Annotated in this window: 50 protein-coding genes, 1 riboswitch and 1 other annotated feature (1 of these 52 only partly in view); of the genes, 32 read left to right on the top strand and 18 right to left on the bottom strand. The window is 37.7% G+C overall.

The features are described from left to right. Together ACIQXF_RS03835 and ccpA are read left to right on the top strand one after the other, a co-directional pair. Positions 1–184, top strand: the end of a protein-coding gene (locus tag ACIQXF_RS03835; protein WP_402779352.1) for a bifunctional 3-deoxy-7-phosphoheptulonate synthase/chorismate mutase. 902 nt of this gene lie to the left of the window's left edge; only the last 184 of its 1,086 coding nucleotides appear in the window; its start codon lies off the left edge, out of view; its stop codon occupies positions 182–184. Between the two features lie 182 nt (positions 185–366). Next, positions 367–1,371, top strand: coding sequence for a catabolite control protein A (gene ccpA, locus ACIQXF_RS03830; RefSeq protein WP_402779350.1), 1,005 nt, complete (start codon positions 367–369; stop codon positions 1,369–1,371). 189 nt (positions 1,372–1,560) lie between these two features. Here the strand turns inward: ccpA and ACIQXF_RS03825 are convergent, their stop codons facing one another. The 3 genes from ACIQXF_RS03825 to ACIQXF_RS03815 are packed head-to-tail and all read right to left on the bottom strand — an operon-like array spanning position 1,561 to position 4,024. Further along, entirely contained in the window at positions 1,561–2,721 is a 1,161-nt protein-coding gene (locus ACIQXF_RS03825; protein ID WP_402779348.1) for an acetoin utilization protein AcuC, read from the bottom strand. Continuing rightward, a complete protein-coding gene (locus ACIQXF_RS03820) occupies positions 2,718–3,368 on the bottom strand; it encodes an acetoin utilization AcuB family protein (protein ID WP_402779346.1) in 651 nt (216 codons plus the stop codon). Before ACIQXF_RS03820 ends, ACIQXF_RS03825 begins: the two co-directional genes overlap by 4 nt. A gap of 23 nt (positions 3,369–3,391) precedes the next feature. Continuing rightward, entirely contained in the window at positions 3,392–4,024 is a 633-nt protein-coding gene (locus tag ACIQXF_RS03815) for a GNAT family N-acetyltransferase (RefSeq protein ID WP_402779344.1), read from the bottom strand. Between the two features lie 346 nt (positions 4,025–4,370). Between ACIQXF_RS03815 and acsA the strand changes: the two genes are divergently transcribed. The 5 genes from acsA to ACIQXF_RS03790 all read left to right on the top strand — a co-directional run bounded on the left by acsA (position 4,371) and on the right by ACIQXF_RS03790 (position 10,712). Continuing rightward, positions 4,371–6,098 (top strand): acetate--CoA ligase, encoded by a 1,728-nt coding sequence (acsA, locus tag ACIQXF_RS03810; protein ID WP_402779342.1) that lies wholly within the window; start codon positions 4,371–4,373, stop codon positions 6,096–6,098. A 254-nt stretch (positions 6,099–6,352) separates the two neighbouring features. Further along, positions 6,353–7,387 carry an N-acetyl-gamma-glutamyl-phosphate reductase gene (argC, locus tag ACIQXF_RS03805; RefSeq protein ID WP_402779340.1) on the top strand — a complete coding sequence of 345 codons (1,035 nt, stop codon included), beginning with the start codon at positions 6,353–6,355 and terminating at the stop codon, positions 7,385–7,387. Between the two features lie 103 nt (positions 7,388–7,490). Further along, entirely contained in the window at positions 7,491–8,723 is a 1,233-nt protein-coding gene (gene argJ / locus ACIQXF_RS03800; RefSeq protein ID WP_402779338.1) for a bifunctional glutamate N-acetyltransferase/amino-acid acetyltransferase ArgJ, read from the top strand. Beyond that, positions 8,686–9,459 (top strand): acetylglutamate kinase, encoded by a 774-nt coding sequence (gene argB / locus ACIQXF_RS03795; protein ID WP_402779336.1) that lies wholly within the window; start codon positions 8,686–8,688, stop codon positions 9,457–9,459. Before argJ ends, argB begins: the two co-directional genes overlap by 38 nt. 122 nt (positions 9,460–9,581) lie before the next feature. Continuing rightward, on the top strand, positions 9,582–10,712 hold the full coding sequence (locus tag ACIQXF_RS03790; RefSeq protein WP_402779335.1) for an acetylornithine transaminase: 1,131 nt from the start codon (positions 9,582–9,584) through the stop codon (positions 10,710–10,712). Between the two features lie 216 nt (positions 10,713–10,928). Here ACIQXF_RS03790 and ACIQXF_RS03785 read toward each other — a convergent pair whose 3' ends face one another. Next, complete coding sequence (locus ACIQXF_RS03785; protein ID WP_402779333.1) at positions 10,929–11,816, bottom strand: NAD-dependent epimerase/dehydratase family protein; 888 nt, start codon at positions 11,814–11,816, stop codon at positions 10,929–10,931. Between the two features lie 104 nt (positions 11,817–11,920). Beyond that, complete coding sequence (locus tag ACIQXF_RS03780) at positions 11,921–14,992, bottom strand: transglycosylase domain-containing protein (RefSeq protein ID WP_402779331.1); 3,072 nt, start codon at positions 14,990–14,992, stop codon at positions 11,921–11,923. Between the two features lie 102 nt (positions 14,993–15,094). Then, positions 15,095–15,298, top strand: a binding site (T-box leader). A gap of 77 nt (positions 15,299–15,375) precedes the next feature. Between ACIQXF_RS03780 and tyrS the strand changes: the two genes are divergently transcribed. Then, entirely contained in the window at positions 15,376–16,644 is a 1,269-nt protein-coding gene (gene tyrS / locus ACIQXF_RS03775) for a tyrosine--tRNA ligase (RefSeq protein ID WP_402779329.1), read from the top strand. A gap of 337 nt (positions 16,645–16,981) precedes the next feature. On the opposite strand, the gene ACIQXF_RS03770 is transcribed toward tyrS, so the two are convergent. The 3 genes from ACIQXF_RS03770 to ACIQXF_RS03760 form a co-directional block, all read right to left on the bottom strand. Next, entirely contained in the window at positions 16,982–17,791 is an 810-nt protein-coding gene (locus ACIQXF_RS03770) for a cobalamin-binding protein (protein WP_402779327.1), read from the bottom strand. A gap of 124 nt (positions 17,792–17,915) precedes the next feature. Beyond that, a complete protein-coding gene (locus ACIQXF_RS03765) occupies positions 17,916–19,121 on the bottom strand; it encodes an iron-containing alcohol dehydrogenase (RefSeq protein ID WP_402779325.1) in 1,206 nt (401 codons plus the stop codon). 390 nt (positions 19,122–19,511) lie between these two features. Continuing rightward, positions 19,512–19,901 (bottom strand): hypothetical protein, encoded by a 390-nt coding sequence (locus ACIQXF_RS03760; protein ID WP_402779323.1) that lies wholly within the window; start codon positions 19,899–19,901, stop codon positions 19,512–19,514. A gap of 158 nt (positions 19,902–20,059) precedes the next feature. On the opposite strand from ACIQXF_RS03760, the gene ACIQXF_RS03755 reads away from it, so the two are divergent. Together ACIQXF_RS03755 and ACIQXF_RS03750 are read left to right on the top strand one after the other, a co-directional pair. After that, positions 20,060–20,662 (top strand): TetR/AcrR family transcriptional regulator, encoded by a 603-nt coding sequence (locus ACIQXF_RS03755; RefSeq protein ID WP_402779321.1) that lies wholly within the window; start codon positions 20,060–20,062, stop codon positions 20,660–20,662. Continuing rightward, a complete protein-coding gene (locus tag ACIQXF_RS03750; protein ID WP_402779319.1) occupies positions 20,652–21,515 on the top strand; it encodes a CPBP family glutamic-type intramembrane protease in 864 nt (287 codons plus the stop codon). The genes ACIQXF_RS03755 and ACIQXF_RS03750 overlap by 11 nt, the downstream gene beginning before the upstream one ends. Positions 21,516–21,593: 78 nt before the next feature. On the opposite strand, the gene rpsD is transcribed toward ACIQXF_RS03750, so the two are convergent. Further along, on the bottom strand, positions 21,594–22,196 hold the full coding sequence (gene rpsD, locus ACIQXF_RS03745) for a 30S ribosomal protein S4 (RefSeq protein ID WP_402779318.1): 603 nt from the start codon (positions 22,194–22,196) through the stop codon (positions 21,594–21,596). Positions 22,197–22,767: 571 nt separating this feature from the next. Here rpsD and ACIQXF_RS03740 point away from each other — a divergent pair. Next, positions 22,768–24,546, top strand: a complete 1,779-nt coding sequence (locus ACIQXF_RS03740) for a sensor domain-containing diguanylate cyclase (RefSeq protein ID WP_402779316.1) — start codon at positions 22,768–22,770, stop codon at positions 24,544–24,546. A 91-nt stretch (positions 24,547–24,637) separates the two neighbouring features. Here the strand turns inward: ACIQXF_RS03740 and ACIQXF_RS03735 are convergent, their stop codons facing one another. Further along, entirely contained in the window at positions 24,638–25,117 is a 480-nt protein-coding gene (locus ACIQXF_RS03735; protein WP_402779314.1) for a GAF domain-containing protein, read from the bottom strand. Positions 25,118–25,141: 24 nt separating this feature from the next. Then, entirely contained in the window at positions 25,142–25,936 is a 795-nt protein-coding gene (gene hisJ, locus ACIQXF_RS03730; RefSeq protein WP_402779312.1) for a histidinol-phosphatase HisJ, read from the bottom strand. A gap of 199 nt (positions 25,937–26,135) precedes the next feature. Here hisJ and ezrA point away from each other — a divergent pair, with 199 nt between their 5' ends. The 5 genes from ezrA to ACIQXF_RS03705 all read left to right on the top strand — a co-directional run bounded on the left by ezrA (position 26,136) and on the right by ACIQXF_RS03705 (position 31,394). Then, a complete protein-coding gene (gene ezrA / locus ACIQXF_RS03725; RefSeq protein ID WP_402779311.1) occupies positions 26,136–27,836 on the top strand; it encodes a septation ring formation regulator EzrA in 1,701 nt (566 codons plus the stop codon). A 149-nt stretch (positions 27,837–27,985) separates the two neighbouring features. Then, entirely contained in the window at positions 27,986–28,429 is a 444-nt protein-coding gene (locus tag ACIQXF_RS03720; protein WP_402779309.1) for a GNAT family N-acetyltransferase, read from the top strand. A 235-nt stretch (positions 28,430–28,664) separates the two neighbouring features. Next, the gene (locus ACIQXF_RS03715; RefSeq protein WP_402779307.1) at positions 28,665–29,825 is read left to right on the top strand and encodes a cysteine desulfurase family protein; all 1,161 of its coding nucleotides are present in this window, start codon (positions 28,665–28,667) and stop codon (positions 29,823–29,825) included. Continuing rightward, the gene (gene thiI / locus ACIQXF_RS03710) at positions 29,822–31,033 is read left to right on the top strand and encodes a tRNA uracil 4-sulfurtransferase ThiI (RefSeq protein ID WP_402779305.1); all 1,212 of its coding nucleotides are present in this window, start codon (positions 29,822–29,824) and stop codon (positions 31,031–31,033) included. The genes ACIQXF_RS03715 and thiI overlap by 4 nt, the downstream gene beginning before the upstream one ends. A 142-nt stretch (positions 31,034–31,175) precedes the next feature. Continuing rightward, entirely contained in the window at positions 31,176–31,394 is a 219-nt protein-coding gene (locus tag ACIQXF_RS03705) for an alpha/beta-type small acid-soluble spore protein (RefSeq protein WP_402779303.1), read from the top strand. A gap of 86 nt (positions 31,395–31,480) precedes the next feature. Here the strand turns inward: ACIQXF_RS03705 and thiE are convergent, their stop codons facing one another. From thiE to thiM, 3 genes are read right to left on the bottom strand one after another with little or no spacing between them, the layout of a single operon-like run. Beyond that, complete coding sequence (gene thiE, locus ACIQXF_RS03700) at positions 31,481–32,116, bottom strand: thiamine phosphate synthase (protein WP_402779301.1); 636 nt, start codon at positions 32,114–32,116, stop codon at positions 31,481–31,483. After that, positions 32,106–32,930, bottom strand: a complete 825-nt coding sequence (thiD, locus tag ACIQXF_RS03695; RefSeq protein ID WP_402779299.1) for a bifunctional hydroxymethylpyrimidine kinase/phosphomethylpyrimidine kinase — start codon at positions 32,928–32,930, stop codon at positions 32,106–32,108. The genes thiE and thiD overlap by 11 nt, the downstream gene beginning before the upstream one ends. Continuing rightward, a complete protein-coding gene (thiM, locus tag ACIQXF_RS03690) occupies positions 32,930–33,685 on the bottom strand; it encodes a hydroxyethylthiazole kinase (RefSeq protein WP_402779297.1) in 756 nt (251 codons plus the stop codon). The genes thiD and thiM overlap by 1 nt, the downstream gene beginning before the upstream one ends. Before the next feature lie 90 nt (positions 33,686–33,775). After that, positions 33,776–33,874, bottom strand: a riboswitch (TPP riboswitch). Positions 33,875–34,061: 187 nt separating this feature from the next. Here thiM and mbcS point away from each other — a divergent pair. The 5 genes from mbcS to ACIQXF_RS03665 all read left to right on the top strand — a co-directional run bounded on the left by mbcS (position 34,062) and on the right by ACIQXF_RS03665 (position 39,202). Continuing rightward, positions 34,062–35,645 carry an acyl-CoA synthetase MbcS gene (gene mbcS, locus ACIQXF_RS03685; protein ID WP_402779295.1) on the top strand — a complete coding sequence of 528 codons (1,584 nt, stop codon included), beginning with the start codon at positions 34,062–34,064 and terminating at the stop codon, positions 35,643–35,645. 201 nt (positions 35,646–35,846) lie between these two features. After that, positions 35,847–36,860 (top strand): signal peptide peptidase SppA, encoded by a 1,014-nt coding sequence (sppA, locus tag ACIQXF_RS03680; RefSeq protein ID WP_402779293.1) that lies wholly within the window; start codon positions 35,847–35,849, stop codon positions 36,858–36,860. A gap of 12 nt (positions 36,861–36,872) precedes the next feature. Beyond that, a complete protein-coding gene (locus ACIQXF_RS03675) occupies positions 36,873–37,478 on the top strand; it encodes an RDD family protein (protein ID WP_402779292.1) in 606 nt (201 codons plus the stop codon). A gap of 201 nt (positions 37,479–37,679) precedes the next feature. Next, positions 37,680–38,183: a thiol peroxidase gene (tpx, locus tag ACIQXF_RS03670; RefSeq protein ID WP_402779290.1), complete on the top strand. Its 504-nt coding sequence runs from the start codon at positions 37,680–37,682 to the stop codon at positions 38,181–38,183. An 89-nt stretch (positions 38,184–38,272) separates the two neighbouring features. Beyond that, positions 38,273–39,202 (top strand): class I SAM-dependent methyltransferase, encoded by a 930-nt coding sequence (locus ACIQXF_RS03665; RefSeq protein WP_402779288.1) that lies wholly within the window; start codon positions 38,273–38,275, stop codon positions 39,200–39,202. Positions 39,203–39,665: 463 nt separating this feature from the next. Here ACIQXF_RS03665 and ACIQXF_RS03660 read toward each other — a convergent pair whose 3' ends face one another. Beyond that, positions 39,666–40,115 carry a universal stress protein gene (locus ACIQXF_RS03660; protein WP_402779286.1) on the bottom strand — a complete coding sequence of 150 codons (450 nt, stop codon included), beginning with the start codon at positions 40,113–40,115 and terminating at the stop codon, positions 39,666–39,668. Between the two features lie 433 nt (positions 40,116–40,548). Here ACIQXF_RS03660 and ald point away from each other — a divergent pair, with 433 nt between their 5' ends. After that, a complete protein-coding gene (gene ald / locus ACIQXF_RS03655) occupies positions 40,549–41,664 on the top strand; it encodes an alanine dehydrogenase (RefSeq protein ID WP_402779284.1) in 1,116 nt (371 codons plus the stop codon). 70 nt (positions 41,665–41,734) lie between these two features. Here the strand turns inward: ald and ACIQXF_RS03650 are convergent, their stop codons facing one another. After that, positions 41,735–42,823 carry a M24 family metallopeptidase gene (locus tag ACIQXF_RS03650; RefSeq protein WP_402779282.1) on the bottom strand — a complete coding sequence of 363 codons (1,089 nt, stop codon included), beginning with the start codon at positions 42,821–42,823 and terminating at the stop codon, positions 41,735–41,737. A 370-nt stretch (positions 42,824–43,193) separates the two neighbouring features. On the opposite strand from ACIQXF_RS03650, the gene ACIQXF_RS03645 reads away from it, so the two are divergent. Both ACIQXF_RS03645 and ACIQXF_RS03640 read left to right on the top strand, forming a co-directional pair. Beyond that, positions 43,194–43,877, top strand: a complete 684-nt coding sequence (locus ACIQXF_RS03645; RefSeq protein WP_402779280.1) for a metal-dependent hydrolase — start codon at positions 43,194–43,196, stop codon at positions 43,875–43,877. Between the two features lie 152 nt (positions 43,878–44,029). Then, positions 44,030–45,337, top strand: a complete 1,308-nt coding sequence (locus ACIQXF_RS03640; RefSeq protein WP_402779277.1) for a DRTGG domain-containing protein — start codon at positions 44,030–44,032, stop codon at positions 45,335–45,337. A 58-nt stretch (positions 45,338–45,395) separates the two neighbouring features. On the opposite strand, the gene ACIQXF_RS03635 is transcribed toward ACIQXF_RS03640, so the two are convergent. After that, entirely contained in the window at positions 45,396–45,701 is a 306-nt protein-coding gene (locus ACIQXF_RS03635) for a YtpI family protein (RefSeq protein WP_402779274.1), read from the bottom strand. An 89-nt stretch (positions 45,702–45,790) separates the two neighbouring features. Between ACIQXF_RS03635 and ACIQXF_RS03630 the strand changes: the two genes are divergently transcribed. The 8 genes from ACIQXF_RS03630 to ACIQXF_RS03595 all read left to right on the top strand — a co-directional run bounded on the left by ACIQXF_RS03630 (position 45,791) and on the right by ACIQXF_RS03595 (position 56,579). Then, positions 45,791–46,735, top strand: coding sequence for a DHH family phosphoesterase (locus ACIQXF_RS03630; RefSeq protein WP_402779271.1), 945 nt, complete (start codon positions 45,791–45,793; stop codon positions 46,733–46,735). 308 nt (positions 46,736–47,043) lie between these two features. Continuing rightward, positions 47,044–50,127, top strand: a complete 3,084-nt coding sequence (dnaE, locus tag ACIQXF_RS03625; RefSeq protein ID WP_402779268.1) for a DNA polymerase III subunit alpha — start codon at positions 47,044–47,046, stop codon at positions 50,125–50,127. A 259-nt stretch (positions 50,128–50,386) separates the two neighbouring features. Further along, positions 50,387–51,028: a FadR/GntR family transcriptional regulator gene (locus tag ACIQXF_RS03620; protein WP_402779265.1), complete on the top strand. Its 642-nt coding sequence runs from the start codon at positions 50,387–50,389 to the stop codon at positions 51,026–51,028. A gap of 21 nt (positions 51,029–51,049) precedes the next feature. Next, positions 51,050–51,907, top strand: a complete 858-nt coding sequence (gene accD, locus ACIQXF_RS03615; RefSeq protein ID WP_402779261.1) for an acetyl-CoA carboxylase, carboxyltransferase subunit beta — start codon at positions 51,050–51,052, stop codon at positions 51,905–51,907. Continuing rightward, a complete protein-coding gene (locus tag ACIQXF_RS03610; protein WP_402779258.1) occupies positions 51,900–52,856 on the top strand; it encodes an acetyl-CoA carboxylase carboxyltransferase subunit alpha in 957 nt (318 codons plus the stop codon). The genes accD and ACIQXF_RS03610 overlap by 8 nt, the downstream gene beginning before the upstream one ends. A gap of 284 nt (positions 52,857–53,140) precedes the next feature. After that, positions 53,141–54,100, top strand: a complete 960-nt coding sequence (pfkA, locus tag ACIQXF_RS03605) for a 6-phosphofructokinase (RefSeq protein ID WP_402779255.1) — start codon at positions 53,141–53,143, stop codon at positions 54,098–54,100. A 27-nt stretch (positions 54,101–54,127) separates the two neighbouring features. Then, complete coding sequence (gene pyk / locus ACIQXF_RS03600; protein ID WP_402779253.1) at positions 54,128–55,888, top strand: pyruvate kinase; 1,761 nt, start codon at positions 54,128–54,130, stop codon at positions 55,886–55,888. 301 nt (positions 55,889–56,189) lie between these two features. After that, positions 56,190–56,579: an FxsA family protein gene (locus tag ACIQXF_RS03595; protein WP_402779250.1), complete on the top strand. Its 390-nt coding sequence runs from the start codon at positions 56,190–56,192 to the stop codon at positions 56,577–56,579. Here the strand turns inward: ACIQXF_RS03595 and ACIQXF_RS03590 are convergent. Then, the gene (locus ACIQXF_RS03590; protein ID WP_402779247.1) at positions 56,563–57,528 is read right to left on the bottom strand and encodes an AI-2E family transporter; all 966 of its coding nucleotides are present in this window, start codon (positions 57,526–57,528) and stop codon (positions 56,563–56,565) included. The genes ACIQXF_RS03595 and ACIQXF_RS03590 overlap by 17 nt on opposite strands. Positions 57,529–57,671: the final 143 nt, after the last annotated feature.

Genomic DNA, 57,671 nt, shown 5'->3' with positions numbered 1-57,671 from the left:
TGATTTACTATTACCATGCGCTAAGGCAGCAATTGCTATCGGAGCAGATGGCGTAATGGCAGAGGTGCATCCAGATCCTTCTGTAGCACTTTCTGACTCACAACAACAAATGGATATACCAACATTTGATGCATTCTATGAAACGCTACAAAATTTCATGAAAAACCATGAAATCCGTGCTTAATTCTTTCAATAAACACCGCTTGCTTAATTGGCAGGCGGTGTTTACTATATAGTGTCAAAATAATGTCTAGAATAATACTATTTGTACTTGGTTTTTCTTTTCATGTACGTACTTGTTCTTGAAAAGAATATGAAAATTATCGTATGATAAGGCTATAAAAGGAAAAAAGGGAGGCACGTACGATGACTGTTACAATTTATGATGTTGCAAGAGAAGCAAATGTTTCGATGGCAACGGTCTCTCGTGTAGTCAATGGCAATCAAAATGTAAAACCGGCAACACGAAAAAAAGTATTAGAAGTAATTGAACGATTAGAATATCGTCCAAACGCAGTAGCGAGAGGGTTAGCAAGTAAGAAAACAACAACAGTTGGCGTGATTATCCCAGATATTGCAAATAATGTTTATGCGGAGCTGGCACGAGGTGTAGAGGATATTGCAACAATGTATCGTTACAATATTATTTTAGCCAACTCAGATCAGCATGAAGATAAAGAGTTACAGTTACTGGATACAATGCTGGGAAAACAGGTTGATGGTATTGTCATGATGAGTGATGAAGTAACTGAGAAAATGCAACAAACTATGGACCATTCACCTGTACCGATTGTACTTGCAGGTTCAGTAGATGAATCACAAACAATCGCGACTGTTAATATTGATTATTACCAAGCGGCTTATGAGGCGATTACATTACTCATTCAAAATGGTCATAAACGAATCGGCTTCGTAACAGGTCCGCTTGCTTATACGATTAATGGAAAATTCAAACTTGAGGCTTATAAAAAAGCATTACAAGATGCAGACTTACCTATAGATGAATCACTAATTGCTGCAGAGGAATCTAGCTATGATATGGGTATTGAGGCGTGGGAAACATTATCCTCACTGGAAAATCCACCGACAGCCTATTTCGCAGGTAGTGATGAATTAGCAATCGGGTTAATTCATGGTGCGCAGGATGCAGGCAAAAATGTGCCTGAGGATATCGAAGTGATAAGCTTTGAAAATTCAAAATTAGCACGTATGGTTCGTCCACAACTAACAAGTATAGCGCTTCCGTTGTACGATATAGGAGCTGTTGCGATGCGCTTGCTAACAAAGTTAATGAACAAAGAGCCTGTTGAGGACGAAGCAGTAATTTTACCTCATCGCATTGAACATCGAGAATCCGTAAAAAGTAAATAATGATTTTAACACGTAAATCTGAAAATGGATTTGCGTGTTTTTTTATAGAGGGATAGAAAGCAGGAAGTGACGGATAGAACGTCAAGAATGACGGATAGAAAGATGGAAATGACGAATAGATCGCGGAAACTGTCGGATAGATGACTGAGCACACATAAAAAAGCCTCACGTGAATCGTGAGGCGTAAAGTCAAACGCGTTTTTCATTACGAATAATATGTAGCGCTTTGTCTAGCATTTGCGCATTTTTTTCTCCAATCTCTGCCTTCCGAGGTATTGGCTCGTACAAAGGATTTGGATCCTCCCAGGTTGGAATAAAAGGCACAGGTGCTTCAGGCTGCCAGCGATCTAACCATGCTTGAGGAAGTTGCCCTGTCGGCTTTTGCTGATCTGTCATTTCTAGCCATATCATGGACCACGCTCGGGGCACAACACGCCAAATATCGTAGCCTCCACCACCAACGGCAATCCATTTGCCACCGCAATACTCATGTGCTAATTTATGCGCAAGTTTTGGAATTTCTCGGTAAATATTCATCGTTCCATATAAATGTGTTAATGGATCAAAATAATGTGCATCTGCGCCATTTTGCGTTAGCACAACATCGGGCTTAAAAAATTCAAAGACTTCTCGCATAGCCTTTTCATATATCTCTAGGAAACTTTCATCTTCTGTAAAAGCATCAATCGGAAAATTAAAAGAAGTGCCATAGCCCTGCCCATTTCCGCGTTCCGTAATATTACCAGTTCCAGGGAAAAGATAACGTCCTGTTTCATGGATAGACAATGTACAAACATTTGGGTCCTCATAAAAACTCCATTGTACACCATCCCCGTGATGGGCATCGGTATCCACATACAGTACACGAGCATTATATTTTTCCTGCAAATAGCGGATGGCTACTGTACTATCGTTATAAATACAAAAACCTGATGCACGGCCACGGAAGCCATGATGTAGCCCTCCACCTAAATTGAGGGCGTGCTCAGCTTTTCCTTCCATAACATAATCGACAGCTGTCAAAGTCCCACCGACAAGCTGAGCACTTGCTTCATGCATATTTTCAAAAATGGGTGTATCTTCGGTTCCTATTCCGTAGCTTTCACCTTGTGCATCTGAAAGCTCACCATGCCCTGCTCTTTTAACAATATCAATATATTTTGGATCATGTGCAAGTAAAAGCTCCTCTTCTGTAGCAACACGAGCCGGGACAATATCCATATCATCTAGAGCGTCAATATTTTTTAGCAAATCCATTGTAAGCGTCAAGCGTTTATGATTGAAAGGATGTGTATCTGAAAATTTATATCCGAGTTGCTCTGGCGAATAAACAAATACGGCCTTTTTCATTGTAACGAAATACCTGGTAAATTAGGCCAAAGTACATCGAAGCCTTCTTTACGAAGATCTTCAATTACGACTAGTGGATTTAGTGTTTTTACTCGGACACTTAAAATTTTATTTTGGGTATTTTCAGAGTCAGGATAAACTAAGACGCTTTGGACATTTGCATGATGTTCATGGAAAATCTTTGTGATTTCAAACAATATTCCTGGTGTATCAGATACACGTATTTCAATTTTCGAGCCAGGTTCAGTAGCACCAGTTAACTCTATATACGTATAAAGTAAGTCTGTAGTAGTCACAATTCCAACTAATTTCCCACCAGAGACAATTGGTAAGCAACCTACCTTTGATTCATAAAATGTAAGTGCAACCTCTTCTACAAAATCAAGTGGATGACCGACAAGTGGATTTTTAACCATGATTTCTTCCACTTTTGCATTAAAAACTGGAGAATCTGGTTCATCACGCAATGAGGAAGGTAATACCTCTTTAATATCTCGTTCAGTGATAACACCAAGAACGTGTCGTTCCTCATCTACGACAGGTAAATGCCGTACTTTTTTTTCACGCATTACTTTCAGCGCTTCGAGCACTGTATTGGTTGGGGCCAGCGTGTAAGGCTCATCATTCATAATTTCTTCTACGATCATATACTCATCCCCTTTGTGTTGGTTTAATACATGAAGCGATTTCTAAAACGTAGTCTATCAAATCTTTCCATTGATTCAGCAGGAACGCGTTTTCCTTCGCGTGCCATAAGGCAGTTTGCAGGATGGGATGTAATTTCAGGATCATCTGTAGCAAAATATTCGAAGCCAGCTGAACTCATCATTTTTTCCATCATTTTGCGATAATCCCAAACATTTAATCCAGTCCCTTTTAAGTCCCAATGCCAATAATATTCAGTAGTGATAACAAGATAGTCTTCCATTTCATCCCCCATAAAAGACACAGCTAATAGTGCTTTACCAGCACCTGTACCACGATAGTCTGGAATAACTTCAATGGCGCCTAGCTCAATCATGTTATCAATTCGGTCCTCCGCCCATCGTTCAAGTGGATCAGGATATAGATAGGTAACATAGCCTACTATAATGTTTTCATTTCGAATAATAATAATTCGTCCTTCAGGGAGTCCTGCAATTTCTATAATGGCTTGCTGTTGTTGCTTTGGAGGTCTAAAGGCAACCAAACCTTCGTGGAATGAATATGTAGCTAATTTTTCTGGAGGAACAGGTCCTTCCACATACACAGTACCATGCTTTGTTTCCTTTGTGACAGAAAAAAAAGTTTTTTTATGTTCCATAATTACACCACCTGAGTTTAATAATTCCATTATAGCTGATTTCTTGCGATAAAACGCTTATTTTTGCAAAATATACCTATATTTTTGGAAAAATAAAAATATTAGGACATTCTTGGTGAATTCGTGTAAAATAGATTTATATTGCATCTGTTATTTAACAGATGAATGTAGTGTGAATAAGCATTCACTTACTTTGTACTACTGAATCTGTTGTATAACAAATGCTACATAACGTATTTGTCTTTGGTGAAGGTGGCGAATTTTGATGGGGGAAAATTACGGAATTACAATTTTTGGAATTTGCTTACTAATGTACTAAGGCGATAGCAAAGAAAGGGGTAGTTTCATGGGGATGAAAATGATGGAGAAATTAAAAGCTTTACCAGGGCAGCACAATCTGCCTAATTATGAGGAAGCGGCAGCAACACATGATTGGGCGGAGACAGAAAAAGCATTTAGTTGGTGTGAAACAGGTCTGGTGAATATGGCGTATGAGGCTATTGATCGTCATACGGAAACGTATCGCAAAAACAAGGTCGCGCTTTATTTTAATGATGGTAAACGAAAAGAAGCTTATTCTTTCAATGAAATGAAGAAGCTAACAAATAAAGCTGCGAATGTTTTTACATCTGCAACAAATTTGGTAAAGGGTGATCGTTTATTTATTTTCATGCCACGTTCACCTGAGCTTTACATTTCATTATTAGGTGCATTGAAAATGGGCGTTATTGTAGGACCATTATTTGAGGCATTTATGGAAGGTGCTGTCTATGACAGACTTGCAGATAGTGAAGCGAAAGTATTAGTGACGACACCAGAGTTACTTGAACGAGTACCTTTAGAGAAGTTACCGAATTTAGAGCACGTTTTTTTGGTAGGCTCTGATATAGAAGAAACCTCTCAAATTTTAGACTTTAATAAGCGCTTGAAAGAGGCTTCTTCTCAATTTCAAATTGAATGGGTGGACCGAGAGGATGGTATGATATTGCATTATACATCTGGGTCAACTGGTGCACCTAAGGGCGTCCTGCATGTTCATAACGCAATGCTTCAACAATATCAATCAACACAATGGGTACTAGATTTACGTGAAGATGATATTTACTGGTGTACAGCTGATCCAGGATGGGTAACGGGCACAGCGTATGGTATTTTTGGTCCGTGGTTAAATGGCATCACAATGCTTGTTGTCGGTGGAAGATTCTCGCCACAGGCTTGGTACCAAGCTATTGAAGATTATAGTGTATCAGTTTGGTATAGTGCACCAACGGCTTTCCGAATGCTGATGGGTGCTGGTAGTGGCATGCTTGAGAATTATGATTTATCTTCTTTACGTCATGTATTATCTGTTGGTGAGCCGTTAAATCCAGAGGTGATTCGCTGGGGTAGTGAAGAGCTAGGTCACCGTATTCACGATACATGGTGGATGACGGAAACGGGTGCACATATGATTTGTAACTACCCATGTATGGATATTAAGCCTGGATCTATGGGGAAACCATTACCGGGTATCCATGCGACGATTGTTGATGATGCTGGGAATGAAGTGCCTCCTTTTACAATGGGGAATTTAGCTGTTCGTCGTGGTTGGCCAGCGATGATGCGTCAAATTTGGGGCAATCCAGAGCGCTATGAATCTTATTTCTTAAAAGGTGAGTGGTATGTGTCTGGGGACTCTGCCTATATGGATGATGAAGGGTATTTCTGGTTCCAAGGGCGTGTCGACGATGTGATTATGACAGCTGGTGAGCGTGTTGGTCCTTTCGAGGTAGAAAGTAAACTACTAGAGCATCCTGATGTACTTGAAGCAGGGGTAATCGGAAAGCCAGATCCTGTACGAGGAGAAATTATTAAAGCCTTTGTATCTTTACGTGAGGGTGTTGAACCTTCAGATGCATTAATTGAAGATATTCGTAATTTTGTTAAGAAGGGCTTATCGGCTCACGCAGCGCCACGTGAAATTGAATTTAAGGATAAGCTGCCAAAAACACGTAGTGGTAAGATTATGCGTCGTGTGTTAAAGGCATGGGAGTTAAATTTACCAACTGGCGATTTATCTACGATGGAAGACTAATGTTGTAAACTAAACAAAATAAAGCTCTAACATGTTTAGATGTTGGAATTGATATTTATACAGTTAGTGCATAAATGGAAGGCAGGAATTCGTTCGATTAGCGAAAGAGTTCTTGCCTTCTTTTTTCTGAATTTATACTAATGTTGGTATATACAAAAAATAAATATAAAAATCGAAAATATAAATAAAAATTCAGTTGACTTAATAAATATACAGACGTATACTAATTTTAACTTATTTCAGAGGTGAGTGCATTGAGAGTAGGAATTGTTGGTGCAACTGGATATGGCGGATTAGAACTTATTCGATTTTTACATAATCATCAAGCGGTGGAGCGGATTGAGTTATTTACCTCTTCAGAAGAAGGAGTCATTTTTTCTTCTAAGTTTGGACATCTCGTTAATATTGCTGATACGCCATTACAAAAAATTGATTATGAGGCTTTAGAAAATTTTGATGTGGTTTTTACAAGTACGCCTTCTGGAGTGACAAGTGAGCTATTACCTCCATTAGTAGGAAAAGGTCCTAAGTTAATAGATTTGTCTGGTGATTTCCGTTTAAAGGACCCAGCAAACTATGAAGAGTGGTATGGCAAAAAGGCAGCGCCGCTAGACATCATTCAACAAAGTGTTTATGGCTTAACAGAATGGAATGCAGAACATGTCCAACATGCATCTCTTATTGCAAATCCAGGGTGTTATCCAACTGCGGTATTGTTGTCGTTGTTACCTTTGCTAAAAGAGCGATTGATTGATCCAAGCTTTTTAGTGATCGATGCGAAAAGTGGTATTTCAGGAGCCGGAAATAAGCCATCACAAACAACACATTTTAGTGAGACAAATGAAAGCTTCTCCATTTATAAAACAAATACGCATCAGCATATACCAGAAATTGAACAGGCAATTTCAATGTTTGCAGGTGTCGATACAGCAATTACTTTCAATACTCATTTAGTGCCAATGACACGTGGTATTTTATCGACTTCCTATGCACCTGTTATGCCTGGAGTTACGGAAAAGCAATTAGTGGCTTGTTTGCAGAATACTTATGAAAAGCATCCGTTTGTACGAATCGTTACAGATGTTAATAGTCTGGGAACAAATCGCGTTAAAGGTTCAAACTATTGCGATATTTTCGTGAAAGTAGATAGTCGTACAAATCGTGCCACAATTGTTGGAGTCATCGATAATTTAGTCAAAGGGGCAGCAGGGCAAGCCATTCAAAATATGAACGTTCAATTTGATTTACCACAAACGACAGGATTGGATGTAGTACCATTCTTTATTTAACTTCTTTTAGCCGATTCCGGACGCAATTATGCCCAGGCTAATTGATATAGCATACAGGGAAACTGTATGCTTCTTACTTTTTATAATAAGGAGGATTCATTTTATGACATTATTGGCATCAACGAATATTATGAAAAAATTATCAAGTAAAAATATTGTTTCACCAAAGGGTTTTATGGCTGCTGGCTTACATTGTGGATTAAAGCATAAGAAAAAGGATTTAGCTGTTTTGGTTAGTGAGGTTCCAGCAAGTGTAGCAGGTGTATTTACGACGAATGCTGTGCAAGCAGCACCATTAAAAGTAACAAAAGAAGTTGTATATTCCACAAAGAAAATGCAGGCGATGATTGTAAACTCTGGAAACGCTAATGCATGTACAGGGAAACAAGGTGTGAAGGATGCACAAACAATGCAATCCCTTGCGGCAGAAAAACTTGGCATTGAGTCAAATTTAGTGGGTGTTTGCTCAACGGGTGTTATCGGTGAAATTATGAATATGAAGCCAGTAGCAAATGGCATTAATCAGTTAGAGCCAAAAGATAGTTTAGAAAGTGCTATTGATTTTGCTCAAGCAATTATGACAACAGATACAGTTATGAAAAACACAAGCTATAGTACGACAATTGATGGTAAAGAGGTTATCATCGCTGGGGTTGCAAAAGGTTCAGGCATGATTGAACCGAATATGGCAACGATGCTTGGTTTTATTACGACAGATGCAAATATTGAATCGGATGTCTTACAGGCGGTATTATCGGATATCACAAATCTTACTTTTAATGCCATTACGGTTGATGGGGATACGTCTACAAATGATACAGTAGTTGTCATGGCAAACGGCTTAGCAGGAAATGAAACCTTAACTCCTGCACATCCAGATTGGCAAAACTTCTACTATACATTGAAAACCGTAGCCCAAGATTTAGCAAAAATGATTGCTAAAGATGGCGAGGGTGCTACGAAGCTAATCGAGGTTGAAGTCGAAGGGGCAATTTCGGATGAAGAAGCACGTAAAATTGCTAAAACAGTAGTTGGTTCACCACTTGTGAAAACAGCAGTATTTGGCTGTGATGCAAACTGGGGACGAATTATTGCAGCAGTAGGCTACAGTGGTGCAACTGTTGACCCGGATAAAATTACAATTCAAATTGGTGGCGCAACAATGGTCGAAAACGGTGAACCAGTTCCATTTTCGGAAGATGAGTTAATCCAAATTCTAAAAATGCATGAAGTAAAAATCTATGTGTCACTTGGGATGGGTGAAGGCAAGGGGCATGCTTGGGGATGTGATTTAACCTATGACTACGTTCAAATCAATGCATCATACCGCTCGTAAGCGTATGGTTATTAAGCTTGGAGGCAGTACACTAGAAGGCTTAAATGAGTCGTTTTTTGAAAATTTTAAAAAACTTCAAGATAACGGTGTAGAGCTCATTATTACCCATGGTGGTGGTCCAGCTATTAATCGAGAACTTGACGCGCAAGGGGTAGAATCTCATGCTTTAAATGGTATTCGTGTAACGAGTGAAGCTACCATTGATATCGTACAGTCAACGCTAATAGGGAAAGTAAATCCAGCGCTAGTTCATGAATTAGCAACCGCTGGCATTGCAGCTATTGGTTTAAATGGCTTTGATGGTCAATTAATTGTAGCGGATTATCTAGATAAAGATGTATACGGTTTTGTTGGTGAAGTAAAAGAGATAAATACATCTTTGTTAGAAACATTAATTAGTGCAAGAATTGTCCCTGTTATTGCGTGTGTTGGTGCAAATGAAATTGGTCAGGCGCTGAATATTAATGGTGATACTGTAGCAAGTGAAATAGCGCTAGCTGTAGGTGCAGATAGCTTATTACTTGTCACGGATGTAAGTGGTATTCGAATTAACGATGAATACCAATCGAATGCAACGCCTTCCTTAATTGCACAATGGATTGAGGAAGGTCATATTTACGGTGGGATGATTCCTAAAGTTCAGGGTGCTCTTGAATGTTTAAGTGCAGGTATTCCATCTGTGCAAATTGTGGGGGATTCCTTAGTAGGTACGACAATTTTAACTTCAAATAAATAAAAACCATTTTTTGCTATAGATAAATGTGAGCGTTCTAATGACTTAGCGGTAGCAGTATAGTTGTTAAGAGTAATGATTTCGGTTTTTTAACTTATGCAAAATATTAATAGGAGGTTGATCAAATGAGTGCTTTATTTGGAAACTATGGCAAACGTCGCGCTCAAATTGTCAAAGGACAAGGAACTGTTGTAGAGGATTCTACTGGGAAAAAATATTTAGATTTTACAAGTGGGATCGCTGTAGTGAGTCTCGGTCATGCACATCCTGCCATAGTGAAGGCTATCCATGATCAAAGTGAAAAGCTTTGGCATATATCTAATCTATTTGATATACCTGGGCAGGAGAAGGTTGCGCAAAAATTAATAGCGAATACACATTTTTCTTATGCATTTTTCTGTAATAGTGGTGCGGAAGCAAACGAAGCTGCTATCAAACTTGCACGGAAGCATACAGGAAAAAATCATATTATTTCATTTGAGAAATCCTTCCATGGGCGAACTTTTGGAGCAATGTCCGCAACAGGTCAGGGCAAGGTACATAACGGATTCGGACCGCTTGTTGATAAGTTTACTATTCTCCCTTTTAATGATGTGGCAACTTTTGAAGCAACAATTGATGATTCAGTGGCGGCAATAATGCTAGAAATGATTCAAGGAGAAGGCGGTGTTAATAGTGTATCTCCTGAATTTGCAGCGGCAATAGCTAAAGCCTGTGACGACAAGGGGATTTTATTGATAGTTGACGAGGTTCAAACAGGTATTGGACGTACTGGAACAAGGTATGCCTATGAGCAAACGATATTAAAACCAAATATCGTGACGTTGGCAAAGGGACTAGGTGGCGGCTTCCCTACAGGTGGCATGCTTGGAACAGCAGAGCTCTATGATACATTTGGTCCAGGTACACATGGAACAACATTTGGAGGTAATCCGTTAGCGATGAGTGTTGCTGAAACCGTGCTAGATCATGTCTTTGAACCTGCTTTTTTACAAAATGTACAGGAATTATCTAGGTACTTTGTTAAGCAGTTGAAAGAGAATCTACCGTCTTCGTATACGGTGCAGGGCCAGGGTTTACTTCTTGGCATTGGTTGTGGTGATGCAGAGGTAGCTCCTTATATAGCGGCAGCTGAAAAAAAGGGCTTATTATTAGTGGGGGCAGGACCAAACGTTATCCGTCTATTACCTCCATTGACAGTATCAAAGGCAGAGATTGACGAAGCAATAGCGATATTAAAAACGATATTGCTATAATTAAATAATAACGTAAAGAATCTGCTAGCCTTAAATCTAGCAGATTCTTTTTAACTTTCAGTGGGTGTTCAAACACCTGCTGAAAATAAAGGAACTCAGTCTAAGAACGCCTTGTCCCGTGGCATTACCGAAATGACCCACATCGTGTCGGCCCTCGTGCAGGCCTAAGCACAAAGCCGATTCTGGACACAATGATGCCGAGGCATCATTGATGTTTCATTTTATGGTAGCTGTTTTTACCAATGCTTTTACTAGGTTAGGTAGCCAATCATGGAGTTTACTAAAAGTAAAGCCAGCCTTTTCTGCTTTTGCAGTTGACATATACCAGTCTGCTGGAACACCGTATGGTGATAGCGATTGTTCATCGCTACCTACAAGAGATATTTTAGCATGCTTTCCGCTTTCTTCCTCAATAAGTCCAATCAAATCTTTTAACGAAATCGCACCTGTAGCTGTCGCATTATATGGCCCTTCAATTGGCGTAATGCCTGCAAAATATAAAAATGCTGCTGCCTCGTCATCAGTAATGAAGCTCATCTTCGCTTCAACATTTGGTAGAGAAATAGGCTGTTCCTTTAAAATTCGTTCTACGTGAAAATGTAAACGGCGTGTATAGTCGTTCTCACCCATAACAATTGGGAAACGTACAGCAACGACAGGGAATGTAGCCTCTTTGAAAAGTACTGCTTCTGCTTGTCGTTTACCTTCACCATATGAAAAATCATCACGACTACCCATTCGAACTTCGTAATCATATGGGTTAAAATCTTCTTCTATTTTTACAATACCGTCTATTTCGTAAGTGGACATAGTCGAGGTAAAAACGAGCTTATTGGTTTTACCATCTAAAATTTCACATATTTTAATAGCCTCATCTGGAGAATAGCATATATTATCATAGACAATATCCCATGTAGTATCTGCTAGCGCCTGTGATAACGCATTGGTATCATTTCTATCGACAATTAGCTGCTTCACTTGTGATCCAAAAGAATGTACGTTTTGACCTCGCGTTAAAATAGTTACGTTATGTCCATTTTGAAGATAGAGCTCAACAAGCTTTTTACCAAAAAAACGTGTGCCCCCAAAAATAAGTATGTTCATATTTTTCCACCTCTTCAAATTAGTAGTCCTCTTTATAATGACAAAAAAACAGGCTTACTACAATTCAAAAGTAATTGTAGTAAGCCTGTCAACTTCATTCAGTATTATTGGGTAGGTGTATCAGGAGGTGGGGTTGTGTTTCCGTTATCTCCTCCGTTAGTGCCATTCCCATTGTTATCGGAACCGTTGCCGTTATTAGAGCCATTTCCATTGTTACCGGAACCATTGCCGTTATTAGAGCCATTTCCATTGTTATCGGAACCATTGCCATTATTAGAGCCATTTCCATTATTACCGGAACCATTGCCGTTATTAGAACCGCTTCCGTTGTTACCAGAGCCATTCCCGTTATTACCACCAGAACCATTTCCATTGCCGTCAGTAGGTGGTGTAATCGGTGGGATTTGTTCTTTATTGTCTTCTTGCTCAGGCTCTTCTTCACTACCGCCAGTAGAAGCAACGTTCGATTGCGATGAAGTTAGACCTGTAATATCGACAGCGACAACTACATAGGCTTGCCCACTTGCTACTGTCATACTTTGTGTAGATTCAAGCACTGAATTGACAAGTGTTTGCCCACCGTTTGCCACGTTATAGATCCGATAACCGACTACATCATTTGAAGAGCCTGTCCAAGATAATGTATTGCCATTAATTGAAGCAGTTACTGCAACTGGTGGATTGTTATCTGCTGGGAAATCAACGGCAGATACTGATGAATTCGATAATGATGAATTTTTTGGCAGAAGACTAGCGGGATTACCACCGAGTCTGCCAAGCATCCGTTTAATAAACGCTTGATTAATACCTGAACCACCCGGCTTTACAAATTCCGGTGGTGTATTAGGAAGTGCATTATATGTTTTACCTTGAATTGTAACAACGCTAGAAGAAGCTAAGCTATCATCAGGCTGTGAAGGTAAAAATACTTTCGCGTTAAACAAATCGGAGCGCACAAGGCCAGCACTAGAACATGCTGCAGAAGGCGCTAAGCCGGAAATACCACAGAATGATGCAGTTACAACATTTTTTGGTTGCTTAAATCTAGTGCTAGGCGCAATCAATTGTGGATCTACATCATACACAGAATTCATTAATGTTCCCCATAGTTTGTTAATTCGTACGCTAGGCTGCTGATACGTATTATTAAATGTATACAGTGATTGATTATTATCATAACCCATCCATACACCAAGAGAAACATTCGGGTTATAGCCAACTAGCCAAACGTCTTTATAATTTTGTGAAGTACCTGTTTTGGCAGCAAAGTCAGCAGAGAATTTTAGTGTATTTTTTGCAACTGTACCTGTTCCTTTTGTTAACACATCTCGTAACATATCTGTAACGATATAAGAAGTCTCAGGACTAAACACTTGTTCAGGTTTAACTTCGTGTTTATATATGATATTTCCATTTTGGTCTTCAATTCTATCAATCATATAAGCGTCAATGAATTGTCCGCTGTTTGCGAAGGTTGCAAAAGCATTGGTGTTCTCTTCAACAGTAATACCATCTTTTACTCCCCCAATCCCAGCTGCAAGGTTTGTGAAGTCATCAGGCTGTAAGGTTGTGATCCCCATTTTTACTAAATAATCGGCAGGACGTCTGTTAAGAATATCATCATATAAGCGTAAAGCAGATAAGTTTTGTGAATCAGCTAATGCTTCACGTGCAGGTATAAGCCCTCGTTCATCACTAGTAATATAGTTGCTCGGACTCCATCCTCCAATGGAGAATTTAACGTCAACTAAAGGGCTACCGGCACCAATTACACCGTATTCAATGGCTGGTGCATATACGAGTAGTGGCTTCATTGTTGAACCATTTGAGCGTTTTGCCTGTGTAGCATAGTTATATTTTTTTAATTCAAAGTCACGACCACCGACAAAGCTTAAAATACGTCCAGTATTATTTTCAATTAAAATACTGCCAACCTGTACAGGCATTTGAACATCAATTTCTTCACCTGTTGCTGGATCTTTGTCTTTAACGGTGTAAGTATGACCGAAATTCCTGAAATTTTCCGCTGCTTTTTGCATAGCGTCGTACATGTCTTTATTGATAGTTGAATAAATACGATAGCCCTTTGAGCGGACTTCACGGTCTGCTAGAATCTGGTATTTTTCATTTAATTTCTTTTCATTTTTTAAACGCTCTGGATCAATACCGTCTTCTTCTGCTAGTTTTTCAGCAATAATATCTTTTGCTCGACTTTCAAGCTCATACGTTAGCCATGGGTAGCGATCCTCCGCACGCATTTCTGGTGCACGGAAATCAGCAGTGATGTCATAATCGAGTGCTGCATTATATTGAGCTTCGTCAATATAACCTGCATCTTTCATACGATAAAGTACCGTTTTCATACGATCAACGCCCAATTTTAGAGCCTCTTTACTTTTAATTGCACCTGTATTTGTAAAAGGTGTGTAAGTAAAAGGCGATTGCGGAATACCAGCTATGTAAGCTGCTTGAGGAAGCGTTAAATCCTTTGCTTTTACACCGAAGATACCTTCCGCTGCTGTTTCAACTCCTGCAATATTTCGGCCGGAAGAGTTACGACCATAAGGAATAATATTTAAATAAGCCTCTAAAATTTCTTCCTTTGTCATAAAGTGCTCTAAACGCATAGCAAGTAAAATTTCTTTTGCTTTCCGTTCGTAGGATACTTCATTTGTTAATACTTGGTTTTTGATAAGCTGCTGTGTTAGTGTAGAGCCACCAGTTTGAGTGGCAGAGTTAGTTACGTCTTGAAGTAGCCCGCGGATAACAGCCTTTGGAACTATCCCGTTATGTTCACGGAAGTACTCGTCCTCTGTTGCTAATACCGCATTAATAACATCTGGTGAAATATTGCTTAATGTTGTTTCACGACGGTCTAAATCAGTACGTAATTTTCCGATATAAATATCGTTAGCAAAGTAAATTTCACTAGTAGAATCATAGTTAAAAATAAGATTTCGTAATCCATCCTTAGAGCGTAGTGGCTCTTCTTTTACGAGTGAAGCAAAATAGCCGGCACCAACTGAACCGGCAAATACAGTGCCCACCAATGCAAAGACTAAAAATAGTAAAAATAAGTTCCAGGCAACACTTCCTGAAATGCGTAATTTCTTCATCCATTTTTGTTGAATTAATTCATCGATCTTTGCATTGATTTTCTCAATCCAATCTTTCAATGTATCGACCTCCTAAAATCTTGTCTATTATAGCACATATTGATTTGGCTCGAACATAGTTATTGACAATCCAAAAGAATCGTTTAGAATAATGCTTATAGTTTTCTAGTGAGGAAGAGCTTGCAGTAGTATCTATATTCCCTGTGTAGAGAGCCAGCGGTTGGTGAAAGTTGGTCATAATGTAGAGACGAATTACGTGCTTGGAGCTTAGACGTGCGCGCCTGCGATAAAGGCGGTTGAATGAAGAGGAAGATGGATGACATCTTCAAGCCGGGTGGTACCGCGTTAGTTATTAACGTCCCTGCATGCAATATTTTGCGTGTAGGGACTTTTTTATTTCCCCTACACGTAACGAACAACAAACACTTTAAGGAGGAATAATAATGACGAATGAATTATTACAAGATTTAGAATGGCGCGGCCTACTATACCAACAAACAGACGCTGAAGGTATGGTTAAATTATTAAATGAACAGTCGGTTTCTTTATACTGTGGTGTTGACCCGACTGCGGATTCTATGCATATTGGACATATTGTGCCTTTATTAACGCTTCGTCGATTCCAAAAAGCAGGTCATCGTCCGATTCTACTAGTTGGAGGTGCGACTGGTATGATTGGAGATCCATCTGGTCGTTCAGAAGAACGTCAATTGCAAACAGTTGAGCAAATTGATAAAAACGTTCAAGGTATTCGTAGCCAATTAGAACGTATTTTTGACTTTGCAGAAGATGGTAATGGTGCTCAGCTAGTCAATAACCGTGACTGGATTGGCGATATGAATACGATTGAGTTTTTACGTGATTATGGAAAATTAATTAACGTAAATTACATGCTAGCAAAAGATACAATTGCATCACGTTTAGATACAGGTATTTCCTTTACTGAGTTTGCGTACACGTTAATTCAAGGGATTGATTACAATCATTTATACAACCATTACAACTGCCGCATTCAAGTAGGTGGCTCTGATCAGTGGGGGAATATTACAACTGGTTTAGAAGTTATTCGTAAAACGCATGAGGAAGAGACAAAAGCATTTGGGATAACAATTCCATTAGTAACAAAAGCAGATGGCACGAAATTTGGTAAAACAGCTGGTGGTGCTGTATGGTTAGATGGCAAGAAAACATCTCCGTACGAGTTCTACCAATTCTGGATTAATGCTGCGGATGCAGACGTTGTGAAATACTTGAAAATCTTCACATTCCTTTCTCGTGAGGAAATTGAAGCATTAGCAGTATCTGTAGAAGAGGAACCACATTTACGTAAGGCACAAAAAGCCCTTGCTGAAGAAATGACTCGCTTAATTCACGGTCATGAGGCGTTAGACCAAGCAATTCGTATTACTGCTGCATTATTCTCAGGCGATTTAAAAGCACTTTCTGCTGATGAAATGAAGGATGCGTTTAAGGATGTTCCTTCTATTGAAATGGCGAAAGAAGACAAAAACATTGTCGACTTACTTGTAGAAGCGGGAATATCACCTTCAAAACGTCAAGCTCGTGAAGATGTAACGAATGGTGCGATTAGTGTGAACGGTGAAAAAGTCACTGAATTAGAATATGTAATTGACGGTAAGGATCGTTTAGAGGACGCATTTAGCATCGTACGCCGTGGTAAGAAAAAATATCATATGGTGAAGTTTGTTTAACTTCTTCCAGCAGGTGTTTGGACACCCGCTGAAATAGAGGAACTCAGTCTAAGAACGCCACGTCCTGTGGCATTACCGAAATGACCGACATCGTGTCGGCCCCCACGCAGGCCTAATCACAAAGCCGGTTCCAGACGCATTGTTTATCTGTGCGAAAGCGAAGCGACAGCAACAATTATGCTGAGGCATAATTTGATACTAGACTCACCAAAAGAAACATCCCTTCGAAATTTGAAGGGATGTTTCTTTTGGTTGGAAAATTAATGTCTTCATAAAATTAAGAAAAAGTGTGGCTCTTCTGCAACACCCCGTTTTGGTGAATGTCCATTCTTTCGTTTTAGCTACCTAAAAAACTAGGAAGCTTTATGTGTTCATATTCTTTGGGGTGAAGCAACTTCGCTAGCTTTAGTGCACCCTCTAGTAGGCGTGGTGATGGGCGACAATAAAGCCATTCCTCCATTACATAAAGCTGTTTCAGTTTAACGGCTTGTAGCTCCTGAGCGTATGAACGTTTTAATAAATTAGCTGGTTGAATTCGCTCAAAAGCGACTCCTACCCAAGCCATCATAATATAGGAAGGATTTCGGCTTACTACATCTGCCCAATCAGTTTGTACACTTGCTAGTTCTACATCCTGAAATAAATTTTGCCCACCGGCAATGGCACTAATTTCAGTTAACCAATTCGTTCTACCTGGTGTAAAAATAGGATTTGGCCACCATTCCCAATAAATTGTAGGCTTCTTAGGCAGTGTTTGTGCAACTGAACGAAGATGTTCGACACATTGTAAATATTCCACAGAAATTTTTTTTGCACGCTCTTCAACACCGCAGGCCATACCCAATGTACGGAGATCCTGGGCAATTTCATCTAATGAATTGGCATTAAAAATAATGTGTGGAATGTTTCTTGCTTGTAACGCTTCAATATTTTTCTCCATTCCAGGGACGCTTAGGGATGCGAGTACAAGATCAGGCTGCAATGCCTCTAATGCATCCATATCAATCGATAAATCTGGACCAAGCTGAGGTAAGTCTTTTACTGTTAATGGCCAATCCGAAAAATCATCAACACCCACAAGCCGATCAGTCAGCCCTAAATAAGCAACAAGCTCGGTATTACTAGGACAAATTGAGATTAAACGCATATTCATATCTCCAATTCTTTTTAAGAAAAGTATAGCTAGTGTTGGAATTACATACAACGACCAAATGCTTTTTCTCCACAATAAAAATGGCATGCCTTCAGGAGACATGCCGTTTGATTACTTATTAAGAAAGTGCGATAGCTTCAAGTGATTCTTCTTTTTCCGTTACTGGGCCCATCGCATTTGTAATAATTTGTTTAATGTCCTCTAAAGTTGCTTTACGAGGGTTTGTTGCAGCACATACATCTAACATTGCATTTTTCGCTAAGATTTCAATATCCTCATCCTTCGCTCCTAATTCCCGGAAGCCACTTGGGATATTTAAATCGTTTGATAGTTTTTCGATAGCTACAATTGCTTTTTCAGCAGCATCACGTTTGCTTAACCCTTCAACATTTTCCCCTAATAATTCAGCAATTGTTGCAAAACGCTCAGTACGTGCTGTTAAATTGAAGCGGCAAACATGTGGCAATAAAATGGCATTACATACGCCATGTGGTAGGTTATAGAAGCCACCTAATTGATGAGCAATTGCGTGCACATAACCAAGCGATGCATTATTAAACGCCATGCCTGCTAAAAATTGTGCGTAAACCATTTGCTCACGTGCTTCTAAATCTGCACCGTTAGCGTAGGCACGTGGTAAATATTCAGGAACTAGCTGAAGCACCTTTTCCGCACATGCATCAGTAATCGGAGTTGCATTTGTTGACACAAAGGATTCGATCGCATGTGTTAATGCATCTAAACCAGTTGCCGCAGTTAGGGCAGGGGGTAAGCCAACCATTAACTCAGGGTCATTAATTGACAGTAATGGAGTAACATGTTTGTCAACGATGGCCATTTTCACTTTGCGCGCTATATCTGTGATAATTGTAAAGCGAGTCATTTCACTTGCTGTACCAGCAGTTGTGTTGATAGCAATTAATGGTACCAACGGGTTTTGAGATTTGTCAACGCCTTCGTAATCATGAATGCGTCCACCATTCGAAGCAATAAGTCCGATACCTTTTGCTGCATCGTGTGCGCTACCTCCTCCAAGAGAAACGATTGAATCACAGCTTTCGGCGTGATATACTGCAACCCCATCTTCAACGTTTTGATCTGTCGGATTTGGTTCTGCTTTCGGGAAAATTGCTACATCAATTCCAGCAGCTGTAATGATGTTAGCAATTTGTTCAGAGAGGCCTAATTTGTGTAAACCCTCATCTGTTACGATTAATGTCTTTTTCACTTCTAAATCATTTAAGCGTTTACCAACCTCTTGAATTGCTCCAGGTCCAAATAAGTTTGTTTTCGGCATAACAAATTGCTTTAGAACGTCTGACATATTTCCAACCCCTTTAAGAAAATTGTTATTGCTTGAATGATGGCGAACCACCTTTCGAAATTCATGGTATGCTATTTTTTGTTAAAGTTCAACTCGTATTTTTATTAAAAATGTTAATTTTAATGATGTTATTATTTTACAAAATAGTTAGTTGATTATGTTAGATGTTGAAAGGCTTTGTTACATAGATTATTGATTTGAACTGGGTTTGGAAATTGTTTTCTTATGAAAGTAAAATATATTTTTAGAAAAACAGTTCTATTTTTAAGAGGGGTTGAATAGTAAATAACTGATAATTCGTTTTACTTATAAAAGTAGTGATTATATTGTTTTTATATAGTGTAATTACTATTTTAATGTACATAAAATCGTCATATTTTATGGGAATATTTAAAGTTTACTTCTTCCTTTTTTTAAAATGTTTAAAGATATCCATAATGCGAGAAGTAAATAAAGAATAATCGTATAGCCAAGAAATGCACAAATAGCTAATACTGCTTCGGAATGAGTACTAATAAGGGGATAACCACTAGGAGCATTGAAATGGTATTCTTCTTGTTCGTAACCAAACCAAATAGCTGCTAGCAAAAAGCTTACTAATAAAAAAGCTAGTAAAGCCTTTTTATGAAAAGTGATTTGCAGTAAGCTGTCTTTAAAAATAATGAGAAAAGTGCGTCGTTGTTGAATTTCCTTACATTGATACTTATTAAAGGGCACTAAGAAAAAAATCATGATTCCACTAAAAATTATGATCATCACAGTAAGTTCAGATAAATCCATTACTCCCTCTTTGAATTTCCGATATTTTCTATTAAGACTTCCGTTAGGTTAAAGAGTTCCCCCTTCTACTGATGAAACTCAACATGTTTTACAGGGATATTTGCAATTTTATTGAATAATATTTCAATGAAAAGATTTTCAATAAAGGGGTGTGGGATATGTCAATTCGGCATGATCAGAAAGAACAAAGGAAATCCTTAATTTTACAATCTGCGCTAGATTTATTTATAAGAAAGGGCTATGGTGAAACGAAAATTGCTGATATTGCTAAAGCTGCTGATATGAGTATGGGGTTGCTCTTTCACTATTTTGACTCTAAGGAAAAGCTTTATGAAGAACTTATCCGAATAGGCTGTGAAAGACTTAAAATGGATTTTAATTTTTCTAGCGATTCGCCATTGGCTATTTTTAAGGGGGCTGCTGAGGAGATGTTTAACATGATAAGCATAAATCCATTTGCTGCAAAAATGTTTGTACTTATGGAGAATGCTCAACATCTAGAATCTTTGTCAGAGGATTTAAAAGAAATGCTTATAGAAGCAGATAAATTGATTAAAAGGAGTATTCCATTAATAGAAAAAGGGCAGTTGCTTGGAGAAATTAAACAGGGGAATGCAGAAGCGCTTGCAGTGGCATTTTGGTGTTCTATTCAAGGGATTGCCCAATATATTGCATTGCATCCTGAAAAGCCTTGTCCCAATACAATGTGGATTATGTCTATTGTTGAAAACAAGGAGGGCGCGCTTAGAAGTGAAGACTAAAAGAAATTTAATCATCTTCATAGTTGTTGTGCTTTTATGTGGTTGGCTTGGTGTTTTAGTGGATAGGGTTATCTCTGAACAACCTAAAGGTGACACCCTAGGTATGGGGATTTGGCTTGTTTTACCGTTACTGACAACAATAATGTTACGTACCTTTGCAGGAGACGGTTGGCGGGATGTAGGTTTATTACCTAATTTGAAAGATAATTTAAAATGGTATGTTTTCTCGCTTTTTGTCTATCCTGTAGTCACATCTATAGTGTTGCTAATTAGCTATGTATTTGGCTGGATGGATTTTTCAAATTTTAATATTAATACAGTGGTTTCCGTTTTCGTTGGTGGTTTGCTACCTCAATTTGTGAAAAACTTTTTTGAGGAATCTGTTTGGAGAGGGTATTTGACAAGCAAACTTTCAAGGTTAAAGGTAAATGATTTTTGGTTATACCTTATTGTTGGTGGTGTTTGGGGAGCGTGGCATATCCCGTATTTTTTAGTGTTCTTATCAGAAAGTGATATCATCGATGTACTTCCTGTCAATAGATGGTTATTCACGTTAGTCGGTATTGTCACGATGATTTGCTGGACAGTAATGTACACAGAAATTTACCTAATGACGAAAAGTATTTGGCCACTTGTTCTCATGCATATGACAGAAGATGCACTTGTGAATCCGCTTATTCTTGATGGGTATATCAAAATTGCGCAAGGAAAAGAATTTCTTGTTTCTCCAACAGCAGGGATCATAACGACATTACTATACCTTATGGTTGGATTGATGTTGCGAATGAAACGAAAAAGACTGGAGGAAAGGTCTGTACCGACAGCAACTTCAACAGCTATTGTTGAAAATTAAAAAGTTTTAATCATGAAAAAATCCTAAAAACCATAGATATAACAAGGTTTTTAGGATTTCTATTTTTAAAGAATTCTCTTATCGAGAGTAGTACTCTACGATGAATGCTTCGTTGATTTCAGCTGATAATTCAGAACGTTCTGGAAGGCGAGTGAATGTACCTTCTTTTTTATCAGCATCAAATGTTACGTAGTCAGGTACGAAGTTGTTTACTTCGATTGCTTCTGTTACTACAGCAAGGTTTTGAGATTTTTCACGAAGAGAAATCGTTTGACCTGGTTTTACGCTGTATGATGGAATATCAACGCGTTTGCCATCTACTAAGATATGACCGTGGTTAACTAATTGACGTGATCCACGACGTGTACGAGCTAAACCTAAACGGTAAACAAGGTTGTCAAGGCGAGTTTCAAGAAGGATCATGAAGTTTTCACCATGTACACCTTTCATTTTACCAGCACGGTCGAATAGAGTACGGAATTGACGTTCGTTCATGCCATACATGTGACGAAGTTTTTGTTTCTCTTGAAGTTGTAAACCGTATTCTGATAATTTTTTACGTTGGTTTGGACCGTGTTGACCCGGTGCGTAAGGGCGTTTTTCGATTTCTTTACCTGTACCGCTTAGTGAGATACCAAGACGACGTGATAATTTCCAAGATGGACCTGTATAACGAGACATATTGTTGTCTCCTCCTTTAAATTTGGTTTTTTTGTTGTAAAACAAAAACCAGTAGTACCCATTCTTATACGCATTTTATTTTCATGTACTTTCGCCTATGCAGCCGTTAGGTTACACAATACACCATCTATTTGTTGTTTAATCTAGGTAGTTATATTCAATAAAATAGAGGAATAAAATACAGTAATAAGCTTATACCACTGCTGCGTTTATTTTACACAACCTTCATTGTAACTGCTTATTACATAGACGTCAATTATTAGGCTAACTATTTTTGAAAAAGGATATATAGTAGGAAACTCCTTTCTTTCAATTTTACACTATATAGAAATAGTTAATGATACGGTGAGAAATGTAAAATATAAATGTAAAATTAGAATAACATAGTCAAAATGACACAAATTATGTATAATATATTATAAGTTAATAGTAATTGATTCGCACGTTATATAGAAAAGGTGATTTCATGACAGACCATTTACAAACGCTAAAATATATAAAATCAGATGTTTTGAGCTTTTGGGTGAGTTCTAAGGAAGAACAAGCCGGTTTTAATGAGTATTTTTATTCATTGAAACAGTGTCTAAAGAAGCACTTGGAAATTGAAAATGCGGCTTTTCTTAGTTTTGAAGGTAATTCTTTAATACCTGTTGAAGAAATGGCTGCTCTAACAATTGAAACAAAACTAAATGCTGTGTCATGGCTAATGGTTGAAGCTAGCTTTTATCAACAAAAAATAGTAAAGATTCCTTATATATTAAAAGAAAAAGAAGCCTACTCGATGATGACAGATATGGTGCTTTTACAAGCAGAAGGCAAAATTCCGATTGGTATATTGCTCGTAGAGGCAACAGATGCCTGGACCGACTTTATTATTTCGGATTACGGTGAAGAGTGTCTGGAAACGCTTACCAAAGTTCTTCAGATGATTAGAGAAAATTTAGAAGTAAAAGTGAATGAAGATCAATATCGAAAATTGTATAACATGACTGATTTATTTCATTCCACCATGGATATCGATTTAATTTTAGAAAATGTCTTAAAAAATATTAAGGATAATTTCCCAGAGTTTAATGTTGAGCTTATATTATCGAATGATCAAGATCGCCATACGACCATCGATATTAAGCTTTTTGATTACTTATCTGAAAGACCTGCAACAATTGAGGCTTTTGTATCAGGAGAGCTGACAACGGAGCTTGCAAGCGATTTGAATTGTCGATTATTAAACGCGCCTATAAAAGGAAGACAAGCTATTTATGGTATATTACAAGTAAGTGCACCTACAACCTATCTTTTTACAACGACAGAGAGGGATTTTGTGCGTATGCTAGCACAAGCTTCAGGAAATGCACTCGAAAATGCAAAATTATACCATCAATCGCATCGCCTCGTCAGTGACTTACAACTCATCAATGAAACATCACATCGATTAAATATGAGAATTGACATTCATGAAATGTTACTTTTTCTACAAAAACAGTTAATGAAATCTTTTCAGCCAATGGAAGTTTGTTTTGCTTTTAAAAATAATAACACCTTTGAAGTGACAGATGCCAGTACAGCGCTATTCAATTCGGTGGAGGGGCAAACATATATAAAACATGTTGAACAACATTTTGAACATACTAATGATCCACTATTTATTGCTGATTTTAGCCGTTTAACCCCTAATCAAATTAAATATCGTTCAATTATGGCAATTCCAATTTTAATGGAAGAAGAAATAAATGGCTTTAGTATAGTGTTACACAAGGATCCATACTTCTTTTCGTTTGATAGCTTTAAATTAATGCAATCTTTAATCCATCACTCTTCTTTAGCGATTGCAAACTCAATATTACGAAATCAACTTCAGGAAATGGTAGACTTGGATCACTTGACTAAATTATATGCAAGAAGTTATTTAGACCAATATGTAGAAAAATCGCTTAAAAATGATCAATCCGGAATGTTCTTACTCATTGATATTGATAATTTTAAACGTATTAATGATACTTATGGCCATCAAATTGGTGATAAGATTCTTATACAAATTGCAGCACAGTTAAAAGAAATGATAGGAACTCGAGGAATTTGTGCACGCTGGGGCGGAGAGGAAATGTCCGTGTATGTGCCAAATATTGATGAACAAGAAGCAATTGAATTGGCAGCGGCAATTGTAGCAATAATCCCAAGTGCAACCGATCCTCAAGTGACAATTTCAGCGGGTCTCATTACATGGGATGAACTGTACCGTCCAGCGTTTCAATCTGTTTTTCTACATGCAGATACAGCTCTTTATGAAGCCAAAAACAGTGGTAAAAATCGATTTTGTATTCACAATCGATCCTATCAAACAAATCCTTAAAAACTAGCAAATGCTTTTGATGAAAGTGAATTGCCCTGAAATGACAATGATAAAACCATTTCAGGGCAATTTTTTTGTTTTTCATTTATCATTACAAATGAGGAAGTAATGTTTTTACAAATAGTTCTAAACCATCTTGATCTTCCTTAGAAAATCGACCTACTATCGGACTGTCAATGTCAAGAACACCAATAATCTCACCTTGATTTACCAAGGGAATAACAATTTCAGATTGTGAAGCGGCGTCGCAGGCAATATGACCTGGAAAGGCGTGGACATCTTTTACGATTATTGTCTCTTTATTTGCTACAGCTGTTCCACAAACACCACGTCCTATAGGTATTCTAACGCAGGCAGGTAAACCTTGAAATGGCCCTAATACGAGCTCATCTCCTTGTAATACATAAAAACCAACCCAGTTAATATTTGTTAGAAATTGATTTAGTAATGCTGAGGCGTTACTTAAATTTGCAATGCGGTCTGTTTCTCCTGTAAGCAAGGCGTCTAGTTGTTTTGCTAGTGTATGATATTGTTCAGCAATTGGCCCTTCGTAATTAATTTGTGTAAACATAAAAGCACCTCGTTTGAAATTTATTTATCTTGGAAATATAGCATTGTAGTGTTGATGTAAATCAGTAACACTATGGGCATCTGAACCGAAAACAAAAGGTAGCCCAATCGATTTACTATAATCGATGAAGGTAAATGGTGGATAAGGTTCTTGACAATATGTTTTACTTAATCCAGCGCTATTTAAATCTAGCTCATAGCCTTCTTGCTTCATGAAATCCAAAACTTCTCGAATCCTTACCGAATCATCAATTTTCACCTTATGTGCTAATTGAAATTTGTGAATAAGTGATGGATGCCCGATGCGTCTCGGCTTATATGGTCCTAAATCTGCTTTAATGGATTGCAGGACAGTATCATAGTATAAATCATATACTTGTTCAATGGAGCCTACTTTTTTTGAAAATTTCATAAAGTTTTCTGCAGAAAAGTCGATACATTCAAAGGTATTTTGCCATTGTAAAAAATGGACTGATAAAATAGAGTCATCTAAAAAGTGCCCATATGTATCAAGAAATTTACGTGTTTCTTGTTCAAAGCCTTGAATATAGTCAACCTCTAGACCAATATGAATGCGAATGTCATGAACATATTGCTTTTGAAGGTGTTGCAAATCTTCAAAATAAGCCATTAAAAATTCTGGATTCATACCACTATCTTGTTCCGGTGTAGGGTCAACAAAACTTATCGGTAACGGTGCATGCTCGGTAAAAGTAATATCTGTAAAGTTATGAGCGATTGCTTTTTCAATATATTGCTTAAATGAATCGGAAGTACCATGTGGACAATAGGGGCTATGAATATGTCCGTCTCGTTTCATAAAATTACCACTCCTTTAGCTTTCGAATAAAAACAATCATTTCTTTTGCGCCTGTTGTTTCTAACTTAAGAAGCTGTCATGCTTGAGTGGCGTATAACACTTTTGTGAAAAACACTCAAATTTTAGTACAAAAGGCGAAAACATAGTATATAATAAATACAACTAGCCAATTCGTTTATTGTAGAATAGGAGGCTTACGATGGAGTATATCATCATTCCGATTATCCTACTATTAATTTTCGCTATAGTAGGATTTATGATGCGACGAAAACATATTGCAATCATTGCAAAGCTTGAAAATGAAAAATTACAAATACAACACAATCCCATAAATGAAGAAATTTCAAAAGTTAAATCTTTAAACATGAATGGTGAAACAGAAGAGATGTTTGAACGATGGCGCAATAGCTGGGATGAAGTCATCGATGTACATATGACAAAAATTGATTCGCTTTTATTTGACGCGGAGGACCAAATTAATAGGATGCGTTTTAAGAAAGCAACGTTCATTGAACGTGAGATAGAAGATTATATTGAAAAGTGTGAACAAGATAAAGATAAAATCTTAGAGGAACTAAATGAATTGATTGGCAGCGAAGAAAAGAATCGTATTGAAATTGAACAATTAAAAGAGTATTATCGCTCTGCACGTAAAACATTGTTAGCACACCAGCATTCATTTGGCGTTGCACTACCAGCTCTGGAGAAAAAGCTTGAGACGTTTGTTCAAAAGTTTGAAGAATTTGATGTGCTTACTAGTGAAGGGAATTACTTGCAGGCGCGAGAAATTGTTATTAGCTTAAACCATGAATCACAACAAATTTTTGAATATATAAATAATGTCCCAACAATTTTAACGGAATTACAAGTAAAGCTACCAGGGGCAGTTCAAGAATTGCGCAATGGCCAACGTGAGATGGAAGAGCAATCCTATTATTTACAACATTTAGAGTTAGCTGAGGCACTGGGTAAGTTTGAAGAAGAATTTAAGACATTAAAAAATGAGTTAGCAGAGCTTAACTTGACAGTTGTTAAGCCACGAGTTGCTGAAATAAATGAAGAGATTGATCGTTTCTATGATCTGCTTGAAAAGGAAGTAATCGCTAAAAATTATGTTGATCAGAATTGTGATCGGTTATTAGGTTCAATCACCAATGTTATGAGTTCGACAAGAATAATAAGTGATGAGGCAACCTTTGTACAGCAGAGCTATCATTTAAATGAAAAAGATGCGGAAATTCCAAAGGCAGCTTTAAAGCAATTAGAGGCATTACAACGTCGCTATGATTTATTAGCGATACGTGTTAAAGAAGAAAAATCTGCTTATTCAAGTTTGCAGGAAGAACTGATTGAAATTAGCGATGAGCTCGAACGTATTCATGAGGAACAAGGACATTTATCGAATACGATGAAGAAACTGCGAATTGATGAAAACAAAGCCCGTACGCAAGTAGAAAATTTAAAGAAAACATTACAAGAAACTGACCGACTTTTAAATAAGGCCAACATCCCAGGTATTCCTGAGGAGATGGATGCACGTTTAGATGAGGCAGCAGAGCATATTTATTTGGTGATGCAAAGCCTACAAGAAGTACCGCTTAACATGGGAACTGTTCATAATAATTTAAATGCTGCAACACTCTGTGTAGAGGATGTAAAAGCAAAGGCTTATGAATTGATAGAAAATGTAATGCTGATTGAACGTATTATTCAGTATGGTAATCGCCATCGTGCAGCAAATCCAAAATTAAATGCTCGTTTAAGAGAAGCGGAAGAAGCTTTCCATCAATTCCGTTATTCTAAGGCGTTGGAGGAAGCTGGAACAGCAGTTGAAGAAATGGACCCAGGCGCTTTAAAACGAATTCAAGAGCTCGTAGCTGAAGAATCCATTCCAAGATAGTTTGACACAGCTATATTAGAAATTGATCGGCTGTCTAAAAAGTATGGTTAATACTTTTTGGACAGCTTTGTTATTGAAATCAGACGAAAGTAACAGATAGAACCAACTGATGAAAAGGGATGTGCAAATTGCGATTTTTTATTAAAGAAATGAATGAAAACTATGCGACTGATATTGTAAGTTGGAAATACGAAGCACCATATGATTTTTATAACAACGAGCTATCTGATGAATCACTAAAAGAAATACTCGATAATCCATATTATTCAATCGTTAACGACAATGATGAACTAGTCGGTTTTTTTTGTACAGGAGCATCTGCACAAGTACCTAAAGGGCATGACTATGGTGCTTATTTAGACAAATGTATGGATGTAGGTATTGGGATGAAACCGGAACTAACAGGAAAAGGTTTTGGTACAGAATTTGTTGCATTTGTCTTAAACCAAATACAACAAAAAAATCAGTTACCTCTCCGCTTAACCGTAGCTAAATTTAATACGAGAGCAATTCATTTATATGAAAAACTAGGCTTTGAAAAAGACATGGAATTCACAGCGTCAAGTGCATTTTTAACAATGCTAAAAAAATAAATTTTATCGTTTTCTTGCCTTGCAATATTACTCAAACAAAATTTTGCATTCATGCTTTTGCACTTTTTGATGTTAGAAATGTTCAGATACCACTCTATAAAGGGTGGTTTTTCGTATTAAAAGTAAATGAATGAGTGACTAAATTAGAATAATTGTTAAAGTTAGTGGTCAATCGTTCAAGATTGAGTTATGATAAATACCGTTAAATCAACGTTTTGAAAGTGTGTGAATAGTAATGGAAGTGAATACAATTTATTTAGACAACAGTGCAACAACAAAACCTTTAACAGAGGTTATGCAAGCATTTATGGTAGTGAATGAGCAGTATTATGCTAATCCTGCTTCCATTCACGCAATGGGAGTTGAATCAAACGAATTATTAATGCGTGCACGTGAGCAAGTAGCAGATATTTTGCACACAGAAGCAAAAAATGTGCTATTTACATCAGGTGGTACTGAATCCAATAACACAGCTATTTTTGGTTTAGCACGTAGCAACACTCATATAGGGAATAATATTTTAACAACTGAAATCGAACATCCATCTGTTTTAGAATCGTTTAAGCAGCTTGAACAAGAGGGCTTTGACGTGGAATATTTGCATATAGATAAAAACGGAGTGATATCTTTAGATGAGCTACGTACAAAAATACGCAAAGATACCATCTTAGTAAGCATAATGCATGTAAATAATGAAATGGGTGCAATTCAGCCAATTTTTGAAGCTGCAAAAATTATACATGAATTGAGTCGTGCAGTATTTCATGTTGATGCCGTACAAAGCTTTGGTAAATTACCTATATCATTTAAAGATGAAGAGGGACCAGATTGTATTTCGATCTCAGGCCATAAAATTCATGGCTTTAAAGGCTCGGGAGTATTAGCATTCCGAAAAAAAATGACATGGCAACCATATGCACTAGGTGGAGGACAGGAATTTGGTTTACGTAGTGGAACAGTAGCTGTCCCACAAGCCGTCGCATTATCTAAAGCAGCCCGAATAGCAGTGGAGACGATGAATGACCGAGCAGAAAAATATCGCAGGTGGCATGAAGAAATATGCACGCAGTTACGTGGATATGGAGATGCAGTGCATATTTTATCAACACCTCAAGGAGCTGCACATATCTTATCATTTAGTATTCGCGATTTAAAAGGTGAGGTCATTATTAATGCATTGCAAAAGCGCAATGTTATTGTTTCAACATCAAGTGCTTGTTCATCGAAGCAAACAAAAACAAGTCATGTTGTAGAAGCGCTAAAGCTTGATGAACATTTTAAAAAGGGTGTCATTCGTATAAGCTTTGGTGCATATGTAACGGATGAAGATATAGTAAAGTTTAAACAAGTGCTTCAGGAAGTATTAAAGGAACTTAAAGGAGAACATATACAATGATTTGGAAAGAAATATTAATTCGATATGGTGAGCTTTCTACAAAAGGGCGCAATAAAATGGATTTTATTCGTCGTTTGCGTGAGAACATTCGTCATGCGTTTGCAGATTTAGGACACTTACACATTCGTACAGAACGTGATCGTATGTTTATTGCTATTCAAGATGAAACTCAGATGGATGCTCTATTAAAAGGATTACCCAAAATTTTCGGCATTCAATCATTTAGTCCAGTTGCAGCATGTGAAAAAGATATTGATGCTATGAAAAAGCTTGCAATTACTATTATGGATACTTTTAAAAATGAGCAGCAACTTACCTTTAAGGTTGAAGTAAAGCGTACTGATAAAACATTTCCATTAGAATCTCATGCCATCCAACGCGAAATTGGCGGTTTTGTTTTACCTCAGTACAAAAATTTATCAGTAAAAGTGAAAAAACCTGATATCGAGCTTCGCGTAGAAGTACGTCATGATGCAACATATATGATGGCCCAAGTTATTCCGGGTGCAGGTGGAATGCCAGTAGGCTCAAACGGGAAATCATTATTAATGCTTTCCGGTGGTATAGATAGTCCTGTAGCTGGATATTTAATGATGAAGCGTGGAGTGCGCTTAGAGGCGATTCACTTCTTTAGCCCACCATATACAAGTCAAAATTCATTGGAAAAAGTAAAGGTGCTTGCCAATGAATTAACGAAGTTTGGCGCAAGTATTCGTTTACATGTCATTCCTTTTACTGAAATACAAGTTCTTATTAAAGAAAAAGTACCTTCTAATGTATCGATGACAACAACTCGTCGTATGATGCTAAAAGTTGCTGACAAAGTACGTGAAGAAATTGATGCACTAGCTATTGTTACAGGTGAAAGTCTTGGACAAGTAGCAAGTCAAACATTGGAAAGCCTAACAGCTATTAATGCAGTAACGAACACACCAATTTTACGTCCGTTAATCTCATCAGATAAATTAGAAATTATCGATATTGCAGAGAAAATTGGCACATATGAAACGTCTATCCAGCCATTTGAAGATTGCTGTACAATTTTTACCCCTGCAAGCCCAAAAACAAAACCAAAGCTTGAAAAGGTTGAGCATTATGAAAGCTTCTCTGATTTTGATGAGTTAATCGAACGCGCTGTGAAAAATCGGGAAGTCTATATTTTCCCCAAAAAAGAGCAAGAAGCCGATAAATTCGCAGATCTTTTATAGTAGAAAACAGTCGCCTCAAAAGAACATTTTGAGGCGGCTTTTTTATTTGTGCCATTTACTTTAGAGGTACAATTTACCTTTAAAAAATTTCGTATTAAAAATCTAATAACGCACATTCTATATTCACAAGGAGGTGAGAGACATGACTTCAAACAACAACCGCAGTTCAAACAAGCTTGCAGTACCTGGTGTAGAGCAAGCACTTGATCAAATGAAATACGAAATTGCACAAGAATTTGGTGTTCAATTAGGGGCTGATGCTTCAGCTCGTGCTAACGGATCCGTTGGTGGTGAAATCACTAAACGTCTTGTACAAATGGCAGAATCTCAATTAAAAGGTATGCCACACAACAACCAATAATTGCTTAATTAGCAATTAAAATTAAAACCAGTGACCGTAAAAGGCACTGGTTTTAGTTTGCTTTATTTTTTTATTTTTAATCCTTTTTAAAAAATTGATGAAGATTTAAATGTAGAGACTGTATTTGAAATATCCTCACTTTCGCAAATCGCAGAAATAACAGCAACTCCATCTGCGCCAGCTTTAAATACCATATGTGCATTCGAACAATTTATACCCCCGATTGCAACAATTGGAAGCGTTGGATATTGTTTTCGAACTTGCTGTAAAAACGTTGTCCCACTAGGTGGCTTGGCGTCACTCTTAGAAGTAGTTGAAAAAATAGGGCCAATTCCTACATAATCTGCACCATATTGTAAGGCAGTTTGTAATTCTTCTTGTGAATGAACTGAGACACCAAGAAGCATCTTACCAACTTTTTCACGTACAATCGATATAGGTAAATCATCCTGTCCCACATGAACACCATCCGCACTAAGTTTCACAGCAAGCTCCACATCATCATTAACAATGAACGGAACATTGTATTGTCGGCAAAGCTTTTGACATAGGCGTGCAAAATTTTCATATGCTTGTCCAGTTAATGCTTTAGCTCCTTTTTCACGAAATTGAAACATTGTCACCCCAGATTGTAAAGCTTCTTCAAGGACATTTATTGGTTTCTGATTAAAAACATTGCCTGTACCCATAATAAAATATAGCAGTAAATCTTCACGTTTCATGAATGATCACCTCACAGGAATCCTTAAAGCTTTGATAAGCAAAATGATTCGTAGGACCATGGCCATTGCCAAGAGATAGATCATAAGTTATTGCTAATTGGATAAATTTTTTTGCTTCTACAATCGCTTCTTTTATAGGAAGTCCGCTTCCGAGAAAAGCAGTTAAAGCAGCGGAGAACGTACAGCCTGTACCATGCGTATTTTTTGTGGAAATTCGAGTGGACTGCATGGAAAATGATCGACTGTCTTGAAAAAATACATAATCAATTGCATAATCTTTATCCGCTAAATGACCGCCTTTTATAATGACACATTGCACACCCAATTGTAATAAAATCTGAGCCGTTTCCTTAATGTCAGCTAGTGTTTTAATTGATCTTCCAGTAAGTGTTTCAGCCTCAGGAATGTTTGGTGTAACGATTGTTGCTAATGGAAGTAAATCGTTTTTCATTGCATTTATCGCTTCTTGCTGTAACAAGCTTTCACCGCCTTTGGCAATCATTACAGGATCTACAATTAGCGGAATGTCTACTTCAGCCATAATATTTGCAATAGATTGAATGATTTCAGAGGAAAATAGCATACCTGTTTTAACAGCACTAATAGAAAAATCATCGATTAAAGCACGAAGTTGTTTTTCAACAAAGCTAACTTCAACTGGCAAAACGTCCGATACACCAAGTGTGTTTTGGGCAGTCAAAGCTGTTATGACGGAAGTTCCAAATACCTTTAATTCTTGAAAGGTTTTTAAATCAGCCTGTATGCCAGCGCCGCCACCACTATCTGAACCAGCAATTGTTGTGACAATATGCATTATTTTTCACCATCCTTTGAAAATCGGTGTAGTTCGTTCAATACTGCTATTTGAAAATCACCCATATATTGAGTGGATGATGCTGCTAATTGAGCCACTGTTTTATAAAGCGATAACGTATCTACCATTTGACTGAAAGGTTCACTACCTGCAACGTAGGCAGCACAGCAAATGGCACTGAGTAAACAGCCTGTTCCAGTGACTTCTGTCATTAGTGAATTTCCACCTGTAATCCATTGAATCTGCTCACCATCAGTAATCAAATCCTTTTCGCCGGTTACAATAACCATACAATTGTAGAGCTGAGCAATTTGTAGAGCCTCGACTTCGATAGAAATTGAGCCATGTCCACTATCTACACCCTTTTGTTGCCAGTCAACATTAGCAATTGCCGCAAGCTCCCCTAGATTACATCGAATTGCAGCAAATTTTATTTCCTCTAGCAAAAGCTGTACTGTTTGTTTACGATAAGTTGTTGCGCCTGCACCTACAGGATCTAAAATAACGGGAATACCAAGCGCATTTGCTTTTTTTCCTGCAAGTAACATTGATTCTTTTGTTCGCTCATTAAGTGTGCCGATGTTAATCAATAAGCCTGAGGCAAGAGCGACCATTTCCTCAACCTCAAGGCTATCATCAGCCATGACCGGAGAAGCACCTATTGCCAATAAGCCATTTGCTTGGAAATTTGCCACAACATAATTGGTAATACAATGAATAAGTGGATTTTGTTTACGGATAGTTTGAAGTATCATTTCATGTCCTCCTCTATTGGATGGACGTAAGCGTGCAAAAAAGGCTCTTTTCGTGCAGAACGTACACGTAAAAAGAGCCTTTCATCAATGAGTTAGATGTAAATTGCTCCCTACGTCAGTATTAACTAACAGGTTCAAAGGGTCAGGTTTTACCTTCTCAACTCAAAATGAGTCCCCCTGCAATCATGCTTTTAGTTGACCAAAATGTACCATACTTTTCTTTCGTATTCAATAGAAAAATCTTTCAATCAAGATATGACTGATGCCATATAGTGGAGTATGATAGTTGTCACGACTTTTATAAAATAGTGTACCTTCCATTGAAAATGGTGAAATTGGAGTTTTATAATGGGCATAGCAAAAGGGGGCATTTGCCATGAAAAGACAGGATTTAATCGCACCAGAATGGTACAACATATCAGAGGAAATCGAAAAATATGCACAGGATTCTACAAAAAATGCATTAATCGTGTATAACGAAAACGAAGAAATTCAGCACATAACATATGCTAGTTTACTCGAAAAGGCGAATCAGGCAGCTCACGTATTTACATCCCAAGGTTTAACAAAAGGTGATGTAATTTTAGTCATGGTGCCGAGGTCAGTCGAAGCATATATCGTATATATTGCAGCATTAAAGGCAGGTCTAACGATTATACCAAGCTCGGAAATGCTAAGAACGAAGGATATTGAATATCGAATCAAGCATGCAGATGCAAAAGGTGTTGTTGCATTCGAGCCATATATTGAACAATTTGATAACGTGGAAAATTTACAGGGGATACAGCAATTTGTCATTGGTTATGCACATAAACCTTGGCAGTCTTTACTTGAAAAAATGCAAAAACAACCAACAACCTACATAAGCACTACACCAACTAAGAGTACGGACAATGCATTTTTAGCTTATACGAGTGGTACAACAGGCAATCCCAAGGCAGCTGTGCACACACATGGCTGGGGATATGCACACTTACGAACAACGGCACCGAATTGGTTAGGTGTGCAAGAAAATGACATTGTCTGGGCTACAGCTGCTCCAGGCTGGCAAAAATGGATTTGGAGTCCGTTCCTTGCCACGTTAGGAAGTGGGGCAACCGCATTTGTCTATAAAGGTAAATTTGATGCGGCAACATACCTTTCATTGCTTGAAAGATTCAATATTAATATTCTGTGTTGTACACCAACCGAGTATCGATTTATGGCAGTGCTTGAAAATTTACAAGATTTCAATTTAAGTACAATTCGCCAGACTGTGTCAGCGGGTGAACCTTTAAATAGTGAAGTTATAAAGGTGTTTTCAGAAGTCTTTAATTTACAAGTACGAGATGGCTATGGACAAACAGAAAATACATTACTTGTTGGGACAATGGTAGGGATGAAGGCAAGAATTGGCTCAATGGGTAAACCTACTCCAGGTAATACTGTAGAAATAATTGATGATTTTGGAAATCCTGTTTCAGTTGGAGAAGTCGGAGACATTGCTGTACATCGAGAAACACCTGCATTATTTAAAAAATATTTGAATGATCCTGAACGAACAAATTTACAATTTAGAGGCGATTGGTATATAACTGGAGACCGTGCATATAAAGATGATGATGGTTATTTTTGGTTTGAAGGTCGTGGAGATGATGTCATTATTTCCTCTGGCTATACGATAGGTCCATTTGAAGTTGAAGATGCATTAATGAAGCATCCAGCAGTTAAAGAAGCTGCCGTTGTAGCGAGTCCAGATGAGGTTCGTGGAAATATTGTGAAGGCTTTTGTTGTGCTCTGCGACGGTGAAATTGGAAATGTAGCACTTATTAAAAACCTGCAAAATCATGTAAAGGCTTTGACAGCACCTTATAAATATCCTCGTGCCATTGAATTTGTAACAGAGTTACCCAAGACTGCATCTGGTAAAATTCGCCGTGTCGAATTACGTCAGCAAAAGAAAAATTACACACATAAATGATTCTCCAGAGAATACAGCAATAATTTCCTGGGGAATAATGTCGAAAATCAAGGTTCGTGCTCCTTTATGAACTTTGATTTTTTTAATGATATTAGGTAAGGTATTATGGGGAATGTTTAGGATAAAACTTTTGCATATTATTGCAAAAAAATGAAACAATTTAGTAAGTCAACCGTATAAGTGATAAGGAGGCGGAAAGACATGAATGTTAAAAGGTGGACTGCATTAATAATTGCAGGAGTATTACTAGTATTTTCATTGGGGATAAACACCATATTCGCAATAGTTAAATCAGATTTCTTTGGAAATTTTGATAGCTTGATGGCTGGAAATGAATTGAGTGTAATGGAAACGGTTATTGAAAACGGTGATTTTAATAAACGTATTGCATATTTGACAGTAGATGGAACGATTCAAGATGTTGGTTCAAGTACTTTATGGCAACCAGTTGCGTATGATCATAAATTTTTCTTACAACAGTTAGATAATATTTTAAATGATGATACTGTCCAAGGCATTGTCTTGAATGTCAATTCACCTGGAGGCGGTGTAAAGGAATCGGCGGAAATTTACAAAAAGCTTTTGAAAATTAAAGAAGAACGACAAATTCCAATCTATGTTTCTATGGATTCGATGGCAGCTTCTGGAGGTTATTACATTTCGGCTCCTGCAGATAAAATTTTTGCACAACGCGATACAATAACAGGCTCAATCGGTGTTATTATGCAATCAATCAATTATCAAGCACTAGCAGAAAAAGTGGGTATAAAATATGAAACATTTAAATCTGGTGCACATAAGGATATGCTAAGTCCAATGCGAGAAGTGACACCAGAGGAACGTGCTATGATGCAAGATATGATTAATGAAACATATGAAGAATTCGTTAATATTGTAGAAAAGGGACGCAATATGCCTGAAGCAGATGTGAAAAAAGTTGCCGATGGTCGAATTCTTAGTGGTACGAAGGCACTTGAAGCAGGCTTAATTGATGAAATTGGTGATAAGGAAGCAACAATTGCTGCATTACGTGAAGACTTCGGTTTACAAGACGCAGAATTATATGAGTATTCATATGATGTGGGCGGCTGGCAATCGTATGTTGGTATGAAGATTGGATCGATGTTTGGTCCATCAACAGAGGAAAAAATGCTAATGAAAATTATGACGGAATACAAAGCACCAAAAATGATGTATTTATATGGTGAATATTAGGGGGGGAGTACAATGACAAACAATGAGGTTGTTATGCAAGGTTCACCCTCTATGGAAAATATGCTCCTAATTGATAAATCAGAGAAGCCAATAAACTATGCATTAAAAACGGCAGGTTTTTGGATTCGTTTCTGGGCATTTTTGTTGGATGGCTTAATTATTACAGCAGTTGTCGGAATTATCATTAACCCAATTTTTTATTTAATGGATTGGTCATTATCTGAAACAGTGTGGTATGCACCGATTTCGATTATTTCCGCTATTTTCTATTACAGCTACTTCGTATTAATGACGAAATTCTTTGGTCAAACATTAGGGAAAATGGTATTTGGATTACGTGTTATTTCATTAAAGCATGATAAACTAACTTGGTCAGATGTGTTATTCCGAGATTGGATTGGACGTATTATTAGTAATACTTTCATACCACTTTATATTCTGGTAGTCATTTTACCAGAGAATCAAGGTTTACATGATTTTTTTGCGGATACTACAGTTGTACATGAAAAAATTTATATTGAAAAAGACATAGCACAACTATCTGTACCAATCCAGGAGGAAAAACCTGAAAAGCTAGAAGAAGAACCTGAAAAGCTAGAGGAAAAGAACGAAGATTAATGTTTAGAGCTGTCTCAACATCATGAGGCAGCTCTAGTTTTTGATTACAGCAATGATGTGACCTAGATCAAGTTTGGAAGATTTTGAAATACCATAATCAATACAATTAACTCTTTGAACTTTTTGATAAGCTGTCTCAGTTGCAATTAATTCTCCTCATTTAGTAATATTATGTACATATGATGATTAGGAGGCGTTTATATGGCACAAGTAACATTTAAAAATGGCCCAGTAACAATTGTAGGTAACGAAGTAAAGGTTGGAGATCAAGCACCTGATTTCACTGTATTAGCAAATGATTTATCTCCTGTTACTTTAAAAGATTCAGAGGGGAAAATTCGTCTATTTAGTGTTGTTCCATCATTGGATACGGGCGTATGTGATGCACAAACACGTCGTTTTAACGAAGAAGCAGCAAACTTAGGGAATAATGTGGTTATTTACACGGTATCTGTTGACCTTCCGTTTGCCCAAAAACGTTGGTGTGGTGCAGCAGGAATCGATGCTGTTCAAACAGTTTCTGATCACCGTGACCTTTCATTCGGTGAAGCATATGGTGTATACATTCAAGAATTACGTCTTCTAACACGTGCAGTATTTGTTGTGGATGCTAATGACAAAGTGACATATGTGGAATATGTTCCTGAGGCAACAGACCATCCAAACTATGAAGCGGCCATTGCAGCTGTAAAAGCACTAGCATAATTCGCTACTTTTAGGCTAAGATAGTACTAGACAAAGGGGCTGTGACAAGTATTTGTCACGGCTCTTTTCTGTGTGAAAGGAAGTTAGATATGGAAAACATTGAGAAGTTATTTGGGATGCTAAATGATCATGCTGAAAAAATAGAAAAAGAACATAATATAACATTATTAGAAGGTGTACTAGACGGTTTAGAAGCATGGCTAGATGGGGAAGTTGATTTTTCTCAAGAAGGTGCAACAAAGGAAGATATTCGTAAAGCAATTCAAATTGCTATTTTAAAGGGTATGCGAAAAGGTTCCCAACCGAATCACCAAATGACGCCAGATACTCTTGGGTTATTAGTTGGTTATTTTGTGGAACAAATTTTTGCGGATCGTCTAGGGGCTGAAAAGATTTCCATTTTAGATCCGGCGGTAGGTACAGGGAATCTACTGTTAACAGTTATGAATTTATTAGATGGAAAAATTGAAGCTACTGGTGTAGAGGTTGATGAGCTACTTATTCGTTTAGCTGCTGCTACAGCTGATTTAACAGAGCAGTCAGTTTCTTTATATCGTCAAGATGCATTACAAGATCTATTAGTAAATCCTGCTGATGCTATTGTTTGTGATTTACCTGTCGGATATTATCCAAATGAAGATGTTGCATTAGAGTACGAACTATGCCCTTCTGAAGGAATGAGTTATGCACACCATTTATTTATTGAACAGTCCATTAACTACACTAAGGATGGTGGCTACTTATTTTTCCTTGCACCTACACATCTCTTTGAATCTGAGCAGTCTAAACAACTGCATAAATACATTCAAAAACATGCGTGGATTCAAGCAATTATTCAGTTACCAGACACAATGTTCGCCAATAAAGCGCTTGAAAAAAGTATTGTCATTTTACAAAAACATGGTAATGAGTTTAAAGCACCGAAAGAGGTGTTGCTAGCAAAAGTACCAAATATGCAAAATAAACAAGCCCTTGCTATGTTCTTTGAAAAAGTGAAGATGTGGCAAGAAGGTAAATAGTAAAAAGGTATCCGAAATAGGATACCTTTTCATAGTGTTGAAAACAAAATAGTCAAGGAAATCTTAGTGAATATTAGGCACCTTAAATGAGGTGATTTCCGCTACTCGCTTTGTTGTTGCTGCCGCTACGCTTTCGCACAGAGCAAGGCTTCCTGTGCTGTGGGCGAGCGTCGAGCCACTTCCTCCGCTAAAGGAACGAAGGCTAAGTGCGTCACGTCCTGTGACAATGCCTTCGTGACCAATATCGTGTTGGCCTAAAGGGTCTCGTCTGTTCCACTGAAGTCGAGCTAGCCTTCCACCTCAATCATTAAAAACTATAATAACTATGATAAAACGAGTCAGTTGCTACGATCCTCACAACATACAAAATCAAAGTGTAGAAAACGATTGATTTTCGTTGACATAGTTTTTTAAGAACAAGAAAAAGGTATCCAAAATTGGATACCTTTTATGTAAGACAAAATTAGTTTTCTGGTGTACGGATAACAAGTACGTCACAGTTAGCTGAGCGTACGATTGCTTCAGATACTGAACCGATTAGGAAACGTTCTACTGCATTTAGACCAGTCGCACCACAGATAATTAAGTCTGCGTCTACGATTTTAGAAAGCTCTTTAGTAATGATATTTTTTGGTGAGCCATACTCAATTACAAGGTTAATGTTTGTTAAGCCTGCTTCTTCAGCTTGTTTTTTGTAACCATTTAGTAGCTCCTCAGAGAATGCTTGAGCACGCTCAGCAATTGAACGGTCATATGCTTCGATTGCAGCAAATGAACGTGTGTCAATAACGTTTACTAAGTTTAAGACAGCACCTTCGTTACGTTTTGCAACATCGATTGATTTACGAAAAGCGTATTCAGCTTCTTTAGAACCGTCTACTGCTACTACAATGCTTTTATAATGATTAGCCATTTGAATTACCTCCCTGATTTATATAATTTGATTATACCAAATGATTTTCTAAAGGAAATACTTTCCGTAAGAAAAAATGTGAAAAAGTGAAGGCATTTCACTATGAAAAGCTATAAACGTTTAAATATTAATTTCTCCCTATTTGTAACGTGTTAACGTTTTTTTATTTTTTCTCATGCTTAGCTCCTACCCAAAATGTTTTTTTGTATATCAACTATTCCATTTACATCATTTATCAATCCTAAATACTTTTATTATAGTTTAAATATCAAGTATTTTAAAAATGTTATAAATTTCATGTGTATTCGCTTTATATTAAAGCTTTTTTTGTTTATGTTTGGTAATATGGAAGGGCAAGGGGTGCATCAATACATTCAAAATGTATGTAACAACATGATGCTTAATTCTTAGGTAATGGAAGGGGATAGGAAAGATGAAAATTGGGGTTCCAAAAGAAATTAAAAACAACGAAAATCGTGTAGCAATGACACCAGCAGGGGTTGTAACATTAACACATGCAGGCCATGAAGTGTACATTGAAACTGGAGCAGGCATTGGCTCAAGCTTTACAGATGAAGACTACCTAGCAGCAGGTGCCCAAATTGTTGAAACAGCTAAAGAGGCATGGGCTCAAGAAATGATCATGAAAGTAAAGGAGCCCGTAGCTTCAGAATATGATTACTTCTATGAAGGACAAATCTTATTTACTTACTTACATTTAGCGCCAGAGGTTGAATTAACACAGGCACTTTTAAATAAAAAAGTTGTAGGTATCGCTTATGAAACTGTGCAACTAGCAAATGGTTCTTTACCACTTTTAACACCAATGAGTGAAGTGGCAGGTAAAATGGCTACGCAGATTGGTGCACAATTTTTAGAGAGAAACCATGAGGGTAAAGGTATTTTACTTGGCGGTGTATCTGGTGTACAACGCGGTAAGGTAACTGTTATTGGTGGCGGTATTGCTGGAACAAATGCGGCAAAAATAGCTGTTGGTATGGGTGCAGATGTAACGGTCATTGATTTAAGTCCAGAGCGTCTACGTCAATTAGAAGATATGTTTGGTCGTGATGTTCAAACATTAATATCTAATCCTTATAATATTGCAGAATCAGTGAAAAACTCAGATTTAGTAGTTGGAGCTGTTTTAATTCCTGGAGCTAAAGCACCGAAGCTTGTTTCTGAGGAAATGATTAAGTCCATGCAACCAGGCTCTGTAGTTGTTGATATTGCGATCGACCAAGGTGGTATTTTTGCAACATCTGATCGTGTAACAACGCATGATAATCCAACTTATGTAAAACATGGCGTTGTCCATTATGCAGTAGCAAATATGCCAGGTGCTGTACCACGTACATCAACTATTGCTTTAACAAATAATACAATCCCTTATGCACTTCAAATCGCAAGTAAGGGTTATAGACAAGCATGTCTAGATAATCCGGCCCTGAAAAAAGGTGTCAATACTATAGAGGGACATCTCGTTTACAAGGCAGTTGCAGATGCTCAAGATTTGCCATTTGTAAATGTAGATGAGTTAATTCAATAAATGAAATAACAAAAGGAAGCGCCATAAATTTATGGTTGCTTCCTTTTTGTAATGCACGTAAATAATGAAATTAAAGTACGATTAATTCTTTCGGGAATTTTGTTAGTACTTCTACTCCGTCTTTCGTTACTACAACATCATCTTCAATCCGGACACCTGTCACGTCAGATTTGTAGATACCTGGTTCAATTGTGAAGACCATGCCTTCCTCCATAGTCATTTCATTCGCACCAGTAACGGATGGGAATTCATGCACGGAAATGCCGAGTCCATGACCAAGTCTATGTGTGAAATATTCACCGTAACCTGCTTCAGAGATCGTATCACGAGCAATTTTATCTAAATCCATTGCACGCACCCCTGGTTTTACTGCCGAAATTGCGTTTGTGTTAGCGGCTAGAACTGTATTGTAAACTTTCTTTTGTGCTTCACTAGGCTCACCAAAGGCAACTGTACGTGTAATATCAGAGCAATATCCGTCGTAAATTACGCCAAGATCGAACAGCACCATATCGCCCTTTGCAATTTTGCGAGCACCTGGTTTACCGTGAGGAGATGCTGTTTTTGGTCCACTCAATACCATCGTTTCAAAGGACATTTTGCAGCCCTTATCTTGAATAGCGCTTTCTATTGCTGTTAAGATCTCCATTTCTGTTTTGCCTTCAGCGATTTCCTTACAGCCTATTTCAATTGCATAATCAGCTAGTTCAGCAGCTTTACGTAATTTATCTAGTTCGTTTTCATCTTTGATAACTCGCATTGCATTGATTTTTTCGTCGAGGCGGACAAAGTTTGCTTGTGGGAATGATTGTTGTAGGGCTTCTAGACGTTCTACAATGAGCTGAGCTTTTTCAATGGCAAACGTTATTGGCTCAACATTACGAGCTTTGATGGCCTTTGCAAGAACTTCCATTGAATTTTCAGTATCTTGATGACCGATAACTTCATGTGACCAACCAGCAGCCTTCGCATCTGGAATTTCCATTTGTGGGCAAATTAAAAAAGGTTCTGCCTCTTTAAAAATCATTACCCCTAGTAATCTCTCATGTGGATTACTTTTAAAGCCTGAAACGTAAAAAACATTGTCTGGTGTAGTTACGAAAGCGGCATCAATTTGGTTTTGTTGTAAATAGCTTTGAATTTCTTCAACCTTTGACATTAACATTTCCTCCTCTTGTTGCATTGAAAAATTTTCACGTACTTGGCTAAAATAATAGCCTAACCGATGAGACTTCGACTTTTGAGTAGTCTATAACTTCCTTCAAATCGAATTCGACACTTCATTTTTGTGACAAATGAATAATTGTCGCCTAACAGGGAATAGGTTTGTTAGGTAAAGATGTAATTATTCTCTGTATAAGCATATCAAAAAAAGGGAAAAAGCGCATGGATAGCGAATAAAAATCGATAAAGCTTCATGTGGAACTTGAATCAGTGAAAGTTTCTTTTTTACTGATTTTTGTAAGACCCTGTTGAGCTTTTATAGTCAGGTAATGCATAACAAGACGTAATGCAAGGAGGAGATTTAAATGGAAATTAGTTATCATGGACATTCCGTTGTCAAAATTCAAACAAATGGGAAAACAATATTGATTGATCCATTTATTAATGGAAACGGGCAAACAGATTTAAGGGTTGCTGATGAAGCCCCAGATATTATTTTATTGACACACGGGCATAATGATCATGTTGGTGATACAGTGGAGCTTGCAAAGAAAAAAGATGCACTAGTCATTGCACCAAACGAGCTAGCTAATTGGATTTCTTGGCAAGGAGTGAAAGCGCATCCGATGCATATTGGTGGGGCTAAGGAATTTGATTTTGGTAAAGTGAAATTTACACAAGCATTCCATGGTTCTTCTTATGTAACTGAAAATAATGAAATTATTTATATGGGTATGCCTGCTGGAATATTATTATTTGTTGAAGGATTAACAATCTACCATGCAGGTGATACGGCCTTGTTTAGCGATATGAAATTAATTGGGGAACGTCATCCAATTGATATTGCATTTTTACCGATTGGTGATAATTTCACAATGGGACCGGAAGATGCTGCTTGTGCAGTTGCATTTTTAAAGCCGAAAATTGTCGTACCAATTCATTACAATACATTCCCTCCAATCGAGCAGGATCCGCAGATTTTTGCGGATTTAGTGAAAAATTCAGAGGTGCAAATTTTAAAAGCCGGGGAAAAAGTAAACTGTTCCTAATCACTGACACTGCTGTACTATATAAATTGACACCGCGTGCATAGTTGAAACGATGGGAAAAGTTATACAAAATCATCACTTTATATTAAATATTTTTATAAAAAATATGGTACACTAGGAGCAGAATGATGCTATGAGAAATAGGTGATATTTTGTCTACAAAACATGAAAAGATTTTACAATACATCGAGTCACTACCCGTAGGTGATAAAATTTCAGTACGTCAAATTGCAAAGGAAATGCAAGTGAGTGAAGGAACGGCTTATCGTGCCATAAAGGAAGCGGAGAATCGTCGTTTAGTAAGCTCTATTGAACGTGTTGGAACAATTCGTATTGAAAAGAAAAAGAAAGAAAATATTGAACGACTAACATTTGCTGAAATTGTTAATATTGTAGATGGCCAAGTTTTAGGTGGAAAATCAGGACTTCATAAAACATTAACAAAATTTGTTATTGGTGCCATGCAGTTAGAAGATATGATGCGTTATACAGATGCAGGCAGCTTGCTCATCGTTGGAAATCGTATTAAAGCACATGAAAATGCATTGCGAGCTGGTGCAGCTGTTTTAATTACAGGTGGCTTTGATACAACTGAGGATAACAAACAACTTGCAGATTCCTTGGACCTGCCAATCATTTCAACAAGCTATGATACCTTTACAGTAGCGACAATGATAAACCGTGCAATTTATGACCAATTAATCAAAAAGGATATTTTGTTTATTGAGGATATTTATGTCCCGATGACGGAAACGGCTGCCCTTAGAAATGATGAAACGATTCAACATTTCCAAAAGCTAAATGAACGAACAACTCATGGTGCATTTCCCGTTGTTACAACAAATAATAAGCTTGTAGGAATGATCACAGTAAAAGACGCTATTGGTCGAGAAGAAAACGAGCTTATTGAAAAGGTTATGACAAAAAATCCAATTGCAGGATCGATGAAAATGAGTGTTGCTTCTGCAGGACATCGTATGATTTGGGAAGGGATTGACCTTTTACCTATCGTGGATGATGATAATGTTTTACAAGGTGTTATTAGTCGACAAGATGTACTAAAGGCACTTCAGCTTGCACAAAGACAACCACAGCATGGTGAAACAATTGATGATTTAGTGAAAAATGAGATGAAGGTATTGGGTGATGATGATCTAATCGTAGAGTTTAAGGTGACACCGCAAATGACAAACCAATATGGGGCGATTTCTTACGGAGCATTTACAACTTTGTTAGCGGAAGTTGGTTCATTTGCGTTAAAACGCCGTAAACGCGGGGATGCAGTTGCCGAAAACATGACGATTTATTTCATCAAACCTGTGCAAATGGAAAGCACGCTTATTGTAAAACCTCGAATTTTGGACATGAGCCGTAAGTTCGTTAAAATGGACTTCGAAGTGTTTAATCAGCAAATGCTTGTCGGTAAAGCAATGATGATGTTCCAACTACTGGAACGTTAAGGCACGCAAAAAGGGATGGCCTTGAGGAAATTCAAGGTCATCCCTTTTATTTGTGTTTTTAATTATTGATACGGTATTCTTCTTCAACAAATTGACCGTAGTGACGAACCTTTTTTATATTTTCGATAATAACAAAGATGCCTAAAACGACAAGAATTGCTACAATAATAAATGTATATATTCCAGGGAATAAATATGCTTGGTTTAAACCAAACAAAAGAATAAATGCACCGAAACTTACATTGGATTTACTTTTATACCAATTTTTGGCGATAGGTAATGGAGAACGGAACTGTTTTGTTTTAAAATAAAAATAAAAGACAAATGATATGATAATTGTAAACACAAAAATTAAATTGAGCATAGTAGACCTCCTAGCATAACTAGAATTATTGTAACGATTATTGACGAAAAATGCTAACGGTTATTACTATCATTATGGAGGAAATTATTTTGAAAAGACAAATCATCGACACAATTGCTTCATTCGAGACAATCGTTATTCATCGCCATGTGCGTCCAGATCCAGATGCATATGGGTCTCAGCAAGGGCTAAAAGAGCTAATTATAGCAAACTATCCTGAAAAGAAGGTTTTTGCTGTAGGAGAACACGATGAATCCTTGTCATTTTTAGCGAAGCCAGATCAAATTACGGATGATGTATATGACAATGCTTTAGTTATTGTGACAGATACTGCAAATACTGAGCGTGTTGATGATCAGCGCTATACAAAGGGCAAAATGGTCATCAAAATAGACCACCACCCAAATGATGATGCATATGGTGATTTACTGTGGGTGGATACGACTGCTAGCTCTTGTAGTGAAATGATATATGAGCTTTTTGAGGAAGGGAAAGAACTAGCAAACTGGACATTATCTGATGCGGCTGCAAGATTATTATTCGCTGGTATTGTTGGTGATACAGGACGTTTCCAATTCCCTAGCACAACCGTGAAAACTTTTAAAATTGCAGGTGAACTTATTGCATATGATTTTGATCGAAATCAAATATTCGATGGAATGTATGAAATGGAACAAAAACTTTTGAATTTACAGGGCTATATTTATCAAAATTTCAAAATGGATGAACATGGAGCAGCACATATTAAACTGACAAAAGAATTGCTGGAACGACACAATGCTGTACCATCAGAGGCTTCCCTACTAGTAGGCTGTCTAGGTAGTGTGAAGGGGATTTGCGCATGGGTAGTCTTCATTGAAGAGGGCGATCAGATACGTGTACGTTTACGCTCAAAAGGCCCTATTATTAATACTTTAGCAAAGGAATTTAATGGTGGGGGCCATCCGCTCGCTTCTGGTGCAACGGCACATTCCTGGGAAGAAGCAGATCGTGTCATAAACCGTTTACAGGAAATATGTCAGGCGTATCAATAAGAAAATGTATGAAAGCGTTCGTCAACATTTACAGATAGGGAAAGCAATTCTGAAGAAACATGAGGCGAACGCGCTATTGTTGATACATTCTTTAACTTCTTTCAGCAGAAGTCTCTTCCCTCTATAGGTGGTGAGATGAATGTGAGTTTAAGTCACTTTTCAGCGGATGTCCAAACATCTGCTAAAAGGAGTTAAAGCCTCCGGCGGATGTCACGGAATCGGAAAGGAGTGCTTTGTGCAAGCACAAAGCCGACTCCGGACGCAATTATGCCGAGGCATAATTGATTATTAGAAAGGAAGGGATTCATTTGACACAAGTATATACGAAAATGCATACGAGCGCGGATTTATTGAAAAGCACGATTCGGCTTGAACAATTGATCCCTTTTTTACAAGAACAAAATACACAGGCCTGTGCAATCGTCAATTCGAAATTGTACGGGCTTTTGCCTTTTTGTAAAGCATTGCAGCAGGCAAGAATTCATGCAGTTTTAGGGCTTTCGATATTCGTGCAGTGGCAGGAGAGAAAGATTCCACTTGTACTGTATGCTCAGACACAAGAAGGCTACCAACATCTTTTAAAGATTAGTAGTGCTATTTCGATTAGAGAAGATGATGTACTGCCGTGGAAATGGCTAGAAGGATATGCGGCAGGCTGTGTGGCATTACTGTCTTCAGATGATCTGGCAGAAATTGAAAATTGGTCTGAGGTAGCAAACGCTCTAAACGAGGTGTTTGGTAAGCGTTTATTTATGGGCATAGCAAGACCAGCCGGAATGATAGTCGAAAATGAAAAATCATACGTAGCATGGTGTGAAGCTGAAGACATAACATTGGTTGCCTCACAGAGTTGTTACTTTTTACGTCCGGAGGATCACTTTTCCTTTGAAGTTGCAAGGGCAATTGATACAGGTGGAAAACTCACGGATAAAATGCTAACAGCGCGTTTGCAAGGCTATTTTGCGCCAACTCAGGAAGAATGGCGAAATTGGTTTGTTGACCGTCCCGAATGGCTTGAAGCTAGCTTTGCTATGCTTGCTAGCTGTACAGCAGAAATTCCTGAAATGCATGTGCAAATGCCTAAATTTCCTGTACCTTCAGGTGAGACAGCTGAGAACTTGCTTGTAAAAGAGGCATTTGCAGGATTAGCAGAGCGTTTCAAACAAATTGAAATCCCACATGATTACCGGGATCGACTTCAATACGAGCTTGAAATTATATGTTCAATGGGCTTTGCTGATTATTTTTTAATTGTTGCAGATTTTATGCGTTTTGCTAAAGAGAACCGTATTTTAACTGGCCCTGGTCGTGGTTCATCAGCGAGTTCTCTTGTTGCATATAGTCTATTTATTACGCAAGTAGATCCATTAGCTTATGGTTTACTATTTGAACGATTTTTAAATCCTGAACGTGTTACTTTGCCAGATATTGATATAGATTTTGTGGACAGTAAAAGACAAAAGGTCATTCACTATGTAACTCAAAAATACGGAAGATCAAATGTGGCACAAATTATTACGTTTGGCACATTATCCGCAAAGGCGGTTGCTAGAGATGTTGCCCGTGTTTTTGGTTTTGATGCTGAAACATTGGAAAAAATCTCAAAAATGATCCCCAATAAACCTGGGATAACATTGCAAAGAGCAGTAGCTGATTCACAAGGCTTACAAGGTTGGCTAGCGGAGGATGAGAAGCATCGTCGCTGGTTAGAGGTGGCTTTAAAACTAGAAGGGTTGCCAAGGAATTCTTCTACCCATGCGGCTGGGATTGTCCTGGCACCATCACCTTTAGTCAATACGATACCGATTGAAGAGGGGCATGATGGAATATATTGTACACAATGGCCAATGGGAGATGTAGAGGCTTGTGGACTTGTTAAAATGGACTTTTTAGGTTTACGCAACCTAACAATTTTAGAGCAGGTACGATGGTCAATTTATAAGGCAGGTGGCCCTTGGATAGAGTTTGAGCTTATTCCATTGCAAGATGATAAGACATTTCAGCTTCTTCAGGCAGGTGATACGTTAGGTATTTTCCAATTAGAATCTGAAGGAATGAAGCAAGCTTTAATAGATATTCGTCCGACTCATTTTTTAGATATTGTGGCAGTAAATGCCCTGTATCGTCCAGGTCCGATGGAATTTATTCCTGTTTATGCAAGACGGAAAGCTGGAAAGGAACCGGTTGCTATGGCCCATCCAGTACTAGAGCCAATTTTACGTGAAACATTTGGTGTCATAGTTTATCAAGAACAGATAATGAAAATTGCCTCTGTGATGGCTGGCTTTTCAATGGGACAAGCGGATTTACTACGTCGTGCGGTAAGTAAGAAAAATCGACAAATACTAGAGGAGCAACGTGCTGCATTTGTAAATGGAGCAATGAAGCAAGGCTTTGATATTCATGTGGCGGAAGAAGTGTATGCATTAATTGTGCGCTTTGCAGACTATGGTTTCCCTAAGAGCCATGCTGTGGCATATAGCGTGATTTCTTATCAAATGGCCTATTTAAAGGCAAATTTCCCGCAAAGTTTTTACGCAGCATTATTATCAAATGCCACAGGAAATGTGGAAAAAATTCAGCAACTTGTGAGTGAGGCGAAAGAAAAGGGGATTACGTTTTATCCACCATCATTAAAACATAGTACAAAATTTTTCACTGTTGAAAAAGACGGAATACGCTATAGCCTATCGGGAATTAAGGGTGTCCCTCATACTTTTATCGAGGTTGTAATGGCTTTACGCCAATCGAATGGAGAAGCATTTGATAATTTATTTGACCTGGCAGTTGCCTTAAGTGCACAGCATTTTAAGCCGAAAATTATAGAGTCTTTAATTTCCGCTGGGGCTCTCGATTATTTAGGTAAAGATCGTGCTGTGCTAATAGCAACATTAGAGGCAGCTCTAAAGCATGCAGAATTGCTAAGGCCAACCGAGGATATTGATATTGCATCGGCTACAGCTTTTAGTTTTGGTAAGCCAAAGTATATGGAAGCGGAAGCGCTGTCGCAAAAGGAAATATTACTACGTGAGAAGGAATATCTTGGTTTTTATATATCAGCCCATCCAGTCACAGGGGAAAGAACTTTCTGGAAGGATGTCAACGTGACATGTCGAGAGATAAAACACATACGAGAGGGAACGTATGTGAAAATGATTGGTATGATAGAAGAAGTGAAAAAAATCCGGACTAAAAAAGGTGAACAAATGGCCTTTGTTCAGCTTCAAGATGAATTTGGAATGGTATCTGTAACCTTATTCCCGCAGGTTTTTCAACTTGTGCAAGAGATATTACTGGAAGATGAATTGCTTTATATTGAGGGCACGCTAGAAAGGCGTTTTGGTAAGCCTCAGGTGAAAGCAAAACATGCGCAAACGACGAAAAAAATATGAAACTAAAGAAGATTTTAGAAACTGCATAGATTTTTTATGCAGTTTTTTCTTTACTTTTTAACAGTTATTTTGTAAGCTAGAGTCAACGTTAAAAAGTGGCCAGACCACTTTTAACTTCACTCAGTAGAAGACTTCCGCTGAATGAAGGTCATGTAATGAATGTGGATATAGTTCCTTTTCGGTGGTTATCCAAAACCTACTGAAATAGATGAACTTAGTTAGCGACAGTATGAAATTGATAGTAAGGAGAGTTGATCGTATGGATAAAAAAACCGAACAAAAGAAAGTGTTTTTAGAAATCGTCCAACAATTACGTCAACTTATTCAAATGGAAAAAATACAAGCTGGGGAAAAATTACCTTCAGAACGAGTACTTTCAGAGCGTCTAGGTGTTGGGCGATCCTCTGTGAGAGAGGCATTGCGTAGCTTAGAATTGTTAGGGCTTATTGAAACGAGACATGGAGGAGGTACTTTTCTGGCTTCCACACATAAGCATCAGCTCGTAGAAATACTGTCGATGTTTATATTAGAAGATGAAAAATCAAAAAAAGACGTCGAATTAACGCGAGAAATTCATGAAAAGGAAGCCATTCGCGTAATAAGTTGTACAGAGATTCTGCGAACACTACCAGTGTGGGACAGCTTTTTTGTAAAACTAGAGATAGAGGGGTCGGTTAATTGTCAGGGTGTTTTACGAGAGATAATTATTACGTCAGGAAATCGTCTTTCGCTGAAAATCTGGTTTCAATTAGCGGCCTATGATGGTGACCGTTTAAATCGAGACTCAACTGAAGATGAAAAATTAATCATTCAAACTATGTTGAAATCGATGCAGCTTGGCTATGAAAAAGAAGCATTAAAGGCTTATGAACAGTGGATGAAAATTGTACAAAGCATTTAGACAACAAAGGGGGAGTCGAACATGGCTATTCGCAGCTTATTTAGTGGAAATCGAAAAAAGAAAGAGGAAGGTCAAGAAAAGGCATTTCCAGAAGGACTGATGACAAAATGTCCAGAATGTCGTCATATTCAGTTAACCAAGGAATTAGAAAAAAATCATAAAGTATGTACAAAATGTAGTCATCACTTCAAAATGACTGCACAGGAGCGCGTAGCATATTTCTTAGATGAAGGTTCATTTGTTTCAATGGATGATCATTTACAAACAAGTAATCCACTTAATTTCCCTGCATATGTTGAAAAAATTTCAGCCGATCAACAAAAAACGGGATTAAACGAAGCTGTACTAACAGGCTTAGGTACACTAGACGGAGAAGAAATTGTAGTAGCAATTATGGATTCTCATTTCCGTATGGGCTCAATGGGCTCAGTTGTAGGAGAAAAAATTACACGAGCAGTTGAAAAAGCAACAGAATTACGTCTGCCATTTATTATTTTTACTGCAAGTGGTGGGGCACGAATGCAAGAAGGCGTTCTGTCATTAATGCAAATGGCGAAGACGAGTGTGGCCTTAAAACGTCATAGTGACCAAGGTTTATTGTTTATTTCTATTTTGACGCATCCAACAACTGGTGGGGTTTCTGCAAGCTTTGCCTCTGTGGGGGATATTAATATTGCTGAACCACAAGCATTGATTGGTTTTGCTGGTCGTCGTGTAATTGAAGAAACGGTAAGAGAAAAGTTACCAAGTGATTTCCAAACGGCAGAGTTTTTACTAGAGCATGGTCAGCTTGATGCAATCTTCCATAGAAAAGATTTACGAAAACAAGTAGCAGTGCTTGTAAAAATGCATACGAAAGGCGGCGTGCAACATGTCTAAAACTTTAGCTTTTGAAGAACCAGTAGTACAATTACGTGAAAAAATTGATGAATTAAAAACGATTGCTTCCGAAGCAGATGTAGATATGTCAGGCGAAATCGAAAAGCTTGAAACACGCTTAACACAGTTAGAACAATCTATATATGCCAATATGAAGCCGTGGGATCGTGTACAGGTTGCTAGACATCCAGAACGACCAACAACATTACAATATATAGAAGCAATGTGTGAAAATTTTATAGAGTTACATGGAGATCGCTCATTCGGTGATGATGCAGCTATTCTTGGGGGGATTGCTCTCTTTGAGGGGCAACCAATCACAATTATTGGACACCAACGTGGAAAATCCACAAAGGAAAACATTCGTCGCAATTTTGGTATGCCACACCCAGAGGGATATCGTAAGGCATTACGATTAATGAAACAGGCAGAGAAATTTAAGCGCCCTATTATTTGTTTTATTGATACAAAAGGGGCGTATCCAGGGAAAGCAGCAGAGGAACGCGGACAAAGTGAAGCAATTGCTCGAAATCTCGTTGAAATGGCGGGTTTAACAGTACCAGTTATTAGCATCGTAATTGGGGAAGGTGGAAGTGGTGGTGCACTTGCGTTAGGCGTCGCGAATCGTGTCTTTATGTTAGAGAACTCAACGTATTCAGTAATTTCTCCAGAAGGTGCTGCATCGATTTTATGGCGTGATGGTAGCCTAGCGAAGCAAGCTGCTGAAGCAATGCGTATAACAGCACCTGACCTAAAAGAGCTAGGTGTCATTGATGGCATTATCCCTGAGATTACAGGTGGTGCACATCGCAATGTAGCGAAGCAGGCAATTTATATAAAAGAATGTATAAGCGACACACTAAAAGCATTGAATTCTTTAAATGGTGAACAATTGATTGATGATCGTTATGAGAAATTTAAAAACATCGGACAATATACAGAATCTTAAATTCAGTTTAGTTATCAGATATGTAAATTTGCTCGTAAATAGATGAAAATTGTGTTTTAAATTGATAAAAAGCCTAAAAAGGGAAGAATAAATAGCGCAAAAAATAATGTCAGACTCCTTGAAGAAATGTTAGATTTCGGATGTTTTTTAATGGAAAGAGTGTGTGAAAGCGCATTCTTTTTATTTTTTATGTAAAAGTTATGTTTTTGTAGTCTCAGAGACCTTACATAGTTTGTTTTTTCATGTTAATGTGAATAATAATAGTAACTGCAGGAGGTTCGACAATGAAAAAAATTGCCGTATTAACAAGTGGTGGAGATGCTCCGGGCATGAATGCAGCTATTCGTGCAGTCGTTCGTAAGGCAGCATATCATGGAATCGATGTTGTAGGAATAAAGCATGGCTATGAAGGCTTAATAAAAGGCTACATGGAGAATCTTGATTTAGGTTCAGTAGGTGGCATTATTCAGCGAGGTGGTACAAATTTGAATTCAGCCAGATGTCCTGAATTTAAAGAAGATGCTGTTCAACAACAAGGCATTGACAATATGCGAGCTGCTGGAATTGAAGGTCTAGTCGTTATTGGCGGTGATGGTTCTTACCGTGGCGCTATGGATTTAGTGAAAAAAGGCTTCCCTGTTGTTGGAGTGCCAGGAACAATTGATAATGATGTTCCAGGAACTGAATATACAATTGGTTTTGATACCGCACTTAATACAGTTGTGGAATCGATTGATAAAATTCGTGACACAGCTACTTCCCATGAAAATTCCTTTATTGTTGAGGTAATGGGAAGAGACGCAGGTGATATTGCTTTATGGGCAGGTCTTGCTGCTGGTGCTGAAACAGTTTTAATTCCAGAAGAAGATTTTAATTTAGATGACATTGTAGCACGCTTAGATCGCGGTGCAGCTCGTGGTAAAAAGCATAGCATCATTATTGTCGCTGAAGGTGTCATGTCCGGTAGTGATTTAGCAAAACTATTAAAAGAAAAAACAGGAAAAGAGACGCGTGTTTCTGTTCTTGGCCATATTCAGCGTGGTGGTTCACCTACTGCACGTGATCGTGTTTTGGCAAGCCAATTTGGAGCGCATGCAGTTGAATTACTAATGGAAGGAAAGTTTGGCAGAGCTGTAGGTATCCGCAATCACCAAGTTATTAATTATGATATGCCTGAGGCTTTCATAAAAAATCATGAGGCAGATGTAAGCTTATATACATTAATGAAAGAACTATCAATATAATTTAGCAAAAAACGGAGTGGGCAGAGAATGAGAAAAACAAAAATCGTATGTACAATTGGTCCAGCAAGTGAGTCACCAGAAACTTTAGAAAAACTAATTGAAGCAGGTATGAATGTTGCCCGCTTAAATTTTTCACATGGTTCTCATGAGGAGCATGAAGTTCGTATTAATTTAATTCGTGAGGTAGCACAGAAAATAGGTAAACCAGTGGGCATTTTGCTCGACACAAAAGGCCCTGAAATTCGAACACATAATATGAAAAACGGGGAATTGCATTTAGTAGCTGGACAAGTGATTGATATTTCAATGACTGAAGTTGAAGGGACAGAGACAAGCTTCTCTGTCACATATGATCGCTTAATCGAGGATGTTGAGCAAAACTCAATCATTTTGCTAGATGATGGACTCATTGAATTACGTGTATTAGCTACAGATTTGGAAAAAGGTCTTATTCATACGATTGTTGAAAATGCAGGTGTCTTAAAAAATAAAAAGGGTGTTAACGTACCGGGCGTTTCTGTACAGCTTCCTGGAATTACAGAAAAAGATGCACAGGATATTCTATTCGGTATTAAGCAAGGTGTTGATTTTATTGCAGCTTCATTTGTTCGTCGAGCAAAGGATGTTCTAGAAATTCGAGAATTACTTGAACAAAATGGTGGTAGCCATATTCAAATTATCCCGAAAATCGAGAACCAAGAGGGCGTCGATAATATCGATGAAATCATCTTAGTTTCAGATGGATTAATGGTTGCGCGTGGTGACCTCGGTGTAGAAATCCCGGCAGAAGAAGTTCCATTAGTACAAAAGAAATTAATTTTAAAATGCAATCAAGTGGGTAAACCAGTTATTACTGCTACACAAATGTTAGACTCGATGCAACGTAACCCTCGCCCAACACGAGCAGAGGCAAGTGACGTAGCAAATGCGATTATCGATGGTACAGATGCGATTATGCTATCTGGAGAAACTGCAGCGGGACTTTATCCAGTAGAATCCGTACAAACAATGAACAAAATCGCACAACGTACTGAAAACTCATTAGATTATAAGGCTATCGTCTCTACGCGTAGTCGTGAAAAAGAAGCAAATATGACTGAGGCAATCTCTCAGGCAGTAGCGTACACGTCTATTAACTTAGGAGTTAAAGCGGTACTAGCACCAACTGAAAGTGGTAACACAGCTAGAATGATTGCTAAATATCGCCCAGGTGTACCGATTATCGCTGTGACAGGCTCTGCCACGACAGCTAACACATTAACGCTAGTTTGGGGTGTATGCCCAGTTGTTTGCCAACGCGTTACAACAACAGATGAAATATTAGAACTAGCAGTTGATGAAAGCTTGAAGCATGGCTTTGTTACACACGGTGATGCTGTTGTCATTACAGCCGGCGTACCAGTGGGTGAAGCAGGTACTACTAATTTGATGAAAGTACACATCATTGGAGATTTACTAGCTCGTGGTCAAGGTATCGGTAAAGCTTCAGTTGTAGGAAAAACGGTTGTAGCAAAAAATGCAGCAGAGGCACTAGCGTATGATACAGATGGAAGCATTTTAGTAACGGTTGGTTCGGATCGTGATATGATGCCAGCGCTTGAAAACTGTATTGGTCTGATTACAGAGGAAGGCGGGCTGACAAGTCATGCAGCAGTAGTGGGACTGAGCCTTGGTATTCCAGTAATCGTTGGCGTAAAAGAAGCTACTACATTGATTCGCCATGGTCAAGAAATTACAATGGATGCTGAAACAGGAGTTATTTACAAAGGACATGCCAGCGTTCTTTAACTTCTTTCAGTCGGGTTGCCGCTGAAAGAAGTTATGGCCTCCGATTTCATAACAAAAAGCTCTAGTGCAACTAGTGTACTAGAGCTTTTCTAATAATAATTTGTTTACATAAAAAGATGAAGTAAATAAGAATTTCTATTTCGCCAAGACAAATCGTCTCCTAACATGAAATATTACTATTCCTACTAATAAGAATTGCCTTGTTCTCTTATAAGGGGGGCTCATAGTTTTTTAAATGAAACTAATTGGGCTATAATAACGTATAAAAGGTATAGCTTTTTTAGATAGAAAGGAGAAAAATATGAGAAAAATTTTTCTTGGTTTCATTGTCTACACATTAGCCGAATTGGCGTTATTAATAGTAATTGGTCAATATATTGGTGTGTTCAATACATTATTACTCATTGTTGTAACGACAATAATAGGTATTTATATAGTGAAAAATAAAGGTATGAATTCTGTACAAAAGGTAAAAAATACGATAGCACCTGGTGAAGCTCCTGGGCCAGCTTTAATTGATACAGTATTAATCTTTAGCGGTGGTGTCCTTCTAGCATTACCAGGTTTTATAACGGATTTAATTGGTTTCCTACTACTCATGCCTTTTTCTCGCAAAATGTTCCAACCACTCTTTTATTATTGGATGCGTAAAAAAATGAAAAAAGGTCAGTTTATCATCGTTCAAAAATAGCATTTTCCTTTAGCTTAACTGCTAAAAATAAAAAGATGGGGCTAAGTAAAATGCCGTAAAAACCAAATAATAAAATAGAGGCAGCACTGATGAAAAAGGTGTGGAAAGTACGTAATTGTAGCGTATTTGACCAAAGCATGGATTCAGCTAGCTGCCTTGTTAATTGAACGAATAAATACAATAGTAGAATAGCCACGCATAAAAAGGTATTGCCTTTTAAGTAAAAATAAATGCTCATTGGTACAAGAAAAACCCCGATGCCAAAGAATGGAAGTACGTCTGCGAAGGCTACTATAAATGCTTTAATGATAGCTTGTTCAAATTGGAGGATCGAAAATCCAAAACAAAGAATGAGCAATGTGATAGTAAATAGCTGAAACTCCACGAATAAAAAGTAATGAAAAAGTTGCATGATTTTAGAAAAGTGTGACTGCCACTCATTGCGGAATTTTTTTGGCACATATTGAAAAAACCAATAACGGGATTTGCGAGTTTCCAATAGGGCAAAATAGTATGCAACAAGGAATATAAATACTTCAATTACATGCTTCATTAATAATTGGAAGATATTGGCTATATATACTAAAATCGAATCGAAAATAGACAGTGATTTCTCCTTTAAAACATGTATGAACATCGATTCATACTCATTAAAAAGTGGGAAATTTTGTAGAGTATCTCTTATCTCAGGGAAGACATGAATAATACTGTTAATAGATATGATAATGAGAAGAAAAATGCAAGTTAGTATGAGTACTTCCACAATAATTGCCGCAAGCCAATAGGCAATCCTACAATAAGAATGTAAAAATTTTATGATAGGAAACGTAGAAAAAGATAAAAAAATCGCAAGAGATACAGGTAGTACGAACCATAGTATTACCAAGTAGAATATAAAAAGCAAAACATTTATAGTTCTTTCGTATGAAAAATATTTGATATTCCTCATTTTTACAAATTCACCCCATTTCAAACGATAAAATAATGTCAAAATATACAAAACTATCTCTTTAAAGCGTGTATATAATCGCTCATGCACCTTTTTCTTTATTCGGAGGATTTTCATTCACAAAGCTGTCAAAAATGATTATA

This window comes from Lysinibacillus sp. NPDC097231 (assembly GCF_044761885.1).
Classification (GTDB): Bacteria; Bacillota; Bacilli; order Bacillales_A; family Planococcaceae; genus Lysinibacillus.
Note: the sequence above shows the minus strand (reverse complement) of the source record. Positions and strands in the feature narration are given on the sequence as shown.

Excerpts from the sequence above, each read along its gene's own strand:
- ACIQXF_RS03820 (WP_402779346.1), bottom strand. The coding sequence starts at position 3,368 with ATGATCGTAGAAGAAATTATGAATGATGAGCCTTACACGCTGGCCCCA.
- sppA (WP_402779293.1), top strand. The coding sequence starts at position 35,847 with ATGAATGTTAAAAGGTGGACTGCATTAATAATTGCAGGAGTATTACTA.
- thiM (WP_402779297.1), bottom strand. The coding sequence starts at position 33,685 with ATGATACTTCAAACTATCCGTAAACAAAATCCACTTATTCATTGTATT.
- ACIQXF_RS03790 (WP_402779335.1), top strand. The coding sequence starts at position 9,582 with ATGAGTGCTTTATTTGGAAACTATGGCAAACGTCGCGCTCAAATTGTC.
- thiE (WP_402779301.1), bottom strand. The coding sequence starts at position 32,116 with ATGAAACGTGAAGATTTACTGCTATATTTTATTATGGGTACAGGCAAT.
- ACIQXF_RS03660 (WP_402779286.1), bottom strand. The coding sequence starts at position 40,115 with ATGGCTAATCATTATAAAAGCATTGTAGTAGCAGTAGACGGTTCTAAA.
- accD (WP_402779261.1), top strand. The coding sequence starts at position 51,050 with ATGGCTATTCGCAGCTTATTTAGTGGAAATCGAAAAAAGAAAGAGGAA.
- mbcS (WP_402779295.1), top strand. The coding sequence starts at position 34,062 with ATGAAAAGACAGGATTTAATCGCACCAGAATGGTACAACATATCAGAG.
- ACIQXF_RS03595 (WP_402779250.1), top strand. The coding sequence starts at position 56,190 with ATGAGAAAAATTTTTCTTGGTTTCATTGTCTACACATTAGCCGAATTG.
- tpx (WP_402779290.1), top strand. The coding sequence starts at position 37,680 with ATGGCACAAGTAACATTTAAAAATGGCCCAGTAACAATTGTAGGTAAC.
- ACIQXF_RS03650 (WP_402779282.1), bottom strand. The coding sequence starts at position 42,823 with ATGTCAAAGGTTGAAGAAATTCAAAGCTATTTACAACAAAACCAAATT.
- ACIQXF_RS03610 (WP_402779258.1), top strand. The coding sequence starts at position 51,900 with ATGTCTAAAACTTTAGCTTTTGAAGAACCAGTAGTACAATTACGTGAA.
- ACIQXF_RS03665 (WP_402779288.1), top strand. The coding sequence starts at position 38,273 with ATGGAAAACATTGAGAAGTTATTTGGGATGCTAAATGATCATGCTGAA.
- hisJ (WP_402779312.1), bottom strand. The coding sequence starts at position 25,936 with ATGAAACGAGACGGACATATTCATAGCCCCTATTGTCCACATGGTACT.
- rpsD (WP_402779318.1), bottom strand. The coding sequence starts at position 22,196 with ATGTCTCGTTATACAGGTCCATCTTGGAAATTATCACGTCGTCTTGGT.
- ezrA (WP_402779311.1), top strand. The coding sequence starts at position 26,136 with ATGGAGTATATCATCATTCCGATTATCCTACTATTAATTTTCGCTATA.
- ald (WP_402779284.1), top strand. The coding sequence starts at position 40,549 with ATGAAAATTGGGGTTCCAAAAGAAATTAAAAACAACGAAAATCGTGTA.
- ACIQXF_RS03735 (WP_402779314.1), bottom strand. The coding sequence starts at position 25,117 with ATGTTTACACAAATTAATTACGAAGGGCCAATTGCTGAACAATATCAT.
- pfkA (WP_402779255.1), top strand. The coding sequence starts at position 53,141 with ATGAAAAAAATTGCCGTATTAACAAGTGGTGGAGATGCTCCGGGCATG.
- ACIQXF_RS03645 (WP_402779280.1), top strand. The coding sequence starts at position 43,194 with ATGGAAATTAGTTATCATGGACATTCCGTTGTCAAAATTCAAACAAAT.
- ACIQXF_RS03705 (WP_402779303.1), top strand. The coding sequence starts at position 31,176 with ATGACTTCAAACAACAACCGCAGTTCAAACAAGCTTGCAGTACCTGGT.
- ACIQXF_RS03815 (WP_402779344.1), bottom strand. The coding sequence starts at position 4,024 with ATGGAACATAAAAAAACTTTTTTTTCTGTCACAAAGGAAACAAAGCAT.
- ACIQXF_RS03675 (WP_402779292.1), top strand. The coding sequence starts at position 36,873 with ATGACAAACAATGAGGTTGTTATGCAAGGTTCACCCTCTATGGAAAAT.
- tyrS (WP_402779329.1), top strand. The coding sequence starts at position 15,376 with ATGACGAATGAATTATTACAAGATTTAGAATGGCGCGGCCTACTATAC.
- ACIQXF_RS03785 (WP_402779333.1), bottom strand. The coding sequence starts at position 11,816 with ATGAACATACTTATTTTTGGGGGCACACGTTTTTTTGGTAAAAAGCTT.
- ACIQXF_RS03715 (WP_402779307.1), top strand. The coding sequence starts at position 28,665 with ATGGAAGTGAATACAATTTATTTAGACAACAGTGCAACAACAAAACCT.
- ACIQXF_RS03620 (WP_402779265.1), top strand. The coding sequence starts at position 50,387 with ATGGATAAAAAAACCGAACAAAAGAAAGTGTTTTTAGAAATCGTCCAA.
- ACIQXF_RS03770 (WP_402779327.1), bottom strand. The coding sequence starts at position 17,791 with ATGCGTTTAATCTCAATTTGTCCTAGTAATACCGAGCTTGTTGCTTAT.
- argJ (WP_402779338.1), top strand. The coding sequence starts at position 7,491 with ATGACATTATTGGCATCAACGAATATTATGAAAAAATTATCAAGTAAA.
- ACIQXF_RS03720 (WP_402779309.1), top strand. The coding sequence starts at position 27,986 with ATGAATGAAAACTATGCGACTGATATTGTAAGTTGGAAATACGAAGCA.
- ACIQXF_RS03590 (WP_402779247.1), bottom strand. The coding sequence starts at position 57,528 with ATGAGGAATATCAAATATTTTTCATACGAAAGAACTATAAATGTTTTG.
- ACIQXF_RS03765 (WP_402779325.1), bottom strand. The coding sequence starts at position 19,121 with ATGTCAGACGTTCTAAAGCAATTTGTTATGCCGAAAACAAACTTATTT.
- acsA (WP_402779342.1), top strand. The coding sequence starts at position 4,371 with ATGGGGATGAAAATGATGGAGAAATTAAAAGCTTTACCAGGGCAGCAC.
- ACIQXF_RS03755 (WP_402779321.1), top strand. The coding sequence starts at position 20,060 with ATGTCAATTCGGCATGATCAGAAAGAACAAAGGAAATCCTTAATTTTA.
- ACIQXF_RS03825 (WP_402779348.1), bottom strand. The coding sequence starts at position 2,721 with ATGAAAAAGGCCGTATTTGTTTATTCGCCAGAGCAACTCGGATATAAA.
- ccpA (WP_402779350.1), top strand. The coding sequence starts at position 367 with ATGACTGTTACAATTTATGATGTTGCAAGAGAAGCAAATGTTTCGATG.
- thiD (WP_402779299.1), bottom strand. The coding sequence starts at position 32,930 with ATGCATATTGTCACAACAATTGCTGGTTCAGATAGTGGTGGCGGCGCT.
- argB (WP_402779336.1), top strand. The coding sequence starts at position 8,686 with ATGACTACGTTCAAATCAATGCATCATACCGCTCGTAAGCGTATGGTT.
- ACIQXF_RS03760 (WP_402779323.1), bottom strand. The coding sequence starts at position 19,901 with ATGGATTTATCTGAACTTACTGTGATGATCATAATTTTTAGTGGAATC.
- thiI (WP_402779305.1), top strand. The coding sequence starts at position 29,822 with ATGATTTGGAAAGAAATATTAATTCGATATGGTGAGCTTTCTACAAAA.
- ACIQXF_RS03635 (WP_402779274.1), bottom strand. The coding sequence starts at position 45,701 with ATGCTCAATTTAATTTTTGTGTTTACAATTATCATATCATTTGTCTTT.
- pyk (WP_402779253.1), top strand. The coding sequence starts at position 54,128 with ATGAGAAAAACAAAAATCGTATGTACAATTGGTCCAGCAAGTGAGTCA.